This is a genomic window from Paracoccus haeundaensis (assembly GCF_006239215.1).
Classification (GTDB): Bacteria; Pseudomonadota; Alphaproteobacteria; order Rhodobacterales; family Rhodobacteraceae; genus Paracoccus; species Paracoccus marcusii.
The window spans coordinates 1-55,374 of record NZ_VDDC01000015.1 but is presented as its reverse complement, the minus strand read 5'-3'; the positions used below and the strand labels follow the sequence as shown (position 1 = coordinate 55,374).

The window sequence follows — 55,374 nt, the reverse complement described above, 5'->3', positions numbered from 1 at the left end:
TCCTGGCCTTTGCGGGGCCCGTCTGGCGCCCCGTGGTGCAGCCCGCGGCCGACGGGCCGTTGCTGATCGTGATGGATGCGGGCTTTGCCGCCGCGCCTGATTGGGCGGCCCGCCAGACACGCGTCGAAACCGCCCTGACGGATGCCGCCGCCGCGGGCCGGCCCGCGGCCTTGCTGATGGCCGACGGGCGGGGTCAGGGAGCACTGGCGTTCCAGCCCGCCGATGCCCTGCTGTCCGGCCTGCGCGCGGCGCAGCCGCAACCCTGGTCGACGCGCCTGCCCGACGATCCGGGCGCCGCGCTGGCCGATGCGCCGGAGGGGTCGCTGTCGACGCTGTGGATCGCGGACGGGACCGATCATCCGAACCGCGCGGCGTGGCTGGCGGCCCTGGCGGATCGCGGCCCGGTGACGGTCGTGCCGCCCGCGCGTCCGCTGCGGACGCTGGCGCTGGCGTCGGGCGACACGCCGTCGCTGACGCTGACCTCGGTTGATGATGCCGCCCCGGCGATCCAGGCCATCGGCCCCGATCCGCAAGGGATCGAACGCGCCTTGGCCAGCCTCACGCCCGGCGACGCGACGGATGCCGACGGGTTGACCGTCCGCCCCGTGGCGATCGACCTGCCGCCCGAACTGCGCAACCGGATCACCCGCTTTCAGATCGAGGCCGAAAACCATGCCGGCGCGGTCGTTCTGGCGGATGACCGCGTGCGCCGCCGCAAGGTGGCCCTGGTCGGCGATCCGCTTGCCGAAGGCCAGCAGCTGTTGGCCCAGACCCACTATCTGCGCCAGGCGCTGGCCCCCACGACCGACCTGGTCGAAGGCGCTTTGGGCGATGTCCTGGACACCGCGCCCGACGTGATCGTGCTGGCCGATCAGGTGCAGCTGGCTGAGACGCTGGACCTGACGCAATGGGTGGCCGAAGGCGGGCTGCTGATCCGCTTTGCGGGGCCGCGCATGGCCGGTTACGACCGCCTGGCCGAAGAACCGCTGCTGCCCGTGGCGCTGCGCCAGGGCGGGCGCGACATCGGCGGTGCGCTGTCCTGGGGCGACCCGCGCGGGCTGGCGCCGTTCCCCGATGACGGTCCCTTTGCGGGCCTACCCGTGCCGGATGATGTGTCCGTCCGCGCGCAGCTGATGGCCCAGCCCGCGCCCGATCTGGCGGGGCGCACCATCGCGTCGCTGTCCGACAACACGCCGCTGATCACCCGCGACCGGCTTGGCCAGGGGCAGGTCGTGCTGGTCCATGTGACAGCCAATGCCGAATGGTCGAACCTGCCGCTGTCGGGCCTGTTCCCGCAGATGATGGAGCGCCTTGTCGCAACCGCCCGCCTGTCGCCGTCCGAGGCTGCGACCGAGGACCTGACCCAAACCTTCTGGACGCCCGAGGCCGTGCTGGACGGGTTCGGGCGTCCCGCCGAGGCCCAGGGCCTGACCCCGGTGCCCGCCGCCGATCTGGCGCAGGGGACGGGCCCCGACCGCCCCGCGGGCATCTATGCGGCGGGCGAGCGGCGCCGGGCGCTGAACGCGGGCGGTCCCTTCGTGCGGGCGACCTGGCCCGGTGCCACGGTCGAGGCCGTCGCCGCCACGCCGGGACGCGACCTGAAGGGCGCGCTGCTGGCCGCGGTGGCGCTGCTGCTGGCGCTGGATGCCATCGGGTCGGCTTGGCTGGGGCGCGGACGCAGGCGAGGGGCCATGGCGGCGGTCGCGCTTGTTTTGGCGATGCTGCCGGGCCCGCGGGCGCAGGCGCAGGATCTGGACCCCGATCTGATGCGGGCCGCGGCCGACGTGGCGCTGGCCTATGTCGTGACGGGTGACGCGCGGATCGATCAGGCCTCCGAACAGGGTCTGACCGGGCTGTCGCAGGCGCTGCGCAGTCGCACCTCGGTCGAGCCGGGACAGCCGATCGGGATCGATTTGGACCAGGACGACCTGTCGCTGCTGACGTTCCTGTACTGGCCCATCACCGATGCACAGCCCGCGCCCGCACCACAGGCCTATCTGCGGCTGAACGCCTTTCTGCGATCGGGGGGAATGATCCTGTTCGACACCCGCGACGGCGACATCGCGGGTGTCGGCGGCCCCGACATGTCGCAGGCGCTGCGCCACTTGGCCGCGCCGCTGGACATCCCGCCCCTGGCGCCCATTCCCGATGATCACGTGCTGACGCGGACATTCTATCTGCTGGACGACTTTCCAGGCCGCTGGCAGGGCAATCCGGTCTGGGCCGAGGCCCCGACCGTCTCGTCCCAGGCCGAGGCCGGCGTGCCGTTCCGCCAGCTGAACGACGGGGTCAGCCCGGTCATCATCGGCGGCAATTCCTGGGCCGAGGCCTGGGCGGTCAACGCCGACGGCTATGCCGCCTATCCCATCGGACAGGGCTGGGAGGGTGACCGCCAGAGAGAGATGGCGGCTCGGTTCGGCGTGAACCTGGTCATGTACGTGCTGACCGGAAACTATAAATCCGACCAGGTGCATGTGCCCGCCCTGCTGGACCGCCTGCGGACCGAGGAGATCCTGGCACCATGACATCCCTGACCCAGCTGCGGTTCGACCCGGCCCTGCCGTGGTGGGCCATCGGCATGCTGGCCGCGCTGGCGGTGCTGGTCGCGGCCTTCGCGCTGTGGCGCGGGATGCGGGGCTGGGCATGGCGCGGCTTGGCAGGGCTGGCCGCGGCGCTGGCCCTGGCCGGTCCGGCGTTGGAGCTGGGCACCCGCGCGGCCCTGTCCGACATCGTGATCCTGCTGGATGACCGCTCTGCCAGCCAAGCCCTGCCGGGGCGCGCCGCACAGGTCGATCAGGCGGTGGACGACCTGTCCGCGGGCATCGCCGCATTGCCCGGGACCGACCTGCGCCGCGTGACCGTGGGCGACAGCGATGACGGCACGGCGCTGGCGACCGCCCTGTCGCGCGCCATCGCCGCCGAACCCGATGCCAGGCTGGCCGGGGTGATCGCCGTCACCGATGGCCGCCTGCACGACCCGCAGATGCTGCCGCAGGGGATGGCGGCGCCGCTGCACGTGCTGCTGACCGGTCAGCCGCAGGACTGGGACCGCCGCCTGGTGATCGAGGAGGCCCCGGCCTTTGGCCTGATCGGGGAGGAGGTCACCATCCGCCTGCGCGTTGAGGATCAGGGCCTGGTCCCCGAGGCCAGCCGCACCGGCAGCGTCACCCTGCGCCTGTCCGTGGACGGCGAGGACGAGCAGACCGTCGCCGTTCCCCTGAACACCAGCCTGTCCCTGCCGGTGACGCCCGGCCATGCCGGCCAGAACGTTGTGCAGATCGCGCTGGACGACGCACCCGGAGAGCTGACCGACCGCAACAACGCCGCCGCCATCAGCATCAACGGGGTGCGCGACCGCCTGCGTGTTCTGCTGGTGTCCGGAGAGCCCCATGCGGGCGAGCGTACCTGGCGCAACCTGCTGAAATCGGACGCGGCGGTCGATCTGATCCATTTCACTATCCTGCGCCCGCCTGAAATCATGTTCGACGACGTCCCGGTGGACGAGTTGTCGCTGATCGCCTTTCCGACGCGGGAACTGTTCCTGGAACGGATCGATGATTTCGACCTGATCATCTTTGACCGCTACAGCGTGCGGGGCATTCTGCCGCCCGAATACTACATGAACATCGCCCGATACGTCGAGGACGGCGGCGCGATCCTGGTGTCGGCCGGCCCCGAGATGGCGTCGGTCGAAAGCCTGAACCTGTCGCCTCTGGGGCCGATCCTGCCTGCTCGGCCCACCGGTCGCGTCATCGACCAGCCGTTCACGCCGCGCCTGACCGATGAGGGGCGGCGCCATCCGGTGACCGCGGGCCTGGGCGGCCCCGATCCCGACGCACCCGATTGGGGCCGCTGGTTGCGCCTGTCCGAGGTCACGCCCACAGGCGACGCCCAGGTCGCCATGACCGGGGCCGAGGACAAGCCGCTGTTGATCCTGGACCGGGTCGGAGAGGGGCGCGTCGCGTTGTTGACCTCGGACCAGGTCTGGCTTTGGGGGCGCGGGTTCGAGGGGGGCGGCCCGCAGCTGGAGCTGCTGCGCCGCATCGCTCACTGGTCGATGAAGGAACCCGAGCTGGAGGAGGAGGCACTGCTGGCGGATGTCCGCGACGGTCTGGCCGTGCGGTTCACCCGCCGCACGATGCAGGACAGCGCCGGACCGCTGCAGGTCACCGCCCCCGACGGCAGCATCAGTCAGGTCCCGTTGGCCGCCGACGGCCCGGGCCGGTTCGTCGCGGACTGGACCGCGCCCGAACCCGGCCTGTATCGTCTGGCCGATGGCGACATGCGCCGCGTGCTGGCGCTTGGCCCCGCGGCGCCCCGCGAATTCGAGGAGACGGTGGCCGACGCGCCTCTGCTGACACCCTTGGTCGAGGCCAGCGGCGGATCGGTTCAGCGTCTGTCCGACGGCGTGCCGGACCTGCGCCAGACGCGTGCGGGCCGGGCGGCCAGCGGCGATGGCTTGGGCGGCCCCTGGATCGGCGTCACCCCGCGCGATGCCGCGACCGTCACTGGCTTGGACCGCCGGCCGCTGCTGCCCGGATGGGGATGGCTGGCGCTGATCGCGGGGCTGATCCTGACCGGCTGGCTGGCCGAGGGGCGGCGCCGTCCCGCCTGACCCGCTTGCCATCCGGCCCCCCGGTTGGTAACCCCGACGAAACCGTCTCAAGGAACGCAAATGGCTGACGACACGCGCAATCCCGCCCCCTATACCGAGGCCGACCTGTCGCTGATCAAGCGGATCATCCCCCACCGCTATCCCTTCCTGTTCATCGACAAGGTGCGCGACATCGTCCCGTTCGAGAGTGCGGTGGGCATCAAGAACGTGACCAGCAACGAGCCGCATTTCCAGGGCCATTTCCCCAACCACCCGATCATGCCCGGCGTGACCATCATCGAGGCGATGGCCCAGACCGCGGCCGTCGTGGTGGGCATCAGCATGAACGTCATCGACGAGGAAATGCAGACCTATTTCATGGGCATCGACAACTGCAAGTTCCGCCGCATGGTCGTGCCGGGCGACGTTCTGGAACTGCATTGCCGCGCCATCCGCGGCGGCGGCAAGATCTGGAAGTTCGAGGGCAAGGCCATGGTCGACGGCCAGCTGTGCGCGTCGGCGGAATATACTGCGATGATGGCCCGCAAGGATGGCTGATGCCCTGATCCACCCTTCGGCCGTGATCGAACCCGGCGCCCAGATCGGCGCGGGGGTATGCATCGGCCCGTTCTGCGTGGTCGGACCCAAGGTCCGGCTGGCGGACGGGGTGGAGCTGAAATCCCATGTCGTCGTGACCGGCGACACCTCGGTGGGCGAGGGGACGGTGATCTTTCCCTTCGCCAGCATCGGAGAGGTTCCCCAGGACCTGAAGTTCAAGGGCGAGGACGTCCGCCTGCAGATCGGCGCCCGCAACCGCATCCGCGAATACGTGACGATGAACCCCGGCACCGCCGGCGGCGGCAGCGTCACCACCGTGGGCGATGACGGGCTATTCATGGCGTCCAGCCATGTGGGCCATGACTGCCGGATCGGCAACCGGGTGATCCTGGCCAACAGCGTGGCCATCGCGGGCCATTGCGTGTTGGAGGATGACGTGATCGTGGGCGGGTTGTCGGGCGTGCATCAATGGGTCCGCATCGGCCGCGGCGCGATGATCGGGGCGGTGACGATGGTGACTGCCGACGTGATCCCCTATGGCCTGGTCCAGGGACCCCGCGGGCATCTGGACGGCCTGAACCTGATCGGGCTGAAGCGTCGCGGCGCGACCCGGTCCGACATCGCCGCGCTGCGGTCCCTGCTGGGCGACCTGGGCCGCGGATCCTTTCGCGATACGGCCCGTACGCGTGCCGAGGCGCAGGTGACCGGCATGGAGCGCGATGTGCTGGACTTTATCCTTGGCCCGTCCGACCGCAGCTTTCTGGCGCCGAAACCTGAATGAGCCGGATCGCCATCATCGCGGGGCAGGGCGCCCTGGCCCCGGCCGTTGCCGCCTGCCTGGACGATCCGTTGGTCTTCGCCTTGCCGGGCTTTGCCCCGGACGGCCTGGCCGCCACGACGTTCCAGCTGGAACGCCTGGTGCCGTTTCTGGATGATCTGCATGCCAAAGGGGTGACCCGCGTGGTCTTTGCCGGCGCGATCCGGCGACCGCGGCTGGACCCCGAGGCGTTCGACCCGCGCACCGCGCAGCTTGTCCCCCGCATCCTGACCGCCATGCAGTCGGGCGATGATGCGGCGTTGCGAACGGCCCTCGACATTTTCGAAGAGAATGACCTTACGGTTTGTTCCGTCAGCGAAATTGCGCCTGATCTTATCCCGGAGGAAGGCATCCTGACCGGAGAGCCGACCGATGCAGACCGCAGGGACGCGGGCCGGGCCGCGCGGATCCTGGCCCAGACCGGGCCGCTGGACCTGGGCCAAGGGGCGGTCGTTGCGCAGGGCCTGTGTCTGGCATTGGAAACGCTGCCTGGCACTGCCGCGATGCTGGATTTCGCCGCGCGCCATGCCGACCTGCGCCCCAATCCCAAAGGCGCCCGCGGTGTCCTCTACAAGGCGCCGAAGCCGGGACAGGATCTGCGCATCGACCTGCCGACCCTTGGGCCCGACACGGTGGATCAGGCCGTATCGGCGGGACTTGCCGGCATTGCCTGGGCGGCGGGACAGGTGATCCTGCTGGACCGCCCGGAAATGGTGCGCCGTGCACAGGCGGCGGGCCTGTTCCTGTGGGCGGCAGGCGGGCTGGACTGAAAAGGCTGGCCCTTTCGCGTCCGTCCCAATACCCATGACTTGGCAGCAAGAAGGCGGCACGGCATGCGTTATTTCCTGATCGCGGGCGAGGCTTCGGGTGACCAGTTGGGCGCCGCGCTGATGGCGGGATTGCGGCGGCTTGATCCGCAGGCGGAGTTCCTGGGCGTCGGCGGCTCCGCGATGACGCCTCTTGGCCTGACCAGCCTGTTCCCCATGGACGAGCTGTCGATCATGGGCATCTGGGAGGTCCTTCCGAAATACCGCCACCTGAAACGCCGCATCGCGCAGACCGGGCAGGCGGTCATCGATGCCGCCCCCGACGTCCTGATCACCATCGACAGCCCCGATTTCGGCCTGCGCGTCGCACGCCTGGTCCGTGCGCAGCGTCCCGACCTGCGGACGGTGCATTACGTCGCACCCTCGGTCTGGGCCTGGCGGCCGGGGCGGGCGCTGAAGATGGCGCAGGTGATCGATCACGTGCTGGCGATCCTGCCGTTCGAACCGCCGCTGATGCGGGCCGCGGGCATGACCTGCGATTTCGTGGGTCATCCCGTCGCCACTGCGGACGTGGCCGGCCCGGACGAGGCGCAGCTGTTCCGCAACGCCCATGGCATCGCGCCCGACGCGCCGGTGGTCCTGTGCCTGCCGGGTTCGCGCCGCGGAGAGGTCACCCGCCTTGGCCCGCGCTTTGACGAGGCGCTGATCCGCCTGCGGGACCGCGTGCCCGAAGTCCGCGTGGTGCTGCCGACGGTTCCGGGCGTGTCCGGGATGGTCCGCGACATGATCCGCCGCTGGCCCACAGCCCCCATCGTGATCGAGGAGCCGGACGAGAAGCGTGCGGCCTTTGCCGCCGCCGATCTGGCGCTGGCGGCGTCGGGGACCGTCAGCCTGGAACTGGCGGCAAACCGCATCCCGATGGTCATCGGCTATGACATGGCGCCGCTGTCGCGCCTGATCGTAGGGGCGCTGCTGCGCACCGACACCGTCACGCTGGTCAACCTGGTCAGCGAGACGCGCGCCGTGCCCGAGTTCCTGGGCAGCCGCTGCCAGCCGGGCCCCATGGCGCAGGCGCTGCAGGACGCGCTGGAGAACCGTGCAAAGCGGGGTGCCCAACTGGACGCCATGGACCTGACCATGGACCGCTTGGGCAAGGGAGGTGAGGCGCCGGGCCTGCGCGCGGCGCGCTCTGTCCTTCAGGCGATCACAGGACCGCGGTGACGATGATCTCGACTGCGTAGTCGGGGGTCGCCAGCGCGGATTCGCCGGTGGCGCGGGCGGGCGTGTGGCCCTGGGGCACCCAGGCATCCCAGACGGCGTTCATCTCGGCGAATTTCGTCATGTCGGCCATCCAGATCTGGGCAGAGACGATGCGGGTCTTGTCGGTCCCGGCCTGCGCCAGCAGCGCGTCGATCTGGTTCAGGATCGCGGTGGTCTGGTCCGTGACCGAGGTGCCCGGCTCTCCGACCTGGCCTGCCAGAAAGACGAAGCCGTTGGCGATGACCGCCTGGCTCATCCGCGGGCCGGTTTCCAGACGCTTGATATCGGTCATGATGCTCTCCTTTGGCGATATGCGCGCGGACGCTATACGGGGGGCGCGGGGGCGGCAAGGCGGGTTGCGGACGTTCCGGTTGCGTTCTATTCTGCGCGCATGTCCGACCTGTCCCCCTTGCCCGCCATGCCCGGCCAGCGCCTTGCGCGCGGCACAGGGCGGCTGCTGCGCAGCCTCGACCACGCGGTGCTGACTGAGTTCACCCCCGTCCGGGGCCTGCGCGTCGACCTGATCAGCCTTGGCCCCAAGGGAGAGCTGTGGGTCGTCGAATGCAAAAGCTGTCGCGCCGATTTTCAGGCCGACCGCAAGTGGCAAGGATACCTTGACTGGTGCGACCGGTATTTCTGGGCGGTCGACTGCGACTTTCCGACCGATCTGCTGCCCGATGACACCGGCCTGATCCATGCCGATGCCTTCGGCGCCGAGATCACCCGCATGGCCCCCGAACATCGCCTGGCGGGTCCGCGCCGCACCAAGGTGCAGCGCGACTTTGCGCGGGCCGCAGCCCTGCGGTTGCAGGTGATGTGCGACCCGGGCGCGCTTATCGCCGGGGCTTCTTAGGCTTGCCGCCCTGGGCCATGGCGCGGGCGGCCTCGGCCGCGGCCATCAGCTCTTCGGCGATCTCGGTCGCTTCTTCGGGGTCGAAATCCATAGGCAGGTCCACGCCCTCTCCCTGCACATAGATCCGCACCATCCCAAGGTCGGTCGGGCCGATCTGGATGTTCGCGGTGATGTCGCTTTCGCTGTTGATGCCCATGGCTTGTCCTTTCGCGGTGAAACTTTCTGTATCGCGGACGCAATTTCACGGCAAGCGGGGCTTGCAACCCTGCGGACACGGGGCTAAAGAACCGCCCTGTGCCGCCTTAGCTCAGTTGGTTAGAGCGCTAGATTGTGGATCTAGAGGTCCCCCGTTCAAGCCGGGGAGGCGGTACCACCTTTCCCCAGCATCCGACCACTTTCTGCACTGCAGCATCTTGCGCAGCGCGTCCCGCGCGTGAGACCATGCGCGCCATTGCAACCGGGAGAGGGACGCCGCATGGGCCTGCTGGGAATATTTCTGTCGCTGATACTGCTGATGTATCTGGCCTATCGCGGGATCAACGTGCTGATCCTGGCGCCACTGCTGGCGCTGCTGGCGGTGGTGATGTCCGGGGACCTGCCGGTTCTGGCGACCTATACCCAGGTCTTCATGAATTCGCTTGGCGGCTATGTTATCACCTACTTCCCGCTGTTCCTGCTGGGCGCGATCTTCGGCAAGGTCATGGCCGACAGCGGCGCCGCGCGATCGATCGCAGAATGGATCGTCGACAGGCTGGGCGCTCAGCGCGCCGTGCTGGCGGTCGTCCTGTCCTGCGGCGTGCTGACCTTTGGCGGGGTGTCGCTGTTCGTGGTGGCCTTTGCCGTCTATCCCATCGCCAACGCGCTGTTCCGCCGCGCCGACATCCCCAAGCGCCTGCTGCCCGCGGCCATCGCGCTTGGGTCGTTCACCTTCACCATGACGGCATTCCCCGGCACGCCCGCGATCCAGAACGCCATTCCGATGCCGTTCTTCGGCACGAACGTCTTCGCGGCGCCGCTGCTGGGCACGCTGGCCGGGGTCATCATGCTGGCGGGCGGCACGATGTGGCTGAACCGCCGCGCCCGTGCCGCCGGGGCCGAGGGCTATGGCGATCACCCCGTCACCGCCGCAGACGCGACCCTGCCCGAGGATGCGGACCTGCCGCCCTTCGCGCTGGCGATCCTGCCTGTGGTGTCGGTGATCGTTCTGAACGCGGTCCTGACCTGGTTCGTCTTCCCGAACATGTCCGCGGACTATCTGGCCGAACCGCGCTATGGAGAGACGACCCTGTCGTCGGTCGCCGGCATCTGGGCGATCATCGTGTCGCTGGTCGCGTCGATCCTGCTGGCCGTCGGCCTGAACCTGCGCCGCTTTGCCAACCTGCGCGAGAGCGTCAATTCCGGCACGATGGGATCGCTGCTGCCGATCTTCAACACTGCATCCGAAGTGGGCTATGGCGCCGTCATCGCCTCGCTGCCGGCCTTTGCGCTGATCCGCGACGCCGTGCTGGGCCTGTTCCCGAACAACCCGGTGGCGTCGCTGTCGGTGGCAGTGAACGTTCTGGCCGGCATCACCGGATCGGCCTCGGGCGGCATGTCCATCGCGCTGAACACGCTTGGCGAACAGTTCGCCACGATGGGCCAGGAACAGGGGATCAGCATGGAGCTGATGCACCGCGTCACGGCGCTGTCCTCGGGCGGGTTCGACGCGCTGCCGCATAACGGCGCGGTCATCACGCTGCTGGCCATCACCGGGCTGACCCACAAGAAAAGCTATCCCGACATCTTCGTGGTCGCGGTGCTGATCCCGGTCATCGCGCTGATCACGGTGATCGTGCTGGGGACCGTGCTTTAACGGTACCCCTGCGCCTGCAGCTCGAACAGCTCCTTGTAGCGGCCGGGCCGGGCGACCAGCTCGGCGTGGCTGCCCTGGTCCTGGACACGGCCCCCCTCCAGCACAATGATCCTGTCGGCCATCCGCACGGATGAGAAGCGATGAGAGATCAGCAGCGCCGTCCGCCCCTGCGTCAGGTCGCGGAACCGCAGAAAGACCTCGTATTCTGCCCGCGCGTCCAGTGCGGCGGTCGGCTCGTCCAGCACCAGCAGCTGCGCATCGCGCATATAGGCACGCGCGATGGCCAGCTTCTGCCACTCGCCACCCGACAGGTCCAAGCCGCGGGCAAAGCGCTTGCCGACCATCTGGTCATAGCCCTTGGGCAGCTTGGCGATGACCTGATCGGCCAGGGACCGTTCGGCGGCGGTCACGATGCGGGGGCGGTCGTCGCGCGCGTCGATCCGGCCGATGGCGATGTTCTCGGCCGCCGTCACTGCATAGCGCACGAAGTCCTGAAAGATCACGCCCACGGTGCCGCGCAGCTGGTCCAGGTCATAGTCGCGCAGGTCGCGCCCATCCAGCGTGATGCGGCCTTCGTCCGGGTCATACAGACGCGCCAGCAGCTTGACGATGGTCGTCTTGCCCGCGCCGTTCTCTCCGACCAGGGCGACCGTCTCTCCGGCGCGCAGGTGCAGCGTCATGCCGCGGATCGCCCAATCCTCGCGGCCCGGATAGCGAAAGCCCACATTCTCGAAGCGAAACCCCTGCGCGATGGGCACCGGCACCGGCAGCGGATCGGCAGGGCTGGCAATGGCCGGACGCGCGGTGAAGAAATCGAAAAGGTCGTCCAGATACATGGCCTGACCCGCCATGCTGGAGAATCCCGACAGCAGCCCCTCCAGTAACCCGCGCAGACGCAGGAAGCTGCCCGACAAGAACGTCAGATCGCCGATCGACAGCTGCCCCGTCAGCGTGCGCGCGATGATCCACAGAAAGGCCGCGTAATAGGCCAGCGTGCCAAGCGCGGTCAGCACCGCCATTACCGACAGCTGGCGGCGCTGGATCACCCGGTTCTCCAGGTAGAACCGCCGGGCCAGGGTCAGATATCTGTCGCGCAGCCAAGGGCTTAGGCTAAAGATCTTGACCTCTTTCGCAGTCTCGGCCGTGGCTGCGATCATGCGCAGATAGTCGCGTTCGCGCCGGTCTGCGGCGCGGGCGTGGTTGAGCGCATAGGTGCGGGCGTTGAAATGCATCTCTCCCATCAGGGACGGGATCAGCGCCAGCGCAAGCAGCACCACCAACCATGGATTGTAGACCACCAGACCCACGCCAAAGCTGATGACCGTGACGCTGTCCTGCATCTGCTGCATCAGCTGGTTCAGCAGGGGGATACGCCCCATCGTCTGGCGCCGCGCGCGGTCCAGCCGGTCCTGAAAGCTGGCATCCTCGAAGGAGGCCAGGTCCAGATCCGCCGCATGATCCATCAGCCGGATCGAGATGTCGATGACCAGCTTCTCCTGCAGCAGCGCATCGACATAGGCGACCAGACGCCCAAGCACGTCCTGCGCGATCGCCAGCGCCAGTTCCAGCGCCACCAGCCCGATCAGCGGATGCGCCAGCCCGCTGTCCCACCAGCCCGCCAGCGTGCCCGGCCCGCCCGCGGCCGACAGGGCCACGACCTGGTCGATGATCAGCTTGCCCACCCACAGCATCGCGACCGGCATCAGCGCCCGCATCAGACGCAGCGCCACCATGGCCAGCGTCAGCGCGGGGCTGGCCCGCCAGACCATGACCAGGAAGGGCGGGATGTTCTTCAGCGCCGCCCAACGCGCCGCATAATCGGGGGATGCGGGCGCGTCGGGCGGCATCTCAGGCGGCCTCGGTCCGGCGGGCGTGGGCGATTTCCGCCTCCGTCAGGGGGCCGGGGAAATGGCAGGCGACCTGATGGTCGCCGACCGTCAGTTGCGGCACCGATGCCGCGCATTCGGCCCGCGCCCGCGGACAGCGCGTCCGGAACACGCAGCCCGAGGGCGGGTTCATGGGCGAGGGCAGATCGCCCGCCAGCGGCACGATGGTCTTGGCGGTCTCGATCGTCGGATCGGGAACCGGCACGGCCGACAGCAGCGCCTGCGTATAGGGGTGCTGGGGGTTGGCATACAGCGCATGCACCGGACCCATCTCCATCACCTTGCCCAGATACAGCACCATCACTCGGTCGCTGATGTGTTTCACAACCGACAGGTCATGCGCAATGAAGATCAGCGCCAGCCCCAGATCCTTTTGCAGGCGGATCAGCAGGTTGATCACCTGTGCCTGGATCGAGACGTCCAGCGCGGACACCGGCTCATCGCAGATGATCAGCTTGGGCTCCACGATCAGGGCGCGGGCGATGCCGATGCGCTGGCACTGGCCGCCGCTGAATTCATGGGGATAGCGGTTGATCTGGTTGGGCAGCAGGCCGACCTTTTCCATCATCGCCTTGACGCGCTCGCGCACCTGGGCGCGGGGCAGGTCGGGGCGGTGAGTGGTCAGGGGTTCGGCGATGATCTGGCCCACGGTCATGCGTGGGTTCAGGCTGGCCAGCGGGTCCTGGAACACCATCTGGATGTCTTGGCGATAGGCCATCATCTGCCGGGGCGTCAGCGCCAAAAGGTCCTTTCCGTCGATCCATTCGGCCTGGCCCGTGGCCGGGACCAGCCCGATCAGGGCGCGGGCCAAGGTCGATTTTCCGCAACCGGATTCGCCCACCACGCCCAAGGTCTCTCCAGGCGCCAGGGCGAAATCGACGCCGTTCACCGCGCGCAGCGGGTTGGGGCGCGTCCAGGGCATCGCGCCCTCGGGGCGGATCTGGAAGGTCACGCGCAGGTCGCGCACGCTCAGAAGATCGCTCATGGCTTGGCCTCCGATCCGGGGGTCTGGGTGGCGCCGGCCGCACCGGCACCGGCGACGGCGCCCTCGGGCAGGGCGTCGGGCAGCGCGTCGCCGCCCGCCGCGACCAGGTCGGGCTGCGGGTCGTCGATCATGCGCCGGGACAGCACCTCTGCCACGGGCGCGTGGCAGGCGCGGGCGCGGCCGGGGGCAAAGACCTCCAGGGCTGGGTCGATGCTGGCGCAGCCTTCGCGGCGATAGGGGCAGCGCGGCTCGAATGCGCAGCCCGAGGGCGGCCGGCTCATGTTCGGGGGCTGACCGGGGATCGCGCGCAGGTCCTCATCGTCCTGATCGACACGCGGGATCGCGTCCAGAAGGCCCTGGGTATAGGGATGCGTGGGTTCGGCAAAGATCGGGCGCACCGGCCCGGTCTCGCGGATGCGGCCGCCATACATGACCGCGACCCGTTCGCATGACCCCGCGACCACGCCCAGATCATGGGTGATCAGGATCATCGCCATGCCGAAATCGCGTTGCAGGTCCGACAGCAGCGCCATGATCTGCGCTTGCACCGTCACGTCCAGCGCGGTCGTGGGTTCGTCCGCGATCAACAGCTTGGGTCGGCACAGCAGCGCCATGGCGATCATCACCCGCTGTCGCATGCCGCCCGAAAATTCGTGCGGGTAAAGCCGCACGCGCCCCCTGGCGTCGGGGATCTTGACTGCGTCCAGCATCTGCACGGCCTGCGCAACGGCATCGTGTTTCGACAGGCCCTTGTGCAGCGTCAGCACCTCGGCCATCTGGTCGGCTACCCGCATATAGGGGTTCAGGGAGGTCATCGGGTCCTGAAAGATCATCGCGATCTGTTCGGCGCGGATGCGGTTTAGCACTTTGGGAAGGGCGTTCAGGATCTGCTGCCCGTCGAACAGGACGCTGCCCGAGGCGCGGCCGTTGCGCGCCAGCAGCCCCATGATCGCGAAGGACAGCTGCGACTTGCCGCTGCCGGATTCGCCGACGATGCCCAAGGTTTCGCCCGCATCGACGGACAGGGTCACGTCGTTGACGGCCCGCACCTCGGCATCGTTGGTCTGGAAGCGGACCGAAAGGTCGCGCAATTCGAGAAGTGCCATCTCAGCGCTCCTTGGGGTCGAGGGCATCGCGCAGGCCGTCGCCCACGAAGAAGAAGCCGAACAGCGTGATCACGAAGAAGAACAGCGGAAAGGCCAGCTGCCACAGCGTGCCATAGTTCATCGTGCCGGCCCCTTCCGAGATCAACGCCCCCCAGCTGGTCAGGGGTTCCTGTACGCCCAGACCAAGGAAGCTGATGAAGCTTTCCGTCAGGATCATCAGCGGCACCAGCAGCGTCGCATAAACCGCGACCACGCCCAGCAGGTTCGGCACGATATGCCGGATGATTATGCGGAAGGACGACACTCCGGTGGCGCGCGCCGCCTCGATGAATTCTCGGTTCTTCAGGCTAAGGGTCTGACCGCGAACGATCCGGCTCATGTCCAGCCATGAGATCAGGCCGATGCCCAGGAACAGCATCGACATCGACCGCCCGAACATGACCAGCAGCAGGATCAGCACGAACATATAGGGGATCGACATCAGGATATCGACCGTCCGCATCATGATCTGGTCGGTGCGCCCGCCGACATATCCCGCCGTCGCGCCATAGAGCGTGCCGACGATGACGGCGATGGCCGCCCCCACGACGCCGACCATCAGGCTGATGCGCGTGCCCTGCACGACGCGTGCATACAGGTCGCGGCCCAGGTTGTCGGTGCCGAAGAAGTGGCCGTTTTCCATGGACGGCTGACCCATCTGGGCAACCTGGCCCATGACGCTGAAATCCAGCTCCTCGTTCGACCATTGGGCGAGATAGCCGCCGAAGATCGCGAACAGCGATACCAGCACCAGGATCGTCAGGCCCAGCATCGCGGCCCGGTTGCGAAAAAAGCGGCGACGCGCGTCGGCCCAGGGGCTGCGGCCGCGGACCTCTGCCTCGACGAAACGGTCGGACAGGGACTGCATCTTGGATTGATCGATGACCATGACCTAGTACCTGATCTTGGGGTCGATCCATGCGTAAAGCACGTCGACGATGAGGTTGAAGAGGATGGTCAGCGCGCCCACCAGGATGGTGACGCCCATCATCACGGCATAGTCGCGGTTCAGCGCGCTGTCCACGAAGGCCTTGCCGATGCCGCCGGTCGAGAAATAGATGTCGATCACCACCGACCCGGTGATCATCGACACGAAGACCGGCCCCAGATAGCTGATCACCGGCAGCATCGCGGGTTTCAGCGCGTGGCGGATGATGACGCGGTGTTCGGGCATTCCCTTGGCCCGCGCCGTGCGGATGTGGTTCGAGCCCAGCACCTCCAGCATCGACGACCGGGTGATCCGCGCGATTGATGCCATGTAGCTGGTCGACAGCGCGATCACCGGCATGATCCAGAAGCTGGGATTGCTGAAGCTCCAGCCGCCGCCCGGCAGCAGCCCGTACCACAGGGTCAGGACCAGCACCAACAGCGGTGCCATCACGAAGTTCGGCAGCACCTGCGCGCCGATGGACATGCCCACGGCCAGATAGTCGACCCAGCTGTTGTGCCAGATCGCCGCCACCACCCCCAGGGCCACGCCCACGACGACGGCGGCCACGAAGGACAGCCCGCCATAGGTCAGCGTCACCGGAAATCCGCTGGCGATCAGCTGGTTCACGGTGCGGTCGGGATAGACGAAGCTGGGGCCGAAGTCGAAATGCACGACCACGTTGACCAGATAGTTCCAGATCTGCAGCCACAGCGGATCGTTCAGACCGTACTGCGCCTCCAGGTTGGCAAGGACGGCCGGGGGCAGGGCGCGTTCGCCCGTGAAAGGTCCGCCCGGTGCGATCTGCATCAGGACGAAGGAGAAGACGATCAGCAGAAGCAGCGTGGGTATCGCCACCGCCAGCCGTCGCAGGATGAATGCGAACATCGCGTGGGGCCTTCCCTGCGGGATGGTTGAAAAATGACAGGGCCGGGGCGGTCGTGCCGCCCCGGCCCCCGGTCAGGATGGCTGCTTATTCCGCGACGCGGTACAGGTCCTTGGCGTACCAGGTGTTCAGCAGGTTCTCGCGCGGCAGGCCCTTGATGGCCGGGTTGATCATGTCGACCTTGGCATAGTGATAGACGAAGACCGCCGGATTCTCGTCGGCCAGGATCTCCTCGGCGCGCTGATAGAGGGGCGTGGTGTCCTCTGCCGTGCGGGCCTCGACCAGCAGCTTGTCGTATTCCTCGTTCGACCACTTGCCGCTGTTGTAGCCGTCGGTGCGGAACCAGTCCAGGAAGGTCGTCGCCTCGTTGTAGTCGGCGCACCAGGCATAGCGTGCGATCTCGAAGTCCTGGTTCTGCAGGCGGTCGGTGTGGACGGCCCATTCGACGTTGTTCAGCTCGATCTCGATGCCCAGGGGGCGCCAGAACTGCTGGGCCGCGATGGCCAGCAGGCGGTGGCTGTCGTCGGTGTTGTACTGCAGCTGCAGGCGCACCGGGTTGTCGGGACCGTAACCGGCCTCGGCCAGCAGCTCGGCGGCGCGGGCCATGCGGTCTTCCTGCGACATGTCCTTCATGCCGCCCTCGGGCGCGGCAAATCCGTTGATGGCCCAGTGCGTCCAGGTGTAGGCGGGCTCCTGTCCGCCCTGCAGGACCTGATCCACGATGACCTCGCGGTTCAGCGACAGGGCCAGTGCCTCGCGGACACGTTCGTCCTTCAGCGCCTCGGGGCCCTTGTCCGACAGGTTAAACACATAGGCATAGGAGCAGCCGTAGGGGACAGACACGGCCTCTTCGGGGGATGCCTCGGACAGGCGCGGGTACTGGCCGGCGGGGATTTGGACGCGGTCCAGCTCTCCGGCCTGGTAGCGGGTCAGGGCCACGTTGTTGTCGTTGACGGTCACGCCGCGCACGGTCTGCATCACGACGTTCTCGGCATCCCAGTATTCCGGGTTCTTCTCGAAGACGATCTCGACGCCCAGATTGTGGCTGGCCAGGGTATAGGCCCCGTTGCCGACCAGGTTGGCGGGCTGCACCCAGGCGTCGCCATGTTCCTCGACCACCGCGCGGGGCACGGGATAGGTCGTGGTGTGCGACAGGGTGTTCAGGAAATAGGGGGTGGGCGTGGTCAGCGTGACCTGCAGCGTCTTGTCGTCCAGCGCGACGACGCCCAGCTGATCGGGCTCCATCTCGCCCGCGATGATCTGCGTGGCGTTCTGCAGGTTCATCAGCTCCATGTACCAGGCGTATTCCGACGCGGTCTCGGGCGTGACGACGCGCTGCCAGGCATAGACAAAGTCGTCCGCCGTCACCGGGTCGCCGTTCGACCACTTGGCGTCGCGCAGCGTGAAGGTGTAGGTCAGGCCGTCCTCGGACATCTCGTGGCTTTCGGCGACGCCGGGGATCATGTTGCCCGCAGCATCCTCGATCATCAGGCCCTCGAACAGCGAGCGCAGCGCGTCCGAACCCTCGACGTCGGTGTTCTTGGCCGGGTCAAGCGACTTGATCGCGTCCAGCAGCCAATAGGTATAGGTCTGGTTCTCGGCCAGGGTCTCGCCTTCGGCAGGCTGCACGGCCCAAGCGGGCATCGCCAGCGCGGTCAGCAGGGCGGTCGTCGCGAAAAGCTTGGTCATCCCAACTCCTCCAAGTTGTCTGTCGGTGTCGTGTCGCACCGGAATGGCGCGAGGTTTAGTGAAAGCACGGGTGTGGGCAAGCGGCGTTTCGCGCTTTCCAACCCGACCGCCCTGTGGAAAACAGGCCCGCATGACGCAACGGGGACATATCACGCTGGTGACGGGCGGCGCGCGGTCGGGCAAGTCTGCCCTGGCCGAACGGCTGGTCCTGCGCCATGCGATGCCGCGCATCTATATCGCCACGGCCCAGGCCCGCGACGCCGAGATGGGTGAAAGAATCAAGGCGCATCAACAGGATCGCGGACAGGGTTGGCGCACCATCGAAGAACCGCTGGATCTGGCCGGCACGCTGCGCGCGACCGACGGACAGGGCGTGCGCCTTGTGGATTGCCTGACGCTGTGGATGTCGAACTGTATGGGTTCGGCGGATATCGGCGCATTGACGGTGACGTTACGTCAGCAATGCTGTCCTGTCGTGCTGGTCAGCAACGAATTGGGGCAGGGGATCGTGCCGGAGAATGCCCTGGCCCGCCAGTTCCGCGACGATCACGGCCGGATGAACCAGGCGGTGGCGGCACTGGCCGACCAGGTCTGGATGGCCGTCAGCGGCATGCCCCTGCGCCTGAAACCCATGGCAGAGAGCCCCGATGACCCGATTTGACCAGATCGCCGCCGACCGTGCCGCCGCGCGCCAGGCCACGCTGACGAAACCCGCCGGATCGCTTGGCCGGCTGGAGGCGCTGGCCGTGTTCATGGCAGGCTGGCAGGGGACCGACCGCCCCACGCTGGACCGCGCGCAGGCGCTGGTCTTTGCGGGCAATCACGGGATCACGGCACAGGGCGTCACGCCCTTTCCGCCCGCGGTGACTGCGGCGATGGTCGCGAACTTTCGTGCAGGCGGCGCGGCGATCAATCAGCTGTGCCGTGTGGCGGGGGCCGATCTGGGCAGCGTCGCGCTGGATCTGGACCGGCCCACGGCCGATTTCACGCAAGGCCCTGCGATGACGTCGGCCGAGGTCGATGATGCGATGGCGCAGGGCGCCGCCGCCGTCGATCCCACCGCCCAGGTCCTGCTGCTGGGAGAGATGGGGATCGGCAATTCCACCACTTCGGCCGCACTTGCGGCGGCGACCTTTGGCGGACGGGCTGAGGACTGGGTCGGCCCGGGCACCGGCGCGCAGGGCGCGATGCTGGCCGCCAAGGTCCGCGTCGTGACGGAAGGGCTGACCCGTCACGCCGTGACCGGCACCCACGATACTTTGGCCGCGTTCGGCGGTCGCGAACAGGCGGCCATCTGCGGCGCGGTACGCCGTGCACGGGACCTGCGCATTCCGGTGATCCTGGACGGGTTCATCTGCACCGCCGCCGCTGCTGTGCTGACCCGCGATGACCCCGACGCGCTGTCCCACTGCCTGATCGGCCATGAAAGCGCCGAACAGGGGCACCGACGCCTGATCGCGTCGCTGGCGATGCAGCCCGTCTTGTCGCTGGACATGCGCTTGGGCGAGGGGTCCGGTGCCGCCGTGGCCCTTCTGGTGCTGCGCGCCGCGCTGGAGTGCCACAACGGCATGGCGACCTTTGCCGAGGCCGGGATTGTCTAGGTCGCACCAGATCGTCCTGGCGCTGGTCTTCCTGACGCGGCTGCCGCTTGGGCGCCTGCTGCCGTCCGAGGTTCTTCCGCTGTCCCGCGCGGCCTGGGCCTTTCCGCTGGCGGGGGCGGTGCTGGGACTGCTGGCCGGGGTGCCCCTGTGGATCATGGGGACGGGCCTGCTGCCGGCGGCGCTGTCCGTCGCGCTGGCCATCTGGCTGACCGGTGCGCTGCACGAGGATGCGCTGGCCGATTTCGCCGATGCGGGCGGCGGGCGGGACCGCGCCGACCGGCTGCGGATCATGCGCGAATCGACAATCGGCAGCTATGGCGCGGCCGCGCTGGTGGCGACGGGCCTGGTCCGCGTGGCGGCGCTGGCGGCGCTTGGACCGCTGGCGCTGATCGCGGCGGCCGCGGCGGGGCGGGTGGCACCGGTGGTGCTGATGCGTGCCCTGCCGCCGGCGCGGAGCGACGGGCTGGGTCAGGGGGCCGGACAGCCCTCGCGTCGGGCGGTGGTGGCGGCCACGCTGACGGGCGTTCTGGCGCTGCTGCTGGGTGCGCCGGGACCGGGGGCCGCGGCCTTGGCGATGGCGCTAATCGGGCTGTCGGTCGTGGCGGTCTCGCGCCGCGCCTGCCGCCTGCTGGGCGGGCAGACGGGCGATGTGCTGGGCGCGTCGGTGCTGCTTGCGGAATGTGCGGCGCTGGTCGGGATGGCCGCGCTGACCTAGGGTCAACTGGCGGAAAACCTTGACCCGCGCAGGCCGCTTGCCGCATATCCTGCCAGCCAGAACGACCGGGTCAACCGGACTGCGGCCAAAGGCCGTACCTTGAGGGAGGAGCATATCATGAGCGGCCTGTTGGCCCTTTCGCGCGGCATCGACCGCGTCACGACGCTGATCGGGCGCAGCGTCGCCTGGCTGATCCTGCTGGCCGTCGTCATCAGCGCCGTCAACGCGGTCGTCCGCAAGGTGTTCAGCATGTCGTCGAACGCCTGGCTGGAGGCGCAGTGGTACCTGTTCGGCGCGGCCTTCATGCTGGCCTCGGCCTGGACGCTGCTCGAGAACGAACATATCCGCATCGACGTGATCTATGGCCGCTGGTCGCGCCGGGTGCAGCATTGGATCGACCTTCTGGGCACGATCCTGTTCCTGATGCCCTTTACCACGGTCATGCTGTGGCTGACCTGGCCCGCCCTGATGGGCAGCATCCGCACCGGAGAGATATCGATGAACGCGGGCGGCCTGCCGCTCTGGCCGGCGCGGGGCGTGCTGGTGGTGGGCTTTGGCCTGCTGTTCGCCCAGGGCCTGTCCGAGATCGTCAAGAAGATCGCCGTCATGCGCGGCATCATTCCCGATCCGCACCAGAACACCGGACCGAACGAAGCCGCCAATCACGAGGCCGGGCTGATGCTGACGGGCCGCACCGACCAGACCGATGAACCGGAGCGCCGCCCGTGATCGACCTTATCGCCCACAACCTTGCCCCCATCATGTTCTTCTCGATGGTGGCGTTCCTGCTGTTCGGCTATCCGATCGCCTTTGCGCTGGCGGCCAACGGGCTGCTGTTCTTCTTCTTCGGGGTGTTCCTAACGCCCCTGTCCGACCAGGTGAACCTGGGTTGGAACCTGCTGGGGGCGCTTGGCGACCGCGTCTTCGGCGTGATGCGCAACGACACGCTGCTGGCCATCCCGTTTTTCACGCTGATGGGGATCGTGCTGGAACGGTCGCGCATGGCCGAGGAGCTTCTGGATACCATCGGCCAGCTGTTCGGCCCGGTCCGCGGCGGCCTTGCCTATGCGGTGATCCTGGTGGGCGCGCTGCTGGCGGCCACGACCGGCGTGGTCGCGGCCTCGGTCATCTCGATGGGCCTGATCTCTCTGCCGATCATGATGCGCTACGGCTATGACAAAAGCCTGTCGACGGGCGTGATCGCGGCGTCGGGGACGCTGGCGCAGATCATCCCGCCGTCGCTAGTGCTGATCGTGCTGGCCGACCAGCTGGGCCGTTCCGTCGGCGACATGTACAAGGCGGCGATGGTTCCGGCACTGGCGCTGGTCGGCGTCTACATCGTCTATGTCCTGATCCTGTCGATCCTGCGCCCCAAGGCCATGCCCGCCCTGCCGCTGGAGGCGCGCAGCCTGGGCGGCGGCGGCTGGTCGCTGGCCGTGGTGATCGTGCTGGCCGTCGCGATCTTCCAGCTGGCCAGCCGCTGGATGGATGCCAACGGCGTCACGAACGCGCCCATCTGGGCGGCGACCCTGGCGGTCGTGGTCCTGCTGATCCTGGCGGTCGCGGACCGCGCGACGGGTGGACGCTGGCTGTCGCCGATGACGCGGCAGGTCATCATCGTGATGATCCCGCCCCTGGCGCTGGTCTTTCTGGTGCTTGGCACGATCTTCCTGGGCATCGCCACGCCCACCGAAGGCGGCGCGATGGGTGCGATGGGCGCGCTGATCCTCTCGGCGATCAAGCGCCGCCTCAGCTTCGACGTGCTGAACCAGGCGCTGCTGTCGACGGTCAAGCTGTCGGCCTTCGTGATGTTCATCCTGCTGGGCGCGACCGTCTTCTCGCTGACCTATTATTCGGTCAACGGCCATATCTGGGTGCGCGACCTGCTGACCGCGCTGCCCGGCGGGGTCACTGGCTTCCTGATCATGTCCTGCATCATCATCTTCATCCTTGGCTTCTTCCTGGACTTCTTCGAGCTGGCCTTCGTCATCGTGCCGCTGCTGATCCCGGCGGCGAATGCGCTTGGCGTCGACCTGGTCTGGTTCGGGGTCATCCTGGCGGTGACGATGCAGACCTCGTTCCTGACCCCGCCGGTGGGCTTTGCGCTGTTCTACCTGCGCTCGGTCGCGCCGCGGAAATCCTATCGTGACAAGATCACCGGTCTGATGATGGACCCGATCACCACCCTGAATATCTATCGCGGCGCGGTTCCCTTCGTGGGGCTTCAGGTCCTGATGATCGCGGCGGTGATTGCGTTCCCGGGCATGGTCATGCACTACAAGGGGCCGGTCGTGGACACGTCGAACATGCGGATCGAGATCCCCATGGGCGGGGGGCTTGGCGGCGGTCTCGGTGGCGGCCTTGGTGGTGGGCTGGGCGGCGGCGGCGCGGCCCCGCAGGGTGGCAGCGGCGGGTTCGGCACGCTTGGCGGATTGGGCGGATCGCCCTTCGGCCAACAGCAGCCGGCTCCGGCGACGCCGACCCCGGACGCAACCGCCCCTGACGCACCCGCAGCAGCCAGCTCTGCGCCGGAAGCCGCGACCCCCGAGGCGGCGGCGCCCTCCGGCGGGATGGGCCTGGGCTTCGGCGGGCCTCCTCCGGGCCTGTCGGGGAACTGACGGGCGGGCCCGTCACCGCGGGCCCGATGCACCAACGAAAAACCCCCGCGCAGCACCTGCGCGGGGGTTTCGCATTCCGATGGGGTCGACCGATCAGCCGCCGACGGCCAGGGTGCCGTTGCGCTGCTGGATCATCATGAAGGTGTCGAACGTGTATTCCGCGGTCTGCTGGTACAGGTACCAGTCGTCGCGGAACTGCAGCATCGCCTCGTACTGCGTCTTGAAGGACTCGTTCTCGGCCGAGACCTCGGCATAGACCTCGTTCGCGGCGGCGAAGGATGCGGCCAGCACCTCCTCGCTGAACGAGCGCAGCTGCGCGCCCGAACCGACAAGCTCCTTGAGCGCGGTCGGGTTCTTCATGTCGTATTTCGCCAGCATGTTCTGGTCGGTAGCCTGCGCGCAGGTCCGGAACAGCGACTTGTAGTTCTCCGGCAGTTCGTCCCACTTGCCCTTGTTCACGAAGAAGCTGACCGTCGGGCCGCCCTCCCAGAAACCGGGATAGTAGTAATAGGGCGCGACCTTCTGGAATCCCAGCTTGCTGTCGTCATAGGGGCCGACCCATTCGGCCGCGTCGATCGTCCCGCGCTCCAGCGAGGGATAGATGTCGCCGCCGGCGATCTGCTGCGGCACCACGCCCAGCTTCTCGACGACCCGGCCCGCCAGGCCGGAAATGCGCATCTTCAGGCCCTGCATGTCGGCCAGAGAGTTGATTTCCTTACGATACCAGCCGCCCATCTGCACGCCGGTGTTGCCGCCCGGATAGCTGACCAGATTGTACTTTTCCAGGAAGGTGTTGTAGTTCTCGATGCCGCCGCCCTGATAGTTGTAGGCGTTCTTGGCGCGGGCCGAGAAGGTGAACGGCAGGTCGGCACCGCAGGCGAAGGCCGGGTCCTTGCCCCAGTTGTAGTAGCCCACCGAATGCGAACATTCGACGGTGCCGTCGGTGGTCGCGTTGATGGCGTCCAGGCCCGGCACGATCTCTCCGGCCGAGAACACCTGGATCTGGAAGCGGCCGTCGGTCGCCTCGGACAGGCGCTGAGAGATTTCCTCGGCGCCGCCATAGATGGTGTCCAGCGACTTGGGAAAGCTGGAGGCCAGGCGCCAGTTGATCTGCGGTGCCTCTTGCGCGATGGCGGGCGCGGCCAGCACGCTGCCTGCTGCCGCCGCAGCACCGCCGATGGACGCCCGCGCGATGAAGGACCGCCGGTCCAACGCTTTGGAATCTTTCATTCTGTCTCCTCCGCTTGGGTCGGTGGGCCCCCTCGGCCCGCAACTTCCCACCCTGCATGGCCGACAGTTTAGCCCCGCTTTCGGGCCTGTCGAGTGTTCTGAGACCGATCCCCCAAAGTTATTTCACGCCGCCGGCCCTGATGCAGTCGCGCAACCGCACGCAGGCAATTGTGCCCGCAAAAACGGCGCATTATCAGGGATGTCGCGGCAAGGAGGCTCAGATGCGCATCGAGGATTGGCAGCCCGACCTGACCGGCCAGCCCGGACCCAAGTTCCGCGCCCTGGCCAACGCCCTGCGCGAGGCCGCGCGGTCGGGCCAGTTGGCGCCCGGCACGCGCCTGCCGCCGATGCGCGACCTGGCCTGGCGGCTGAAGGTCACGACCGGGACCGTCGCCCGGGCCTATCAGGTGGCCGCCGCCGAAGGCGTCGTGGAAAGCCATGTGGGACGCGGCAGCTTCATCGCCGCGGCGCGCCCCCGTCGCCCGGTGCCGCAGCCGCTGCTGTACGAAAGCCTGGACCACCCCGCATCGCCGCAGGGCCCGGCCGACCTGCGCATCCCGCAGCTGCCCGATTGCGGTCAGGCGCGGGTCCTGGCCACGCATCTGGCGGCGATGGCGGCGGACATGGACGCGTCGGTCCTGGATTACACCCCGCTCAGCCGCGACCAAGATTGCCGGGGCGCGGCATTGGACTGGATGTCCGTCCGACCCCTGGGGACGGTGGCCGACCACGACATGGTCCTGACGCACGGCGGTCAGCACGCGATCACGCTGGTCATGGCGCTGTGCCTGGCGGATCAGCCCGCGCAGGTCATGGTCGAGGCGCTGACCTATCCCGGCATCACCCACGCGGCACGCCTGATGCGCGCCCAGACACAGGCGGTGGCGCTGGACGATCAGGGCATGATCCCCGAGGATCTGGACCGCGTCGCCCGCGCCACGGGGGCGCGGCTGGTGTGCCTGACGCCCTCGGCGCAGAACCCGACGCTGGCGTCGATGGGGGCCGCCCGGCGCGACCGCATCGTCGAGGTGGCGCGCCGCCACGACCTGCAGATCATCGAGGACGAATGCTATGCGCCCAGCCCACGTCCCGATGCGCCCCCCAGCCTGCGCGCCCTGGCGCCCGAGCGGGTCTGGCATGTCAGCAGCCTGTCAAAGATCATCGCCGCGGGCCTGCGCTTCGGCGTGCTGATCTGCCCCGAGGGGATGGGCCAGGCGGGGCGCGTGGCCGCGCAGCACAGCCATATGGGCCTGTCGCAGCCGATCACCGGGCTGGTGACGCGGCTGCTTCGGTCCGGCGATGGCGATCGGATCGCCCGCGAGGTTCAGGCGCAGGTGGCGGATCGGCTGGCCTTGGCGCAGGAGGCGTTGGCGGGTCTGGATGCGCGGGGTCAGGCCGGCGTGCCGATGGTCTGGCTGCCGCTGCCCGCGCCGTGGACGGCCGCCGATTTCGCGTCGCGCGCGGCGGCGGCGGGGGTGATCGTGCGCCCGTCGTCGGATTTCTGCGGCCCGGCACAGGCGCCGGTGCAGGGAGTGCGCATCGCGCTGAACTGTCGGATGCCGCGCGACAGGCTGGCCGCCGCGCTGCAGACCCTAGGCCAGATGGCAAGGTCCGGCCCCGAGGCGGGGCCGGACTGAGGCCTCAGCGCAGGATGCTGCGGCCGGCGTATTCGGCGGTGGCGCCCAGCATTTCCTCGATGCGGATCAGCTGGTTGTACTTGGCCAACCGGTCGGAACGGGCCAGCGAACCGGTCTTGATCTGACCACAGTTGGTGGCGACGGCCAGGTCGGCGATGGTTGCGTCCTCGGTCTCGCCCGAACGATGCGACATGACGCTGGTATAGCCCGCGCGGTCGGCCATGCGCACGGCGTCCAGCGTTTCCGACAGCGTGCCGATCTGGTTGACCTTGACCAGCAGGCTGTTGCCGCAGCCGCGCTCGATCCCCTGGGCCAGGCGCACGGGGTTGGTCACGAACAGATCGTCGCCGACCAGCTGCACGCGATCGCCTAGACGGTCGGTCAGCTGCTTCCAGCCGTCCCAGTCATCCTCGGCGCAGCCATCCTCGATCGACAGGATCGGATAGGCGTCGCACAGGGCGGCCAGGTAATCGACGTTCTCGCCGGGGGTCAGGGACTTGCCCTCGCCCTTCATCTCGTAGTTGCCGCCCTTGAAGTATTCGGTGGAGGCGCAGTCCAACGCCAGCATGATGTCGTCGCCGGGACGATAGCCGGCCTTCTCGATGGCCTTCAGGATGAAATCCAGGGCGTCGCGGGTGGACGACAGGTTCGGGGCAAAGCCGCCCTCGTCGCCGATGCCCGTGGACAGGCCCGCCGCCGACAGCTCCTTTTTCAGCGTGTGGAAGATCTCCGAGCCCATGCGTACGGCTTCGCGGATGTTCTCCGCGGCGACGGGCATGATCATGAATTCCTGGATGTCGATCGGGTTGTCCGCATGTTCGCCGCCATTGATGATGTTCATCATCGGGACCGGCAGGATGCGCGCGCTGGTACCGCCGACATAGCGGTAGAGCGGCTGGTTGGTCGCATCCGCCGCGGCCTTGGCCACCGCCATCGACACGCCTAGGATCGCGTTGGCGCCCAGGCGCCCCTTGTTGGGCGTACCGTCCAGCTCGCACATCATCATGTCGATGGCGCGCTGTTCGGTCGAATCCTCGCCCACCAGGTTCTCGGCGATCTCGCCGTTGACGGCGGCCACCGCCTCCAGCACGCCCTTGCCCATATAGCGGGACTTGTCGCCGTCGCGCTTTTCGACCGCCTCGTGCGCGCCGGTCGACGCGCCGGAGGGAACGGCCGCGCGGCCCATGGTGCCGTCTTCCAGGGTCACGTCGACCTCGACGGTCGGGTTGCCGCGGCTGTCCAGGATTTCACGGGCGAAGATGTCGATGATGGCGGTCATAAGCGCACTCCGGTTGATGCTTGGCGCCTTGTTAGCGCCGCAAGCCCGGTTTCGCAATCTTCACGGAAAGCGGATGCGCGCCCAGATCGGCAGGTGGTCGGACGCGTCGCGCGCGCCCGCCTCGTTGAAGACGCCGGTTTCCAGGACGTGCAGGTTCGTGGACAGGGCCATCCGGTCCAGCCGCAGCCGGGGCAGGGGCGCGGGCCAGGACGGTCCCGGCGCCACGACCCGGAACCCGGCCAGCGATTCAAGGCCCCGGTCGTCGCGCCATTCGTTGAAATCGCCCATCATCACGATATGGTCGTCCGCGATCCGAGAGGCCTGCGCGGTGATCCGGGCCAGCTGCGCACGCCGCGACGACCGCGCCAGCCCTAGATGCGCGCCGATCAGCGTCAGGCCCGGCAGGCGCAGCGCCACCGCGCCGCGCGGCTCCAGACCCGGCAGGGGCAGCCGGCGCAGCACCGCCTGTTCGGCCAGATGCGGGCGCATCAGGATCGTCTGGCCATGCCAGCCCAAACTGCTTTCGGTCGTGCCGTAGATATCGGCAGGCACCAAACCCGTTTCCGACTGGATCAGGTTGCGCGGCAGGGCCTCGGGGCGGGCGCCAAGGCGAAAATCCACCTCCTGCAGGGCGATGATGTCCGGGTCCAGCGACCGGATCACCGCCAGGTTGCGCAGCGGCGCATGCGGGCCGGTCATCCCGCGGCACTTGTGCAGGTTGTAGCTTGCGATCTTCAGCATCAATCCATCCGAGCTGGCGTTGCGGGTGATCTTGGCGGGGTCCGCGTCACGCGCAAGGGGCAGGCGCGCACAACCCCGTCAGGTGCCGCAGAACGTCTGGCGAACCGCCTGCGCAGGTGTCGGTGCCTGCGCCAGATCTGCCCAATCGGTGCGCAGGTCGCGCGGATGGGTGATCGCGTCGAACAGTCGTTCGAAAGGCGCCATGTCGCCCGCCACGGCGGATGCGATCGCCTGTTCGACCCGGTGGTTGCGCGGAATGCGCCGCGGGTTGGCCCGGACCATCGCGGTCGTGTCGGGCGACAGCGCCTGCCAGTCGCGGGCCCAGGTGTCGAAGGCCGCGGGGTCGGCGAATTCGTCGCGCGCGGTCCCGTCCGACAGGCCCGCGAAGACACGGGTGAAATCGGCCCGCTGTTCGGCCATCATCTGCAGCAGACTCTCGATCAGCGACTGGTTCGCGGCACCATCGATGCCCAGCTTGTCGCCGAACCGGCGCAGCCATGCGGCCTGATACAGCGGTGCAAAGCGATGGACGGCGGTGGTCGCGGCCTCGACCGCGGCCTCCTCCTCTCCCATCAGGGGGATCAGGCAGGTCGCGAACTGGGCCAGGTTCCAGACGGCGATCTGGGGCTGGTTCGCCCAGGCATAGCGGCCCTGGCGGTCGATCGAGGAAAAGACCGTATCGGGGTGATAGACATCCATGAAGGCACAGGGCCCGTAATCGATCGTCTCGCCCGAGATCGCCATGTTGTCGGTGTTCATCACCCCGTGGATGAAGCCCAGCGCCATCCATTGCGCGATCGTTTCAGCCTGCGCGGCGACCACCCGGTCCAGCAGGGCCAGGGGGCCGTCCGCGTCAGGATAGTGGCGCGCGATCACGTGGTCGGTCAGGGCCGCCAGTGCATCCTTGCGGTCGCGCACGGCAAAGTACTGGAACGTGCCGACGCGGATGTGGCTGGCGGCGACGCGGGTCAGGACGGCACCGGGCAGGCCGCCCTGTTCGCGCCACACCTGATCGCCGGTGGCGACGGCGGCCAGCGCACGGGTCGTAGGCACGCCCATCGCCGCCATGAATTCGCTGACCAGGTATTCGCGCAGCACCGGCCCCATCCAGGCCCGCCCGTCGCCGCGACGAGAGAAGGGCGTCGGCCCCGACCCCTTCAGCTGGATGTCAAAACGTGCCCCGTCGGGGGCCACGATCTCTCCCAGAAGGACGGCGCGCCCGTCGCCCAGCTGCGGCACGAAGCCGCCGAACTGGTGCCCGGCATAGGCCTGGGCCAGCGGCGCCGCACCCTGCGGGACGGCATTGCCCGACAGCATCTCGACTGTCAGCGCGTCGCGGTCCAGCCCCAGTCGATCCGCCAGCGGTCCGTTCAGCGCAAGCAGGCTGGGGGCGGTGACGGGGGTGGGGTCCACGCGGGCAAAGAACCCTTGCGGCATCCGGGCATAGCTGTTGTCGAAACGGATCATCGCGGTCTCCTTTGACCATTACATAGGCGCGCATCCCGGCATTGCCAGCCCGGAACCCTTGCGCCACAGGCGTCAAGGGCGTATCCGCATCCGGCAAAAGGAGCTGTCCCATGAAATTTCTCGACCTCGCCAAAGTCTATATCCGCTCGGGCGGGGGTGGCGCGGGCTGCGTGTCGTTCCGCCGCGAGAAGTTCATCGAATACGGCGGTCCCGATGGCGGTGACGGCGGCCGCGGCGGCGATGTCTGGGCCGAGGCGGTCGATGGGCTGAACACCCTGATCGACTTCCGCTATCAGCAGCATTTCTTTGCCAAGTCCGGTCAGCACGGCATGGGCAGCCAGATGACCGGCAAGTCCGCCGATGACGTCGTGCTGCGGGTGCCCGTCGGCACCGAGATCCTGGACGAGGACGAGGAGACCGTGATCGCGGACATGACCGAGGTTGGACAGCGCGTGCTGTTGGCCAAGGGCGGCAACGGGGGCTGGGGGAACCTGCATTTCAAGTCCTCGACCAACCGCAGCCCGCGCACCGCCAATCCTGGGCTGGAGGGGGTCGAGCGGACCATCTGGCTGCGGCTGAAGCTGATCGCGGATGCGGGCCTTGTGGGCCTGCCCAATGCCGGCAAGTCGACCTTCCTGGCTGCCGTGTCGAACGCGCGTCCCAAGATCGCCGACTACCCCTTCACCACGCTGCACCCCAACCTTGGCGTCGTCGGCGTGGACGGGCGCGAATTCGTGATGGCCGACATTCCGGGTCTGATCGAGGGCGCGAGCGAGGGCCGGGGCTTGGGCGATCAGTTCCTGGGCCATGTCGAACGGTCGAACGTGCTGCTGCATCTGGTGGACGGCACATCCGAGACCGTGGCCGAGGATGCGCGCACCATCCTGACGGAACTGGAGGCCTATTCGCCGGTGCTGATGCAGAAGCCGCGCGTGACCGCACTGAACAAGATCGATGCGCTGGAGGAGGAGGAGATCGCCGAGCGCCGCGTCGCGTTGGAGGCAGAGCTGGGCCATCCGGTCATGCTGATGTCGGGCGTGGCCCGGACCGGCGTGACCGACGTGCTGCGCGCGCTGTGGACCCAGATCGAGCCCTCGCGCGCCCCCGCCGCCCCCGAAACGCCCGAGGGGACATGGCAGCCGTGAGCGTGCCGCAGCTTGGCGGGGCCCGCAGGCTGGTCGTCAAGATCGGCTCGGCGCTGCTGGTCGGCCCCGAGGGCCTGCGCGGCGACTGGCTGCGCGGGCTGTGCGACGATGTGGCGGCATGGCGGGCGCAAGGCTGCGACGTCGTGCTGGTCAGTTCAGGGTCGATCGCGCTAGGGCGGCGGGTGCTGGGCCTGCCTTCCGGCGCGCTGCCGCTGGAACAGGCGCAGGCCGCGGCGGCCGTCGGCCAGATCCGCCTGGCTCGCGCCTATGAGGAGGCCCTGGCACCCCATGGCGTCATCACCGCACAGGTTCTGCTGACGCTGGAGGACAGCGCCGACCGTCGCCGCTATCTGAACAGCCGCGCGACGATGCAGACCCTGCTGGGCCTGGGCGTCGTGCCCATCGTGAACGAGAACGACACCGTCGCCACCGACGAGATCCGCTTTGGCGACAACGATCGCCTGGCCGCACAGATCGCCGTGACCTGCGGCGCGGACCAGCTGCTTCTGCTGTCGGATGTCGACGGGCTCTATACGGCAAACCCCAAGACCGATCCGACGGCCCGCCATCTGCCGGTGATCGAGACGATCACCCCCGAGATCGAGGCGATGGGCGGCGACCCCGTGTCGGGCCTGTCCAAGGGCGGCATGAAGACCAAGCTGATGGCCGCGCGCACCGCGGTGGCGGGCGGGTGTGCGATGGCGATTGCCGAGGGGTCGGTCCTCCGCCCGCTGTCGGCCGTTGCACAGGGCGCCCGGACCACGTGGTTCCTGCCCGAGGCGGACCCGCAGCTTGCCCGCAAGCGCTGGATCGCGGCGATGAAGCCCAAGGGTACGGTCATCGTGGACGACGGCGCGCGCCTGGCGCTTGGCCGCGGCAAATCGTTGCTGCCCGCGGGCGTGACGCAGGTGCAGGGCGATTTCGGGCGCGGCGATCCGGTGGCGATCACAGACCACGCCGGTCAGCGTCTGGCGACCGGGCTGATCCGCTATACCGCGACCGAAGCGCGGGCCATCGCCGGTCATCACTCGGCACAGATCGAGACGATCCTGGGCTATCCCGGTCGGGCGGCATTGATCCATCGCGATGACATGGTGACGTGACGGGCCTCTGACGTCCCATCGGGCAAAGGAACCGAAAGGGGGGTCCGGGGGGCTGGCCCCCCGGCCGTCGCGGGACGCAATCAGCCGCCGACGGGGCGCCGTGCTCCGGTCAGGCGGGCGACGCCGCGGCTGCGGGTCAGGCGGATCGCGGTGCTGCCCGGCGTGGGCAGCGAAAGGACGGCCTGCCGCAGCGCCAGGATCGCCTCGTCGCTGCTGCGCGGCAGGTCCGCTGGCATGATCGGTGCGCCGATGGTCACGCGATAGGGTTGGCCGGTCTTGTTCAGCACCTCGTTGAACAGCGTCACGTCGCGCAGCGTCGGATGGATCTTGTCGAACAAGTAGAAAAGCGCCGAATTGCGCGCCCGGATGCGCAGCGGGATCACCGGCAGATCGAACTTGCGGGCGATCATTGCGGCGCTTGCCATCCAAGGACGCTCGTTCAGGGTCAGGCCGGTGCGCTTGGCAAGGCGGCCCGACGGAAAGATCAGGCCGATCCGGCCCGCCGCAATCGCGTCGCGGGTATAGTCCATCGTCGCGCGGGTCTTGGCGTGGCTGCGCTTTTCGACCCGCCATTCGACCGGGGCGATCATGTCGATCATCTGCGGCAGCACGCGGATCATGTCGTGGTTGGCATAGATGAACACGTCGTCGCGCAGCTGCGAGATCACCGCATTCAGGAAGATCCCGTCCGCGATGCCGGTGGGATGGTTGGCAACGATCAGGGCGGGGCCGGTGGCGGGGATATGCTCCAACCCTTCGACCTGCAGATCGCGGACGATCAGGTCGCTCATCCGACGGAAGATCTCGGCCGGGGGCAGGTCGCGAAACTCGGCGCCCAGATCGACAGTGCGGGGATAGCGCAGAAGATGCATCATCGCCCACCGCGCCACGCGGTCGCGGGGGCGGCCCGAAAACAGCCAAGGCGCCCGCTCCGCGATCAGCGGGTCCAGGCGCGCCTGCATCTCGGCCCGGGCCTCCTCATGCTTGCCCATCGCGTCCCCCTCAGCGTCCCGCAGCGATCATGCGCGAGACCATCTCGCGTGTATTGCGGCTCAAACCCGCGAGAGATGCGATCCGTTCCAATGCATTGCGCGCGTGATCGCGGCGCGCGGCGTCATAGCGGGGCCATGTCTCGAACGCGGTGGACATGCGCGCGGCGATCTGGGGATTGACCGCATCCATGCGCATCAGCCAATCCGCCGTGAACGCATAGCCCGACCCGTCGGCCGCGTGAAAGCCCGCATGGTTCGCCGCCAGACCGCCCAGCAGCGCGCGAAAGCGGTTGGGGTTCTTCCAGTCGAAATCGGGGCGCGCGGCCAGCCGTTCCGCGAAGGCGACGGCGTCAGACGGGGGCGCGGCCATGACCTGGATGCCGAACCATTTGTCCATGACCAGCCGGTTGTCGGCGAACTCGTCGTGCAGCATCCGCAACGCACTGTCGCCGCGGCCAAGGCGCAGCAGCACGGCAAGTGCGGCCATGCGTTCGGTCATGTTGCCCGCGATGCCGAACAGCACCTCGGCCCGGTCGCCGCCGTCGATCCGCCCCAACAACCCCAGCGCCGCGATGCGCAGCGACCGGCGCGCAGCCGCGTCCGCATCGGGGGAATAGGCGCCCGGCACGGTCATCGTGTCGTACAGTTCTGCCAGCAGATCCTGATGCGCCATGGCAATGCGGCGGGCCAGCCCCGCACGCGCCTGGTGGATCGCATCGGGGTCGGGCGTGGTGCCGGTGGCGGCCAGACGGGTCGCGATCTCCTCCTCGCCGGGCAGGTTCAGGCACAACGCACGGAATGCCGGATCGGCCTCGGCATCGCCGGCCAGCGCGCCGATCGCGGTGATGTAGTCGTCGCCCGCATCCGCTCCGCGCGCCAGCTGGGTCAAGGCGGACAGCGCCAGTTCGCGCCCCGCCTCCCACCGGGCAAAGGGGTCGGTGTCATGGGCCAGCAGGAAGGCCCGCGTCGCATCGTCCATCTGCCGCTGCAGCATCACGGGGGCCGAGAACCCGCGCAGGACCGACGCGACGGGCCGTGCACCCAGACCCTCGAAGCTGAAGCTTTGCCGATCCTCGGTCATCTCCAGGACGCGGGTCGGCGCGACCTCGTCGCCGTTCGGGCCGATCAGGCCGACCGCGATCGGAATGACGCGGGCCAGCTTGTCGGGTTGACCGGGAGTGGGCGGCGTCTGCTGCGTGAAGTCCAGCGTCAGCGTGCCGTCCTGCCAGGTTTCCTGCAGGGTCAGAACAGGGGTCCCGGCGTCGGTGTACCAGCGCTTGAACTGGGCAAGGTCACGGCCGGTGGCATCCTCGAAGACCTTCAGCCAATCCTCGATGGTGGCGGCATCGCCGTCGTGGCGGTCGAAATACAGGTCCAGCGCGCGGGCATAGCCGTCGTCACCGACCAGCCGCTTCAGCATGCCGATGACCTCTGCGCCTTTCTCATAGACCGTCGCGGTATAAAAGTTGTTGATCTCCTCGTACCGGTCGGGACGCGGGGGATGGGCCAGCGGACCCTGATCCTCGCGGAACTGCCGCGCGCGCAGGGTCTGCACATCCTCGATCCGCTTGACCGCGGCCGAGCGCAGGTCGCTGGTGAACTGCTGGTCGCGAAAGACCGTCAGCCCTTCCTTGAGACACAGCTGGAACCAGTCGCGGCAGGTGATGCGGTTGCCGGTCCAGTTGTGGAAATACTCATGCGCGATCACCGCCTCGATCCGCTCATAGTCGCCATCGGTCGCGGTATCCGGAGAGGCCAGCACCAGTTTCGAGTTGAAGATGTTCAACCCCTTGTTTTCCATGGCGCCCATGTTGAAATCGTCGACCGCGACGATGTTGAACACATCCAGGTCATATTCGCGGCCATAGACGTCCTCGTCCCAGCGCATCGACTTGATCAGGCTCTCCATCGCAAAGCCCGCGCGGTCCTGATCGCCGGGACGGACCCAGACGTTCAGATCGACCGCGCGCCCCGACCGGGTGGTAAAGCTGTCGCTGACCGCCACCAGATTGCCCGCCACCAGCGCGAACAGATAGGCAGGCTTGGGCCAGGGGTCATTCCATTCCGCGACGCCGTCCTGGGCGCGCACGGGGTTGCCGTTCGACAGCAGCACCGGCAGGTCGCTGCGCAGCGTCACGCGGAACGTGGTCATCACGTCCGGGCGGTCGGGATAGAAGGTGATGTGGCGAAACCCCTCGGCCTCGCACTGGGTGCAGAAGATGCCGCCCGACAGATACAGCCCCTCGAAGGCGGTGTTGTCCTGCGGGTCGATGCGCACATCGGTCGCCAGCGTGAAGGGCACGCGGGGCAGGGCGGCGGCGCGGATGGTCAGCGTCTCGTCGTCGCGAAGGACGTGGGCCGGGTCCACGGTCAGCCCGTCGATGCGCAGCGACTGCAACCGCAGCCCCGCGCCGCCATCCAGCACCAGATCGACCGGCAGGTCCGACGGCTCCAGGTCCAGTTCGGTCAGAACGACCGTGTCGCGGGGGGCCAGGGTCACGTCCAGCCGGGTCTGTGACAGGGTGAACGGCCAAGGACGGTAATCGGCAAGGTGCTGGACAGGCTGCGGTTTCTCGACGGACATGGTCAGCGGCCTTTCGTAAAAATGCGGCCGCAAGCGGAACCCCGGCCTTTAGTCGGTGTTAATCGCCTGAACGCCGGCTCGCAAGGCGTGGCGTCGGGCGTTGGCGGTTGACAGCCGAACGGTCACACGCCACAGCTTCGCGACCTAACCCGGTCAAAATACAGTCTGAATCGGAGACCTGCATGAGCTATGATCCCAACGATCCGAACCGCGTGAAACCCGGCACCACCCCCAAGGAAACCTATGTCGAGCCCGTGGAGCGCAAGTCGTCTGCGCTGCCGCTGATCATCGGTGTCCTGCTGGCGTTGGCGCTGGCCTATTTCGTGCTGCAGCGTTTCATGGCTGATGACACGACCGTCGTCGAAGGTGACACCACCACGGTGACGACCACCGAGCCCGCCCCCGAGACGACCACGGCCCCCGCCGTCGTCGAAGAACCCGAAGTCGATGCCGCGGCGTCCGAGGCCGAAGCCGCTGCCGACAACGCGGCAGCCGAAGCAGAGGCCGCAGCCGAGAGCGCGTCAGAGGCCGCCGATGACGCCGCCGCCGGTGCCGCCGATGCAGCCGACGACGCCGCCGATGCCGCCGGCGCCGCTGCCGACAGCGCGGTCGAAGCCGCAGGCAACGCAGCCGACGCAGCCGGCACCGCGATCGACAACGCCGTTGACGGTGCAGGCGAGGCCGCATCGAACGCAGCGGATGCCGCAGCAGATGCAGCCGACAGCGCGGCTGACGCCGTTGACGACGCCGTCAGCGTCGAAGAGCCCGCGACCACCCCTGCGCCTGCGACCACCGCGCCGGCGACCACCACGACGCCGGCTCCGGCGAACTGATCCGACCGGTCAGGTCATAGAACGGCCCGGATGCATCCGCATCCGGGCCGTTTTCACATGCGCTGGACCAGTTGTTCCCAAGCCGCCGCAGTTGTCTTTCCGAGCCGGTCGCGACAGCGCAGCCTTGTGAAACAATATTTCGCGATGCTATGACGTTTGCGACGAAAGATCACCAGACCGGGGGGCATCAGAGCCATGAAGATTGGCGCAACGAGGGAAAGCTTCGAGGGCGAGGCGCGGGTGGCGATCACGCCATCCACCGCCGCGCATCTGGGCAAGCTGGGACATGACGTATTCGTGGAAAGCGGCGCGGGCGCGCGCGCGGGTTTCGCTGACGACGACTATCGCGGTGCCGGCGTGACGGTCTGCCAGACCGCGGCAGAGCTGATCGATGCGGTGGACGTGGTGGCCAAGGTGCGCCAGCCGACCACGGCCGAGATCGGCCAGATGAAGGCGGGGCAGACGCTGATCTCGTTCTTCTATCCGGCGCAGAACGCCGAACTGCTGGCGCAGGCCAAGGACCAGGGCATCACCGCGATCGCCATGGACATGGTGCCGCGCATCAGCCGCGCGCAGAAGATGGACGCGCTGTCGTCGATGGCCAACATCGCGGGCTATCGCGCCGTCATCGAGGCGGCGAACAACTTCGGCCGCTTCTTCACCGGACAGGTGACGGCGGCAGGCAAGGTCCCGCCGGCCAAGGTGCTGGTCGTTGGGGCAGGGGTCGCAGGTCTTGCGGCCATCGGCACCTCGGTCAGCCTTGGCGCGCAGGTCCATGCCTTTGACGTGCGCCCCGAAGTGGCCGAACAGATCGAATCGATGGGTGCCGAGTTCGTCTATCTGGAGTTCGACGCGCCCGCGCAGGACGGCGCCGCCACGGGCGGCTATGCCGCGCCGTCGAGCCCCGAGTTCCGCGAGAAGCAGCTGGCCCGGTTCCGCGAGCTGGCACCCCAGATGGACATCGTCATCACCACGGCGCTGATCCCCGGCCGCGACGCGCCCAAGCTGTGGACCGCCGACATGGTGGCCATGATGAAGCAGGGCAGCGTCATCATCGATCTGGCGGCTGAAAAGGGCGGCAACTGCGAACTGACCGTGCCGGATGAACGCATCGTCACCGACAACGGCGTGGTCATCGTCGGCTATACCGACTTTCCGTCGCGCATGGGCGCGCAGGCCTCCGAGCTGTACGGCAACAACATCCGCCATTTCGTGGCCGACCTGACGCCCAAGAAGGATGGCGTCATCGTCCACAACATGGAAGACGACGTCATCCGCGGCGCGACGGTCGTGCATGATCATGACGTGACCTGGCCGCCCCCGCCGCCCAAGGTCGCCGCCATCGCGGCGCAGAAGCCCAAGGAGAAGAAGAAGGAGCTGACCCCCGACGAACGCCGCGCCGCCGACGCCGCGGCCTTCAAGGCCGAGACCGCCAGCCAGATCAAGCTTCTGCTGGGCGGTGGCCTGGTCGTGCTGCTGATCGGGCTGATCGCGCCCGCCAGCTTCATGTCGCATTTCATCGTCTTCGTGCTGGCCTGTTTCGTGGGCTTCCGGGTGATCTGGAACGTGGCGCATTCGCTGCACACGCCGCTGATGGCCATCACGAACGCGATCAGTTCGATCATCATCCTGGGCGCGCTGATGCAGATCGGGTCGGGATCGGCCTGGGTCGTGATCCTGGGCGCGCTGGCCGTGCTGATGGCATCGGTCAACATCTTTGGTGGCTTCATGGTCACCCGGCGCATGCTTGCCATGTTCCAGAAGTCGTAAGGGGTCGGGACAATGGAATACGGATTCACCACTGCGGCCTATGTGGTCGCCTCGGTCCTGTTCATCCTGTCGCTTGGCGGGCTATCGGGACAGGAAAGCGCCAAGCGCGCGATCTGGTACGGCATCGTCGGCATGGGCCTTGCGGTCGTGGCGACGCTGTTCGGGCCGGGCGCGGGCAACTGGCTGCTGTCGCTGATCATGATCGCCATCGGCGGCACCGGCGGCTGGCTGGTCGCCAAGCGCGTGCAGATGACCGAGATGCCTCAGTTGGTCGCGGCGATGCATTCGCTGGTCGGTCTGGCCGCGGTCTTTGTCGGCTTCAACGCCCAGATCGAGCTGTCGCGCGTCCTGCGCCTGCGTGCCGAAGGGTTCGAGGCTGAACTGACCGGTTTTGCGGCCCTGCTGGCCCACAAGACCGCCCCCGAGATCGCCATGCTGAAGATCGAGGTCTTCCTGGGCATCTTCATCGGCGCGGTGACCTTCACCGGGTCGGTCGTGGCCTTCGGCAAGCTGGCGGGCCGCGTCGACGGCAAGCCCAAGAAGCTGCCGGGCGGCCACATGCTGAACGCGGGTGCGCTGGCGCTGTCGCTGCTGATCGGGGTGCTGTATTTCACCGGCGTCGGTCCGGCGGTGTTCTGGCTGATCCTGGTGACGCTGCTGGCGTTCTTCATCGGCTATCACCTGATCATGGGCATCGGCGGCGCGGACATGCCGGTCGTGGTGTCGATGCTGAACAGCTATTCCGGTTGGGCGGCGGCGATGATCGGCTTTACCCTGTCGAACGATCTGCTGATCGTGACGGGCGCGCTGGTCGGATCGTCGGGTGCGATCCTGTCCTACATCATGTGCAAGGCGATGAACCGGAACTTCGTCAGCGTGATCCTGGGCGGTTTCGGCGGAGAGACCGGCCCCGCAGCCGAGATCGAGGGCGAGCAGATCGCCATCGATGCGGACGGCGTGGCATCCGCGCTGAACGAGGCGGACAGCGTCGTGATCGTGCCCGGCTATGGCATGGCCGTGGCGCAGGCGCAGGGTGCGGTCAGCGAACTGACGCGCAAGCTGCGCGCGGCGGGCAAGACGGTGCGTTTTGCCATCCACCCCGTCGCGGGGCGTCTGCCGGGCCACATGAACGTGCTGCTGGCCGAGGCCAAGGTCCCCTATGACATCGTGCTGGAGATGGACGAGATCAACGAGGATTTCCCCTCGACCGACGTCGTCATCATCATCGGGTCCAATGATATCGTGAACCCCGCGGCCCAAGACGATCCGAACAGCCCCATCGCCGGCATGCCCGTGCTGGAGGTGTGGCGCGCCAAGCAGGTCTTCGTGTCCAAGCGCGGGCAGGGCACCGGCTATAGCGGCATCGAGAACCCGCTGTTCTTCAAGGAGAACACCCGGATGTTCTATGGCGACGCCAAGGACAGCATCAACAAGCTGCTGCCCATGATCGACTGATCCGGCGCAATCGTGCCACGGACGCCCGCCGGTTCACAGCCGGCGGGCGTTCCCACTTGTGCCGCCTGTCGCGGTGGTCTTGAAATGGGGCAGGGGCCGTTGCCCCGTCTTCAGGAGCGGCAGATGAACCCGGCCACCGAACATCCCCTGCGCTATGCGCTGGTCAACGAACTGCATGCCCGGCCCTCGCCGCGGATCACCGCGCCGGCGACCGCGGTCTTCGTGGCGTTCAAGGAACCGCGCGACGCCGCCAACCGCGACCGGGCACAGGATCTGGCGCATCTGGGCGAACTGGTCAGCCGCCATGGCGGTCCACGCCCCGATCCCGATGACAGCCACTATCAGGGCCAACTAGGCCGTCACGAACTGAAATGGGAGAGCCACACCGAATTCGTGACCTATATGGCGATGACGCCGGGTCTTCCGATCCGTCCGTTCGATCCATCGGCGGCGGCGATCTTTCCCGACGCCTGGCAGCACGCCGCGCCGGGCAAGCGCGTCGCGGCGGTGATGATCCAGGTCGACTTGCTGCCCGATGACCCGGCCGAGGCGCTGGCCCGCATCGATGGCTGGTTCGCGCGCGACAGCCTGGCCGCGATCTGGGTGCTGGACGAGACCGCGATGGTCGCGGGTGATTTCCGCATCGACGCGGACGGCTGGATGCGGTTCGCGATCTTCGTGCGGCCCGGCACGTCGGATGGCCGCATCGGGCGCCTGGTGCATCGCCTGGTCGAGCTGGAGACCTATCGCGCCATGTCGATGCTGGGCCTTGGGCGCGCGCGCGGTCTGGGCAACCGCCTGAACGAGCTGGAGCCGCGCCTGACCGCAATCCTGGAATCGATGACCGACGACGCGCAGCCCGCCGAACAGCTGCTGCATGACCTGCTGGCGGTCTCGACCCAGCTGGAGGCGCAGGCCGTCCTGCATTCCTTCCGGTTCGGCGCCAACAGCGCCTATGAGGCGATCGTGCATGACCGGATTGCCGCCCTGCGGGAGACGCGGTTCCTGGACCGCCAGATGCTGACCGAATTCATGCGCAGGCGGTACCAGCCGGCCATGCGCACGGCGAAATCGGCGGAACGGCGGCTGGCCACGATGCTTGAACGCACAGCCCGCGCGGCCGAGCTGCTGCGCACGCGTGTCGATGTGGAACGCAGCGCCCAGAACCAGAAGATCATGCACCGCATGGACCGCCGCGCCGACATGCAGCTGCGGCTGCAGCACACGGTCGAGGGGCTGTCGGTCGTCGCCATCAGCTATTACGCGGTGGGCCTGCTGAGCTATGCGCTGGCGCCGCTGGCGGGGCGCGCGGGGCTGGACAAGACGCTGGTCGTCGCCGTGCTGACGCCCCTGACGGTGCTGGGCGTCTGGTGGGCGATGCGCCGGGTGCGCGCGCAGTTCCACGACCCTGGCAGCGACGATTTGTGACTTGTGGCACCTGCTGCGGGGGGCGATACATCGGGCCTGACCCATGAAGGACCACGACCGATGCGCCTGACCCTTGCCCTGCTGGCGACCCTGACCCTGACTGCCTGCGGCGTGCCCTTCGTTCCCCTGATCTGACGAGGTATCCATGTCCAAGACGCTGACGATGTACGGCCTTGCCCATTGTTCGACCTGCCAGAAGGCGCAGGCCGACCTGCAGGACAACGGATGGACGGTACAGTTTCGCGATGTCCAGAAGGAGCCGCTGTCCGCGGAGGAACGCGCGGCCCTTGTCGCGCAGTTCGGTGACAAGATCATCAACCGCGCCAGCCTGACATGGCGCGGCATGTCCGACGACGAGCGCGCGGCCGATCCGGTCGCCATGATGGGCGAAAAGCCGAGCGTGATGAAGCGCCCGGCGATTCGCGCCGATGATCTTTCCGGACTCGGATGGACAGCAAATGTCAAGCGGTCATTTGGCGTACCTGCCTGACGGCACGGGGCAGGGCAGGGGGCATTGCCCTGCCCGGTCTACCCCTTGCGGCTGGCCAGCGAGGCGATCAGCGGCCGCACGCCGCTGAGGTCGTACCCGGCGGCGTCGGCCGTCTTCAGGATCTCATCCTCGGGCATGCGCCCGGCCTGCGTCAGAGCCCAGAGGACCGTGCTGCGGTTGCCGGACCGACAATATGCGATCACCGGCCCCTGTCCCACGGTCGCCGTCCCGAAATCCGCGATCAGCTGCGGCGTGATCTGGCCCGGGTGGAACGGCAGGTAGTGATAGCGCATTCCGGCAGCCTCTGCCGCCTGTGCCATCGCATCATGATCAATCTCGGCCTCAACCTCCTCGTCGGGGCGGTTGTTGACCAGGACCTTGAACCCCGCATCGGCCAAGGCGGGGACATCCTCGGGCAAGATCTGCGGAGAGACGGCAAGGTTGGGGCTGATTTGGCGCAGATCCATCATGGGGCCTTTCGTGCACGGGTCCGCCCCGAAGTGGCGTCTTTCGTCGCGGGTTGTCAAGGCGGCTGCCTAGAGCGCCATCGCCTGATCCACCAGGCCCGGCAGATCGTCAAAGCGATCGAAGGCCGCGTGATGCGGCAGATCGGCGATGGGCGTCATGCGATAGCCGCCCGAATAGATCAGGAACGGCACCGGCACCGCCGCCGCGCAATTCGCGTCAAATTCACTGTCACCGACATAGAGCGCACGTGGTGCATTCCCCTCCACGCCCAGCATCTGCAGGGCCAGGCGCAAGGGCGCGGGGTCGGGCTTGCGCTGCGGCAGGCTGTCCCCTCCGACAACGACAGGGAACAGACGATCCAGCGCGAAATGCTGCAACACGCTGCGCGTCGGGCCCATCGGCTTGTTGGTGCAGATGCCCAGGGGATGACCCGCATCGGCCAGGCGTCCCACAGCCTCGATCACGCCCGGAAACAGGCGCGTCAGGGCCGTGGCATCATGATAGCGCGCCATGAAGGCCGCGATCAGCGCGGGCCGATGCACCGGCTCGATACCGCAGGCGGCGATGATCCGGGTCCACAGCAGTTCGACACCGCCACCGATGAAGCTGCGCACCCGCGCCAGGGGCAGCGGTGCGATCTGATATTGGCGCAGGACCGCGCTCACGCAGGCGTGGATGTCGGGCGCGCTGTCGATCAGCGTGCCGTCCAAGTCGAATATGATCGGGCAGGGTCTGTCCATGGTCATGCGGCCTTCCATTTGATCGAGCATCCCATCGATGCGACCTGATCGCGCGGACCTTGCCCGGTTTCCGCGATCTGCACCATGGCCAGATAAAGGTCGCGGCGGGCGTCCGTCGCCGCCGCCGTGCGGGCCGAGGCATCCAGTCGACCGCGATACTGCAACCGACCGTCGGCGGAATAGCCAAAAAAGTCCGGCGTGCATTCGGCGCCATAGACCCGTGCGACCGACTGATCCGCATCATACAGGTAGGGAAAGCGAAAACCGTTTCGCTGCGCCAAGTCCTTCATAAGCGCCGGGCTGTCCTCCGGATAGGCCGCGACGTCGTTCGAAGATATGGCGACGACACCGATACCGTGGTCCATCAGCGTATGCGCATCGCGGACGATGCGGTCCAGGATCGACCTGACATAGGGGCAATGGTTGCAGATGAACATCACCAGCGTCCCGCGCGATCCGGCGACCTGCGGAAGCGTCACGACGCTTCCGTCCGTATCGCGCAGCGCAAAGTCGTGCCAAGGCGCATCGAAATCGCAGACGGGTGGCGATACGGCCATGTGATCCTCCGATCCATTTTCCGGAACCTTGAAAGATGCGTGCCATAGGGACAAGTGGTGAAAAGGTTGAAAGGCTAACCAGAAAGACTTTTATGGTACATAATACAGATTATCATCAAAACGCGTCCCCCTGCTTTCGACCGCCTTTCTACGGCAATCCCGGAACCTGTGACCCTTGGTTTGCGTCTGTTTGACAGAACCTGACATCAAAGGACATTCATCATGAAATATGTGGCTGTGGGTCTGTGCGGCGCGATGCTGGCGCTTTCTGCATGCGGGACGACGGTTGGCGAGCGCGCTGCGACCGGCGGTCTTGGCGGTGCGGCCGTGGCGGGTCCGGCCGGCGCGGTTGTCGGCGGAACCGTGGGTGCGGTCAGCGCAACGCAGTAAACCTTGATAAGATTAATCGTGGCGGCCGCGTTTCTCTGGAACGCGGCCGTTTTCGTGCCGGTCTTGCAGCCCTTGCCGGCATCCCCTACATCATGTGTGACAAAGACAAGGATCCGCCCATGGCCATGGAAGCGCATGATATCGAGGCCCTTCTGCGGGTCTCTTTTCCCCAGGCAAAGATCACGATCACTGATCTGGCCGGTGATGGAAACCACTATGCCGCCGAAGTTATCGACGAAAGCTTTCGCGGGCTGAACCGCGTGCAGCAACAGCGCGCCGTCTATGCCGCCCTTCAGGGCAAGATGGACGGCCCCGCCGGAGAGTTGCATGCGCTTGCCCTGACCACCAAGGCGCCAGACTGACGCGCCCCCTGCCCCATTACAAGGATTGCCGATATGAGCGACGCGAACACGCGCATCCAAGACATGATCGACCGCAACGATGTGGTCCTGTTCATGAAAGGCACGCCCGAGATGCCCCAATGCGGTTTTTCGAGCAGAGTTGCCGGCGTTCTGAACTATATGGGCGTGCCTTACGAGGGCGTGAACGTATTGTCGGACGCTGACATCCGCCAAGGGATCAAGGATTTCTCCGACTGGCCCACCATTCCCCAGCTTTACGTCAAGGGTGAGTTCGTGGGTGGCTGCGACATCATCACCGAGATGACATTGTCAGGAGAGCTTGATCAGCTGTTGGAAAAAAAGGGCGTAGCGTTCGACAAGGACGCAGCCAACAAAATCCGCGAGGCAAATGCCTGATCTGGAACAAAAAAAGGGCGCCGAGGCGCCCTTTTTCACATCATGTCGTCGGGATCGTAATCCATCCTGTCGTGTCGACGTTCCTGCATTGCTGCAGCTAACGTGACGCCCACAGCGAACGCACCAACCAGTTTGGTCATCGTTCCAGCATTGCTGTCGGTCGCTTGGCGTAACTGATGCGCGCCGTTTTGAAACGACTGCTTTGCAGCAGTAACGTTGGATGACGTCAGACCAGCAGCGCGGGCGGTACTGCGGACGCTGCCAAACAGCTTTTCCTCGGCATCCGAAGCAAGCTTCGTCGCGCGAGAGCCAGCCTGATCCATCAGCGAATGTGCCTTCGCTTCGGCCAGTTCGACAATTCGCGTCGCTTCCGCCCGCGCACGAGTCGCCGCTGCATCGGTCGCCAACGAAACCCGAGCTTCGACTTCACGTTTCAGATCATCGGTTGTCGGCATGGTGTGCTTGCGCTTTGCCGACATGGCCAGAAGGATGATCATCAGCAGGATCAACCCTCCGCCAATGGTCAACGACGCCAAGGTTGAGCCCCAATTTAGATCGTTGGCAAGCCACGACCACAGCGCAGCTGTCAAGAACCCGCCAGCCATCAGTCCGACCATTCCGGCGACGGCCTTCATGGCCGTGCGCCGGACCGTGTCGCCGACAGCTTCCTGAACGCGTCGGGCGAAATCGAACATATGCCCGACCTCAGCGACGCGAGATCAGCAGACCGACCAGGAAGCCGACACCGGCCGCGATACCCAAAGCCTGCGCCGGGTTGCGGCGAACCATCTCGGACACTTCGTCATAACGCTCTTCGGCGTAATGAGCGACTTCGGTCGCCTTCTGCTGGCCTGCTTCGTACAGGCGCTCTGCCTCCAGACGCGCGCGGTCGGCATATTCCTGACCGGTCTCGAGGGCGCGATCGGCATAGTGCTTGCCCGTTTCGACGGCATCATCGGCCAGTGCGGCGCCACGCTCTTTCAGGCGTGCCGCACCCGAGTTGTCGGACAGTTCGCGCGCGGTGTCACGGACGTCGTCCGCGATCTTGCGGGCACCATCCTTCAGGTCGCCGTGGGCTTCGTTCGCAGCCGAACGGGCGTCGCGTTTGATGTCATCAGCAGTGGGGTTATGTGCCATGGTAATGTCCTTTCATCGGCGTCTTGTCACCGTCGATGGACAAACCGTCACAGGGTCTGGATTGTTCCCGCACTGCAGCAAAATCTTTGCCAGTGTTGAACGCGAAAGGGCGTGGTAGGGGCGGCCGGACTCGAACCGGCACTCATTGCTGAACCGGACTTTGAATCCGAACACAAGATATTGTGTTCACTGCAAATGGTGTTGAGAGTTCAGGCGGACGTATCCGGAACAGGGCATGAATGTTGCGACCCCCCTGCCCCACGTTTCTAGCGGTCATCCGGCCAGCCATGAGGCTTGTGGCCCCACTTGTCGGACGCTCGGTCCGTACCTCCTCCAGCGCCTCGGGTATCAAATCCGAATAGCCGTTCTTTGAGGGCATCGTGATGACCGACCATGCCCATTACTAACGAACGAGCGGCTGCTCTGCTGGTTGTCTACCATGACCCGGCCGACCACCAGGCTGTCCCGGAGAACGACCCAATCGCTGGCATCGGCCTCGAAAGTGATCTTGCGAGTCCAGTGCGCACTCATTCCGGTTCTCTCGACCGAAGGACGCGGCTGCCGAACTGAAGGAGGAGCCTATCCCGCGGCGAGTAATCGGCCAACGCGTCCCATGCCGCAAGCATGGCGCTCAGGTGCCCGGCCGCCAGGAAATACCGATCACCCTGCCGCTCCTCGCACCAGATAATGTAAAGGGCCCGGTTCTCCGGGAAGATCGGCTCGTGGATTCGATGGCGGGGCATGGCTGTCTCCTTCTGTACAACTGGAACAAAAGGAGAACGTAACGCAAGCCTTGGTGACGTCTCAGGTCGGCGGGCGATCTTGTCGATTATAGATGAAAAATTCCCCGCCTTGTTTCACGGTGCCGGTGCCGGTTCTGATCGCATTGTTGACCGATACCTCTTGGAAGGGTCTAAATTACCGATGAAACGAAGGAATTTAGGATTGTAGTTGTCTATGGAAACGGTTGTTGAGTTGAGTGCTGCGTCCGATGGCGCAAGTCTAATCATTCACTTTACAGGAGGTATACATGCTTGGAAAATCGGCACAAATTTGTGGGACATCGGTCCAATAAGTGAAGGAGGGGTTCCCGTTTCTAAGGGATCATTTAGCACTGAAGAACTTCAAAAGTTTGCAGGTGAAAAAGGTTTGCATGCAATTGCATTTGAAGATTGCGTTATGTCTAGTGGCGTATATTACTTAGTAATGCGGGAAATCACAAAAAAGAACGAAAATCATCTTTTTGCGTCTGCTAATGAATGGAGGAACATTGAGTCCAACATAACTCAAGCGAGACTCGATGATTACCTCACGGAGCACGCTAAAACGGGTCGTGATGAATTAGATCAAGTGTTGGATGCGAAGACGTCAATCGAAGCAGTTACTGGTTATATTAGCGACAGTTTGCGATCTCTAGATATCAGTGTATCTGCTATATCCGATCATTATTATGAACAGCTTTCTCTTGGCATCCGAGAGGGATATGACAAGGATCAGCGGTTCGAGACAGCAGGAAATATAGCGATGTACGCGCATGTACACGCATTTTTTCTGCAGATCGGTGCAGCAAGAGACTATTTGGCGAAGTTAATATCTATACGAACGGGTTTCGGTGAATCTAAAGATGCCATAAACCGACTGGTCGACTGCCTTTGTGTTGACAGATTGCCAAACGACGCGATACTAAATTACTTAGTGACCAACGGAAATATCGTTAATAAAGCTGACACCAGGCGTATGATCCAAGCAGGCTGGCTAGAAGAAGTTGGAGAGATAAGAAACCAATTTGTGCATAAGCGCCCGTACGGTTCACTTGCATGCGGAAAAAACGGATTTATTGATTCAACTGATCATACCCTCGGACTGCATAGGTATTCGCGCCTAGCTTCTTTACCGAATGGAGAGAATCGAGATATTTTAGATGTGGTCGCCTATCACTACGAGCAGTGCAATCAATTTTTTATTGATATTGCCAAGCTAACAAACATGAGGCGTGAAATAAGAACCATTACAGATAAGGGCATTATAAATATTAGGTGAAATTTGTTTCGATATATAAATTCAGTAATTTTCATAGAAAAAGTGCTCCGTTTTGAAGCTGTTCCGATGAGGAGATGGCGGACGAACTGCGCCGCCACCCCGGCCGTCATCAGCGGGGCTGCTGCGCACGCAGTACCGGCACCTTGTTCAGCGCAGTGGTCAGGGCATCGGCCTCCACGACTGCCTCGACAGCCTGCTTCTTGTTCCAGACCGCCTGCGTCTTGCCGAGCATCCGCTCGATGCCGGACCACAGCAGGCCCGCGACAGTGATTACCGCATAGATCGTCTCCGCCGTGATATCGATCGGCATCGGAAACGGCAGGCCCAGCATGAGCGCGGCTGCGGCGACGAGGGCAACACAGGCGACGATGAAGGAGCGGTTGGTGAATGCTAGCGACCAGCGTTTGTCCGGACCGGCAAGGCGGTTCGCCTGCTCGATCAGCGCCGACAGGTCACGCAGGGTCTTGAAGAGCATCAGCGGGTTCATGGTCATTTCACTCCAAAGTAGGCCAGCGCGGCAGCAGCCAGCGCGGCCAGGATGTAGATCGGGCCCTTGCCGGGGCCGGTTGCAACTCGGGTAGATGAAGACGGCAGTGGCTTCACGGGGATGCTGTCCACGACAGGCGGCCGGGCGTTTGCCGCGGCCCACCAGCTGCGGACGTCGAAGCCAGGGCACTGGGTCGGGGCCAGATCGCGGTGGCCGACGACCTGGGCGCCGGGGTGTTTGGCCAGCAACTCGCGGACCAGCCTCACCGTCGCGGCCTTCTGCGCCTCGGTCCTGTTGTCGACGCCTACATTGGGCCCGGTCGCCCGCTCGATGCCGCCGATGCAGCAGATGCCCAGGCTGCCCGTGTTGTGGCCCGCGACGTGCGCGCCGACGGTGGTATCCGCCCTGCCCTTCTCGACGGCGTCGCTGCGCCGGATCACGTAGTGATAGCCGACGTCGTTGAACCCGCGCGCGAGGTGCATCTTGCGGATGTCGGCCACGCCGTAATCCTGGTCGGGATAGGTCGCGCTGTAGTGCAGCACGATGAACTTGATCGGGAATTGCGGCATGGCTGCCTCCTCGTGGGTGTGGACATGAAAAAGCCCCGCACGGTGGCGGGGCGGGGTTGGATTCGCGCGGCGGCGGGCTAAGGTCGCGTCAGCCGCTCCAAGCTAATTCTTTGCCGATCGGTCAGGCGGTCTCTGTCAGCGCACAACAGAGACCGCCGATAGGGTCACCGCCAAGGCAGCAGCCGGATTTTCGCAGGGTGCAGCCAAGCACGCCACAGTGGCCAATGATGTCGCTCATCCTCCGGGATCAGCAACTGGCGGCATTTCAAGGCGCAGAAGAACGACGCCATCTTTATTAGGCCAAAGACGATGTTGATCAGCCGCCCGCGGGTCGCGTCGGTCCACTGCTCGGCGAAGCGTGCGCCGGTGCCACCCTGTGCGTCGCCGCCGGTGGCCTTCTTGATGTAGATCTTGCCTTCTTCCGAGCCGGACCAGTCCTTGACGTAGCTGCCGAGCGGCATGGGGCCCATGTCGGTGTCGACCTGCGCCTTGAAGTGGCCGTCTTCCTCGACCAGCTTCAACGCGCCCTTGGACTTCAGCAGGGCCATCGCGCCGGGCTTGAAGGCCGGATCGACGCCCGCCTCGTCCAGCGCCCTTCGACAGGCCGTCGTCTATCGACAGCTTGTTGACCGCGCCGGTCAGGGTGTTGATGCGCTCATCCTTCTTCGCCAGGTCGGCCTAGTGCTTGCGCTCCAGCTGCTGGCGGATCTGGGCGACCTGCTCGTCGGTCTTGGCGGGGGCCTTGCCCTCCGCCTGCGCCTGCAGCGCCTCGTAGGCATCGGCGTCAAAGTCGTCGGGCAGACCTTCCAGGCGCGTCCGCGCTGCGGTCAGGTCCGACTGCAGGGTGCGGTTGGTCTGCTTCTGGCGCTCGTGCGCCGTCTTCAGATTGACCACCGTGGGGTGCACGTCGATGCCGTCGAGGTCGAGGACGAACCTGCCGTCGATCTCCTTGTACTCGGCGCGCAGGGCTTCCGGAACGTCGTCCAAGTTGTCGAGAACGGTCTTCAGAGCCATCGGTTCACTCCTTGTGATGAAGCCTGCCTCGCAGGCATGAATTTGCCGCCGGCGCCCAGGACGCCGGCTGCGGGGATTCTCCGATTGATCGGATAAGGTCGGAGCCTCATGCTCTCGGTCATGGGTAGGAGGACCAAGCCATGGAAACGGACCAGCTGCATCGCGGGCGCCTGATCGATCATCTTCATCTGATCGTTGAGGATCTGCCGAAGTGCCTCGAGTTCTACCAATCCGTACTCGGTGCCCTGAACATCCCGATGGGCGACATCGCGGACGACCATTTCTGGGCCGATGAACTGTTCGTATCATCGAAAGACAGTCACGCCGCGCTAGGTCAGCTGACCGGGCGACATCACTTGGCATTCCAAGGGGATAGCACCGACGCCGTCGAAGCTTTCTACAGGGCCGGCTTGGCCGCGGGAGGAACCGACAACGGCGCGCCGGGAAACAGACCCTATCATCCCGGCTACTATGCGGCCTTCCTGATCGATCCTGCAGGAAACAATATCGAGGCTGTTTACCATGGCCCCTCATACCGAAGCGCTGCCTCCGTCGAGGTCAAGTTCTAGAGCAGGGCCACATCAACCAGATCTGCTCTGCTCTCGAGGTTTGACAGCTTCGTCTCGTCGTCGGCCGTTCGCTCTACGCTTGCCAATTCTTCGCGCTGTAAATTCTCATAAAGGGTCTGGTAGCTGATCGCGCCAGCCTGCCAGATCCGGACGAGTGCCTCGGCTTGCTCAGGCGTCATGCCCGCGTCCACGAAGGACAGGTTCGGCTTGACCACGACCTTTCCGGGGTCTGCGCCGATCATCACCGCGATGTGCCGCAGGGCCTTCTCCAGCCCTTGGGCGCTGGTCAGGGCGACAGAGGTCAGTGTCGCGGTTTGCGCCGCATAGCGGATGCGCAGCGCGTCGCCGCTCTCCGCCGACCGCTTCTCGCTGTCGAAGAGGCGCGCCCCGGCCGAGGCGGCGTTCTCGCGCTCGTCCAGGATCGCAGTTCGATGCGCTTCGATGCCCGTGCCGCACGGCCCGACATACTTGGCATCAGGTGCGTGATCTTCCCGGCTGGCAGTGAGGCTGATGACGACCCCGGCGCCGACGGCTGCAGGCGCGTCGCCGTTGATGATGACCAGCGTCTCCTGACCTGTCATGTACAGCTGGTGCCGATAGTCCGCGTCCAGCTGATACATGGCCATCGCGGCGCGGGCGACACCGATCAGCGGCCGCTCCTGCGGGGATACCGACAGATCCTGCGGGCCCATGACCACCAGCGGAATGGCCTTGAGGGCCGCCCCACCCCGCGCGGTCGGCTACACAGGCTCGCCCTCCTGCTCCTCGCCGTCGTACTTCTCGACCGAGTAGCGGCCTTCATCGAGCCGCAGCACCCGGTATGCCTTGTGCTGCTTCCACGAGAAGCCATCCCGGGACAGTCCGCTCTCGTCCAGCACGAAGAAGTCGCGGGACAGCGACAGCGACCAGTTGATCAGCGCCTCGGTGGTGTATCCCGCCAGCCAGGGCAGGTCTGAGCCTTCCGATGCGGCATCGGCCAGCAGCCCGTACCGCCCGGTCAGCAGCAGCTCGGCCGTAATCCGGCGGTGCAGGGCCTCCAACGGCAGACCATCGGCAGTGGCGCGCTCCCACAGCCCTTGCATGGCAGGTGGCATGTCGATCTGCACCTCGGTGCGGTGGATGACACCGATCATGCCGCGGATCGTCGGCGCCAGGATCTCCGAGAACTGGGCCCGCGTCTGGTAGGCCTCGAACATCTTGGCACCACCGTCCTCCTGAACGCGGAAGCCGGAGGGCATCGGCAGGTACCGCTCGCCTGCGGCCTTCACCGCTGTCTCGCCGCGCGCGCAGTCGCGCATGAGGGCCCATTCGTCTACACGGTCGAGATAGTCCGGGTGCTTGGTGCTGACGGTGCCTGTCATCGCTCAGTACATCCCTACCATCGTCGTCGTTCTGGTCTCGGTCGGCTTCGGTGCCGTCGTCAGTTCGGTGAAGGCGCGGCTGGCCGCGTCGACCTGGTCTTTCCATTTGCCCATCGGGAACACCGCGACCTCATCGAGGAAGGCATCATTCCAAGGCCCTTCCAGTAGGAACACGTTGCCTGCCTCGGCCTGTGCAGCGAGGGGCAGGGCACGCGTCTCCTTGTCCCCGCTCTCCGGGCTAAAGTGGTAGTCGAAGCCGGTCAGGACATGGCGCATGATGTGCTGCGCCTGCGCCTTGCCAGCCTGTCCGGGGTCCTGCGGGTAAGAGCCGCGGACGGCGCCATACGTGGCCCAATCCTGCTCAGCCGTCGCCTTCATCAGCCGCTCGACGCCCATGGGCCCCAGCTGCTCCCGTGTCGAATCCACGATGATGAACCGCCCGTCCGGCGCCCGTGCGATCAGCACGCCGGCAGTGGCCGCCGCTTCCTTGTCCTCGGTTGCCGCCAGGTCCCATCCCCGAACGAACCGGCATCCCGCAGGCAGCGCTTTGACGGGGGTGAACCAGCTCTTCTTGAACAGACCCCCGCCCCGCGGCACGGGCCGCTGCTGCAACTGACCCGCAGTCGCATAGCTGCCGAGGGTCCGCTCCAGCTCCGCGACCTGCGGTTCCGGGAAGCGGTCCGGGAACAGCAACTCGCCCTCGGTCGTGCGCGGATCGGTGAACCCGATCGAGGTCCGGCAGCGCCGTTCGGCCTCGAAGCGCATCGGCAGGCAGAGATGCGTGTACGGCAGAGCCTTCGACAGGATCAGCCCCGAGGTGTCGCGCTCGTGCAGGCGCTGCATGATGACCACGATGGCGGATCGGTCGTTGTTGATCCGGGTCGGCAGGGTTTCGAGAAACGCCAGTTCGGCGTCTAGAAGCTCGGCCTCGCTGTTTGCCGCATGCGCGCTCAGCGGATCGTCCAGGATCACCCGGTCACCGCGCGCGCCCGTCATGCTGGTGAAGGCCATCGCCTCGCGGAAGCCGGTGGCGGTGTTCTCGAACTTGGTCTTGCGGTTCTCATCCGCCGTCATGGCAACAGGCCAGCGGTTCTTGTACCACTGACTCTCGATCAGGCGGCGGCACTTGAGGTTGTCGCGCACCGCGAGGTTCTGCAGGTGGCTGGTACCGCGGAAGCGATGCTGCGGCAGCCCTGCGGGCCCCCATTCCCACGCGGGCCAGATCACCCCGGCCAGAAGCGACTTCATGGTGCCTGGCGGCACGTTCATCAGCAACCGGGTGATCTTGCCGCGGGTGACGGCCTCCAAGTGCGCGCAGATGGTGTCCAGCGCCCAGCCCCATTTGAGCGGGGTGGCAGGCTCCAGCACATGCCAGGCGCGCTTGGCGAAGTCTGCCAGCGACCGATGGCACAGTTCGCGCTCGATCGCGATCCGGTCACCCGGTGTCAGGTGAAGGCGTGTCGTCATCAAACGCCCCCAGCAACTCCCGCAAGGCCCCCGTACTCAGCTTCCCCGCGTCGATGGTGACAGGCGGGGCAAGATCCTTGCCGTCCTTGCCGGTCACCTCGCGCCGATTGGTAAACGCCCCGCCCATTTCCTTGGCGGCCTGCTCCAGCAGGGACGATGCCAGGACCATGTTGCCCTGCGCTTCGGCCTTCTCGGCCATGCGCTGCAGCGCCCGGAGGCGCACGGCGCGGTGGCTGATGCCGATCTTGCTGGTGTCCTCCAGAAAGGCGACCCGGGTTTCCTCGAAGATGGCGCACCACTTCGGCGCCAGGTCCTTGCCCGCGCGCTTGGTCGGGTCGTAGGTCTCGATCGACTGGCGAGTAACGGTGATCCCGAACTCGTCCTGGACCGCTTTCACGACGGTTGACGGGCCATCGAAGCAGGCGAGAGACTGGACGATGAAGGTCCGGATCTCAGTGTTCAGCTTGGCGCCTGCCATTGCTCAGTCCCCACTCACGCCCGCAGGCATGTCCCGCAGCATTGTGCGATGCTGGTAGCTGCGATCTCCGGCCCGGCCTCCGCGGCTTCGATCAGCTCCCGAATCCCTGCAGCATCCGCGCCATACCGGCGCACCACGCCGATGAACTCCTCGAAGTCGTGTCCGCGCATTGCAAAGACAGGCCGTCCGGTCTGCCGGTTGAACTTCGGCGCGCCGTACTCGTCCCGGTCCTGGGCGCAATGGTATAGCTCGTGCTCTATGAGCGCGCAGGCCTCGGCGTCGGAAGCCTGAAGCCACCAGCTGGCGTCGATGGTGATGATGAAGTCCGGGACCATCCCGAACCATTCCGTGACCTGCAGCGTGGCCTTGGCGCGGCCCCATTTACCCATCGCGCCTTGCGGGGCGCCCGGCTCGGCCGTGCCGATCACCATGCGACCCTTCTTGGCGTTGGGCACGTTGGTCCAGAGGAAGCCGATTGAGGCTGAGCGCAGATGCTCGTGATCCGGGTTCCGCAGCGGCGCGGCGTCGTCGATGAACGAAGCCGAGGCCCATTCGGCAAGGTCAGGTGCGGGGCCGAACCATGCCTCAACGCCTTCGGCTTGATCCGCAGGGGGCATGGGCCGCTTAGGTGCGTCCATCCCGGCCCCCATCGTCCGCCTCGCCCGTGCCATCGCAGCTCGGACAGGTCCGCGCGCCCTCGACGAACCAGAAGCACGGCAGGTCGCGTCTGGACGGATAGGGCGCAGCCTTCACCGCGCCCTTGCCCTGACATTTCTTGCAGACGGTCATGCTGGCCTCGTTGATTTCGGAGGGGGTCCGCACGGCGAGGGGCCGGGACCACGCCCTCCCCGCCCGGGAGGACCAAGGCGGATACCATTAAAAAGGTCCGCCAACCAAAGCTGACGAGCCGACTATCAATCTTGCAAGATGCCTACGTTACTAGAGGTTCAGTATGGCGCTTTCACATTGCATTCCGTGCAATGGAACTCGGGGTTCGCAGGTCCACTGACCCGAACCGTGTTAAATCCCTCTGGGGCATCTTCAATCCTAGTGCTCTGGTCGCGCATAAAAGCCCATCCGTCCTCTTGCGACAGTTTTGCCGCAGACGTCTTCCCACACTGTGGACAGACGATTCTAACCGTAAATCGATCTCTTGCTGTCATGTCGCAGCCCCTGTTGGTTGACACCTAAAGAACCTAGGCGAAGCTTGTGACCAAGCAAGAAGTCCGAATAAAAAAAGCGCCTCGGATTTCTCCGGGCGCAATACGTCTAACTGCAGCAATGCAAGTTTTTAGCGCGCACTGCAAGAGCTTTCTTCATTTCGGCCCGCCGATCCGTGCGAAAACGTCCTGCCGCGCCTTAGTCCGCGAAGTGGATCGGTGGCGCCTTATGGGTCTCTCTGCATGTCCAGCTTTGGTCATACCCACGCACCACGTAGTTCGGCAGGTCGCGATGGTGCGGGCTCGGCGCTTGGCATTAAGGCACGTTACGGCTGCGGTTGGCGATTGATGCTTGGGCAATAGCGTCAGAAAGCTGATCCCAGACCTTCGCGTTGTCCGGCGATGGCACCAGCTTCGTGGGGCTCTTCCAGAAGCCTCTGAGGTGTGGATCGTAGATGACATACTGCATGATGGAGGTCGGCATTGTGATGAGACATGCCAATCCCCGGCTGCACCAAACGGTTCCCGACTTAAAATTAGCAGCCCACAGATGCGGGACTGCCAATTTCTGCTACATGACGAACATGCATATAGGCTGCTAGTTTGGACCTCTCCGTGGGACTTTTCGGTTAGTTGCTGCGCATGCATTGTCGCATAATTCGCATTGCCCCCCTGCCCTGATATTTACCTAAGCCGCAATCAAAGCTGCCCTATCTTAGTGACTTTCACCGAACCGTCGTAAGCTCTCTGTAAGGTTGCCCTGCCACTGCCGACCTGAAAATTCAGGGCGGCTTGGCGGATGACGGGACAGACGGTTTGGCTTGGGATCGGGTTTCTGGGGCAGGCGCTGTTCAGCGCCCGTTTCGTCATC

55 protein-coding genes and 2 tRNA genes (1 of these 57 only partly in view) are annotated in these 55,374 nt (G+C 66.1%); 27 read left to right on the top strand and 30 right to left on the bottom strand.

What is annotated here, in order from left to right; all coding sequences use genetic code 11:
- The 6 genes from FHD67_RS09735 to lpxB form a co-directional block, all read left to right on the top strand.
- Positions 1-2,525: the 3' portion of a DUF4159 domain-containing protein gene (locus FHD67_RS09735; RefSeq protein ID WP_139598587.1), read on the top strand. It extends 223 nt beyond the left edge of the window; 2,525 of the gene's 2,748 nt are visible here — the last part of the coding sequence; its start codon lies beyond the left edge, outside the window; its stop codon occupies positions 2,523-2,525.
- Positions 2,522-4,615, top strand: coding sequence for a hypothetical protein (locus FHD67_RS09730; protein ID WP_176695096.1), 2,094 nt, complete (start codon positions 2,522-2,524; stop codon positions 4,613-4,615). The genes FHD67_RS09735 and FHD67_RS09730 overlap by 4 nt, the downstream gene beginning before the upstream one ends.
- Positions 4,616-4,675: 60 nt before the next feature.
- A complete protein-coding gene (gene fabZ, locus FHD67_RS09725) occupies positions 4,676-5,152 on the top strand; it encodes a 3-hydroxyacyl-ACP dehydratase FabZ (protein ID WP_045981419.1) in 477 nt (158 codons plus the stop codon).
- The gene (gene lpxA / locus FHD67_RS09720) at positions 5,145-5,933 is read left to right on the top strand and encodes an acyl-ACP--UDP-N-acetylglucosamine O-acyltransferase (RefSeq protein WP_139598586.1); all 789 of its coding nucleotides are present in this window, start codon (positions 5,145-5,147) and stop codon (positions 5,931-5,933) included. Before fabZ ends, lpxA begins: the two co-directional genes overlap by 8 nt.
- Positions 5,930-6,739 (top strand): LpxI family protein, encoded by an 810-nt coding sequence (locus FHD67_RS09715; RefSeq protein WP_139598585.1) that lies wholly within the window; start codon positions 5,930-5,932, stop codon positions 6,737-6,739. Before lpxA ends, FHD67_RS09715 begins: the two co-directional genes overlap by 4 nt.
- Positions 6,740-6,802: 63 nt before the next feature.
- Positions 6,803-7,957, top strand: coding sequence for a lipid-A-disaccharide synthase (lpxB, locus tag FHD67_RS09710; protein WP_139598584.1), 1,155 nt, complete (start codon positions 6,803-6,805; stop codon positions 7,955-7,957).
- Here lpxB and FHD67_RS09705 read toward each other — a convergent pair.
- Positions 7,941-8,288, bottom strand: coding sequence for a RidA family protein (locus FHD67_RS09705; RefSeq protein WP_139598583.1), 348 nt, complete (start codon positions 8,286-8,288; stop codon positions 7,941-7,943). The genes lpxB and FHD67_RS09705 overlap by 17 nt on opposite strands.
- A 99-nt stretch (positions 8,289-8,387) precedes the next feature.
- On the opposite strand from FHD67_RS09705, the gene FHD67_RS09700 reads away from it, so the two are divergent.
- Positions 8,388-8,849, top strand: a complete 462-nt coding sequence (locus FHD67_RS09700) for an MmcB family DNA repair protein (RefSeq protein ID WP_045999197.1) — start codon at positions 8,388-8,390, stop codon at positions 8,847-8,849.
- Here the strand turns inward: FHD67_RS09700 and FHD67_RS09695 are convergent.
- The gene (locus FHD67_RS09695) at positions 8,830-9,045 is read right to left on the bottom strand and encodes a DUF6324 family protein (protein WP_045999198.1); all 216 of its coding nucleotides are present in this window, start codon (positions 9,043-9,045) and stop codon (positions 8,830-8,832) included. The two genes, FHD67_RS09700 and FHD67_RS09695, sit on opposite strands and share 20 nt — an antisense overlap.
- 100 nt (positions 9,046-9,145) lie before the next feature.
- Here FHD67_RS09695 and FHD67_RS09690 point away from each other — a divergent pair.
- A tRNA-His gene (locus FHD67_RS09690) sits at positions 9,146-9,222 on the top strand.
- A gap of 102 nt (positions 9,223-9,324) precedes the next feature.
- Positions 9,325-10,701 (top strand): GntP family permease, encoded by a 1,377-nt coding sequence (locus FHD67_RS09685; RefSeq protein WP_045999199.1) that lies wholly within the window; start codon positions 9,325-9,327, stop codon positions 10,699-10,701.
- On the opposite strand, the gene FHD67_RS09680 is transcribed toward FHD67_RS09685, so the two are convergent.
- From FHD67_RS09680 to FHD67_RS09655, 6 genes are all read right to left on the bottom strand, one after another.
- Positions 10,698-12,548, bottom strand: a complete 1,851-nt coding sequence (locus FHD67_RS09680) for an ABC transporter ATP-binding protein (protein WP_139598582.1) — start codon at positions 12,546-12,548, stop codon at positions 10,698-10,700. The genes FHD67_RS09685 and FHD67_RS09680 overlap by 4 nt on opposite strands.
- Before the next feature lies 1 nt (position 12,549).
- Complete coding sequence (locus tag FHD67_RS09675) at positions 12,550-13,572, bottom strand: oligopeptide/dipeptide ABC transporter ATP-binding protein (RefSeq protein ID WP_139598581.1); 1,023 nt, start codon at positions 13,570-13,572, stop codon at positions 12,550-12,552.
- Entirely contained in the window at positions 13,569-14,678 is a 1,110-nt protein-coding gene (locus tag FHD67_RS09670; RefSeq protein ID WP_139598580.1) for an oligopeptide/dipeptide ABC transporter ATP-binding protein, read from the bottom strand. Before FHD67_RS09670 ends, FHD67_RS09675 begins: the two co-directional genes overlap by 4 nt.
- 1 nt (position 14,679) lies before the next feature.
- On the bottom strand, positions 14,680-15,606 hold the full coding sequence (locus FHD67_RS09665; RefSeq protein WP_176695095.1) for an ABC transporter permease subunit: 927 nt from the start codon (positions 15,604-15,606) through the stop codon (positions 14,680-14,682).
- Positions 15,607-15,609: 3 nt separating this feature from the next.
- Positions 15,610-16,533: an oligopeptide ABC transporter permease OppB gene (gene oppB / locus FHD67_RS09660; protein WP_045999202.1), complete on the bottom strand. Its 924-nt coding sequence runs from the start codon at positions 16,531-16,533 to the stop codon at positions 15,610-15,612.
- An 85-nt stretch (positions 16,534-16,618) separates the two neighbouring features.
- Positions 16,619-18,220 (bottom strand): peptide ABC transporter substrate-binding protein, encoded by a 1,602-nt coding sequence (locus tag FHD67_RS09655; RefSeq protein WP_139598579.1) that lies wholly within the window; start codon positions 18,218-18,220, stop codon positions 16,619-16,621.
- Positions 18,221-18,350: 130 nt separating this feature from the next.
- On the opposite strand from FHD67_RS09655, the gene cobU reads away from it, so the two are divergent.
- The 5 genes from cobU (at position 18,351) to FHD67_RS09630 (ending at position 23,154) form a co-directional block, all read left to right on the top strand.
- The gene (gene cobU / locus FHD67_RS09650; RefSeq protein WP_139598578.1) at positions 18,351-18,881 is read left to right on the top strand and encodes a bifunctional adenosylcobinamide kinase/adenosylcobinamide-phosphate guanylyltransferase; all 531 of its coding nucleotides are present in this window, start codon (positions 18,351-18,353) and stop codon (positions 18,879-18,881) included.
- Positions 18,868-19,821 carry a nicotinate-nucleotide--dimethylbenzimidazole phosphoribosyltransferase gene (cobT, locus tag FHD67_RS09645; RefSeq protein ID WP_139598577.1) on the top strand — a complete coding sequence of 318 codons (954 nt, stop codon included), beginning with the start codon at positions 18,868-18,870 and terminating at the stop codon, positions 19,819-19,821. The genes cobU and cobT overlap by 14 nt, the downstream gene beginning before the upstream one ends.
- Positions 19,814-20,536 carry an adenosylcobinamide-GDP ribazoletransferase gene (gene cobS, locus FHD67_RS09640; RefSeq protein ID WP_139598576.1) on the top strand — a complete coding sequence of 241 codons (723 nt, stop codon included), beginning with the start codon at positions 19,814-19,816 and terminating at the stop codon, positions 20,534-20,536. The genes cobT and cobS overlap by 8 nt, the downstream gene beginning before the upstream one ends.
- 117 nt (positions 20,537-20,653) lie before the next feature.
- Positions 20,654-21,265 (top strand): TRAP transporter small permease subunit, encoded by a 612-nt coding sequence (locus tag FHD67_RS09635; protein ID WP_045981404.1) that lies wholly within the window; start codon positions 20,654-20,656, stop codon positions 21,263-21,265.
- Positions 21,262-23,154 (top strand): TRAP transporter large permease, encoded by a 1,893-nt coding sequence (locus FHD67_RS09630; RefSeq protein WP_139598575.1) that lies wholly within the window; start codon positions 21,262-21,264, stop codon positions 23,152-23,154. Before FHD67_RS09635 ends, FHD67_RS09630 begins: the two co-directional genes overlap by 4 nt.
- Positions 23,155-23,247: 93 nt before the next feature.
- Here the strand turns inward: FHD67_RS09630 and FHD67_RS09625 are convergent, their stop codons facing one another.
- Positions 23,248-24,366, bottom strand: a complete 1,119-nt coding sequence (locus tag FHD67_RS09625; RefSeq protein ID WP_139598623.1) for a TRAP transporter substrate-binding protein — start codon at positions 24,364-24,366, stop codon at positions 23,248-23,250.
- A 239-nt stretch (positions 24,367-24,605) separates the two neighbouring features.
- On the opposite strand from FHD67_RS09625, the gene FHD67_RS09620 reads away from it, so the two are divergent.
- Positions 24,606-26,021: an aminotransferase-like domain-containing protein gene (locus FHD67_RS09620; RefSeq protein ID WP_176695094.1), complete on the top strand. Its 1,416-nt coding sequence runs from the start codon at positions 24,606-24,608 to the stop codon at positions 26,019-26,021.
- A gap of 4 nt (positions 26,022-26,025) precedes the next feature.
- Here the strand turns inward: FHD67_RS09620 and eno are convergent, their stop codons facing one another.
- From eno to FHD67_RS09605, 3 genes are all read right to left on the bottom strand, one after another.
- Positions 26,026-27,300, bottom strand: coding sequence for a phosphopyruvate hydratase (gene eno / locus FHD67_RS09615; protein ID WP_139598573.1), 1,275 nt, complete (start codon positions 27,298-27,300; stop codon positions 26,026-26,028).
- Positions 27,301-27,360: 60 nt separating this feature from the next.
- Positions 27,361-28,041, bottom strand: coding sequence for an endonuclease/exonuclease/phosphatase family protein (locus tag FHD67_RS09610; RefSeq protein ID WP_045981399.1), 681 nt, complete (start codon positions 28,039-28,041; stop codon positions 27,361-27,363).
- Positions 28,042-28,119: 78 nt separating this feature from the next.
- On the bottom strand, positions 28,120-29,508 hold the full coding sequence (locus FHD67_RS09605; RefSeq protein ID WP_139598572.1) for a protein adenylyltransferase SelO: 1,389 nt from the start codon (positions 29,506-29,508) through the stop codon (positions 28,120-28,122).
- A 110-nt stretch (positions 29,509-29,618) separates the two neighbouring features.
- Between FHD67_RS09605 and obgE the strand changes: the two genes are divergently transcribed.
- Positions 29,619-30,653, top strand: coding sequence for a GTPase ObgE (gene obgE / locus FHD67_RS09600; protein WP_139598571.1), 1,035 nt, complete (start codon positions 29,619-29,621; stop codon positions 30,651-30,653).
- Positions 30,641-31,756, top strand: coding sequence for a glutamate 5-kinase (gene proB / locus FHD67_RS09595; protein ID WP_045999212.1), 1,116 nt, complete (start codon positions 30,641-30,643; stop codon positions 31,754-31,756). The genes obgE and proB overlap by 13 nt, the downstream gene beginning before the upstream one ends.
- An 80-nt stretch (positions 31,757-31,836) precedes the next feature.
- Here proB and FHD67_RS09590 read toward each other — a convergent pair whose 3' ends face one another.
- A complete protein-coding gene (locus FHD67_RS09590; protein ID WP_240542399.1) occupies positions 31,837-32,748 on the bottom strand; it encodes a 1-acyl-sn-glycerol-3-phosphate acyltransferase in 912 nt (303 codons plus the stop codon).
- Between the two features lie 10 nt (positions 32,749-32,758).
- Positions 32,759-35,332: an aminopeptidase N gene (pepN, locus tag FHD67_RS09585; protein WP_139598570.1), complete on the bottom strand. Its 2,574-nt coding sequence runs from the start codon at positions 35,330-35,332 to the stop codon at positions 32,759-32,761.
- 182 nt (positions 35,333-35,514) lie between these two features.
- Between pepN and FHD67_RS09580 the strand changes: the two genes are divergently transcribed.
- The 5 genes from FHD67_RS09580 to FHD67_RS09560 all read left to right on the top strand — a co-directional run bounded on the left by FHD67_RS09580 (position 35,515) and on the right by FHD67_RS09560 (position 41,308).
- On the top strand, positions 35,515-36,165 hold the full coding sequence (locus tag FHD67_RS09580) for a hypothetical protein (protein WP_139598569.1): 651 nt from the start codon (positions 35,515-35,517) through the stop codon (positions 36,163-36,165).
- A gap of 195 nt (positions 36,166-36,360) precedes the next feature.
- Positions 36,361-37,935, top strand: a complete 1,575-nt coding sequence (locus FHD67_RS09575; RefSeq protein WP_139598568.1) for a Re/Si-specific NAD(P)(+) transhydrogenase subunit alpha — start codon at positions 36,361-36,363, stop codon at positions 37,933-37,935.
- A gap of 12 nt (positions 37,936-37,947) precedes the next feature.
- Complete coding sequence (locus FHD67_RS09570; protein ID WP_045980869.1) at positions 37,948-39,390, top strand: NAD(P)(+) transhydrogenase (Re/Si-specific) subunit beta; 1,443 nt, start codon at positions 37,948-37,950, stop codon at positions 39,388-39,390.
- 123 nt (positions 39,391-39,513) lie between these two features.
- Positions 39,514-40,818 carry a DUF3422 family protein gene (locus FHD67_RS09565; protein ID WP_045999217.1) on the top strand — a complete coding sequence of 435 codons (1,305 nt, stop codon included), beginning with the start codon at positions 39,514-39,516 and terminating at the stop codon, positions 40,816-40,818.
- A gap of 145 nt (positions 40,819-40,963) precedes the next feature.
- Positions 40,964-41,308: an arsenate reductase family protein gene (locus FHD67_RS09560; protein WP_246071275.1), complete on the top strand. Its 345-nt coding sequence runs from the start codon at positions 40,964-40,966 to the stop codon at positions 41,306-41,308.
- Positions 41,309-41,346: 38 nt separating this feature from the next.
- On the opposite strand, the gene FHD67_RS09555 is transcribed toward FHD67_RS09560, so the two are convergent.
- The 3 genes from FHD67_RS09555 to FHD67_RS09545 all read right to left on the bottom strand — a co-directional run bounded on the left by FHD67_RS09555 (position 41,347) and on the right by FHD67_RS09545 (position 43,073).
- The gene (locus tag FHD67_RS09555) at positions 41,347-41,778 is read right to left on the bottom strand and encodes a protein tyrosine phosphatase family protein (protein ID WP_337960259.1); all 432 of its coding nucleotides are present in this window, start codon (positions 41,776-41,778) and stop codon (positions 41,347-41,349) included.
- A 66-nt stretch (positions 41,779-41,844) separates the two neighbouring features.
- Positions 41,845-42,522 (bottom strand): phosphoglycolate phosphatase, encoded by a 678-nt coding sequence (gph, locus tag FHD67_RS09550; RefSeq protein ID WP_176695093.1) that lies wholly within the window; start codon positions 42,520-42,522, stop codon positions 41,845-41,847.
- Positions 42,519-43,073: a thioredoxin family protein gene (locus FHD67_RS09545; RefSeq protein ID WP_139598567.1), complete on the bottom strand. Its 555-nt coding sequence runs from the start codon at positions 43,071-43,073 to the stop codon at positions 42,519-42,521. Before FHD67_RS09545 ends, gph begins: the two co-directional genes overlap by 4 nt.
- 222 nt (positions 43,074-43,295) lie before the next feature.
- On the opposite strand from FHD67_RS09545, the gene FHD67_RS20420 reads away from it, so the two are divergent.
- From FHD67_RS20420 to grxD, 3 genes are all read left to right on the top strand, one after another.
- A complete protein-coding gene (locus FHD67_RS20420; protein WP_176695092.1) occupies positions 43,296-43,463 on the top strand; it encodes a hypothetical protein in 168 nt (55 codons plus the stop codon).
- 119 nt (positions 43,464-43,582) lie between these two features.
- The gene (locus FHD67_RS09540; RefSeq protein WP_045999221.1) at positions 43,583-43,825 is read left to right on the top strand and encodes a BolA/IbaG family iron-sulfur metabolism protein; all 243 of its coding nucleotides are present in this window, start codon (positions 43,583-43,585) and stop codon (positions 43,823-43,825) included.
- Between the two features lie 33 nt (positions 43,826-43,858).
- On the top strand, positions 43,859-44,221 hold the full coding sequence (grxD, locus tag FHD67_RS09535) for a Grx4 family monothiol glutaredoxin (RefSeq protein WP_045999222.1): 363 nt from the start codon (positions 43,859-43,861) through the stop codon (positions 44,219-44,221).
- Positions 44,222-44,256: 35 nt separating this feature from the next.
- On the opposite strand, the gene FHD67_RS09530 is transcribed toward grxD, so the two are convergent.
- The 4 genes from FHD67_RS09530 to FHD67_RS09520 all read right to left on the bottom strand — a co-directional run bounded on the left by FHD67_RS09530 (position 44,257) and on the right by FHD67_RS09520 (position 46,101).
- Positions 44,257-44,916: a hypothetical protein gene (locus FHD67_RS09530; RefSeq protein ID WP_045999223.1), complete on the bottom strand. Its 660-nt coding sequence runs from the start codon at positions 44,914-44,916 to the stop codon at positions 44,257-44,259.
- A gap of 10 nt (positions 44,917-44,926) precedes the next feature.
- Positions 44,927-45,358 carry an ElaB/YgaM/YqjD family protein gene (locus FHD67_RS09525; RefSeq protein WP_045999224.1) on the bottom strand — a complete coding sequence of 144 codons (432 nt, stop codon included), beginning with the start codon at positions 45,356-45,358 and terminating at the stop codon, positions 44,927-44,929.
- Between the two features lie 112 nt (positions 45,359-45,470).
- Positions 45,471-45,613 (bottom strand) — tRNA-Leu (locus tag FHD67_RS20415).
- Positions 45,614-45,885: 272 nt separating this feature from the next.
- Complete coding sequence (locus tag FHD67_RS09520) at positions 45,886-46,101, bottom strand: hypothetical protein (protein ID WP_139598566.1); 216 nt, start codon at positions 46,099-46,101, stop codon at positions 45,886-45,888.
- Positions 46,102-46,309: 208 nt separating this feature from the next.
- Between FHD67_RS09520 and FHD67_RS09515 the strand changes: the two genes are divergently transcribed.
- Complete coding sequence (locus tag FHD67_RS09515) at positions 46,310-47,398, top strand: hypothetical protein (protein ID WP_218062294.1); 1,089 nt, start codon at positions 46,310-46,312, stop codon at positions 47,396-47,398.
- Between the two features lie 109 nt (positions 47,399-47,507).
- On the opposite strand, the gene FHD67_RS09510 is transcribed toward FHD67_RS09515, so the two are convergent.
- The 4 genes from FHD67_RS09510 to FHD67_RS09495 all read right to left on the bottom strand — a co-directional run bounded on the left by FHD67_RS09510 (position 47,508) and on the right by FHD67_RS09495 (position 49,468).
- Positions 47,508-47,885, bottom strand: a complete 378-nt coding sequence (locus tag FHD67_RS09510; protein ID WP_139598564.1) for a hypothetical protein — start codon at positions 47,883-47,885, stop codon at positions 47,508-47,510.
- 2 nt (positions 47,886-47,887) lie between these two features.
- Positions 47,888-48,454: an N-acetylmuramoyl-L-alanine amidase gene (locus FHD67_RS09505; protein WP_139598563.1), complete on the bottom strand. Its 567-nt coding sequence runs from the start codon at positions 48,452-48,454 to the stop codon at positions 47,888-47,890.
- 164 nt (positions 48,455-48,618) lie between these two features.
- The gene (locus FHD67_RS09500) at positions 48,619-49,002 is read right to left on the bottom strand and encodes a hypothetical protein (RefSeq protein WP_139598562.1); all 384 of its coding nucleotides are present in this window, start codon (positions 49,000-49,002) and stop codon (positions 48,619-48,621) included.
- Between the two features lie 130 nt (positions 49,003-49,132).
- A complete protein-coding gene (locus FHD67_RS09495) occupies positions 49,133-49,468 on the bottom strand; it encodes a hypothetical protein (protein WP_139598561.1) in 336 nt (111 codons plus the stop codon).
- Between the two features lie 140 nt (positions 49,469-49,608).
- Between FHD67_RS09495 and FHD67_RS09490 the strand changes: the two genes are divergently transcribed.
- On the top strand, positions 49,609-50,037 hold the full coding sequence (locus FHD67_RS09490; protein WP_139598560.1) for a VOC family protein: 429 nt from the start codon (positions 49,609-49,611) through the stop codon (positions 50,035-50,037).
- On the opposite strand, the gene FHD67_RS09485 is transcribed toward FHD67_RS09490, so the two are convergent.
- Genes FHD67_RS09485 through FHD67_RS09465 form a run of 5 tightly spaced genes read right to left on the bottom strand, consistent with a single transcriptional unit; the run spans position 50,034 to position 53,981 of the window.
- Positions 50,034-50,729, bottom strand: a complete 696-nt coding sequence (locus FHD67_RS09485) for a DUF4055 domain-containing protein (protein ID WP_139598559.1) — start codon at positions 50,727-50,729, stop codon at positions 50,034-50,036. The two genes, FHD67_RS09490 and FHD67_RS09485, sit on opposite strands and share 4 nt — an antisense overlap.
- A gap of 48 nt (positions 50,730-50,777) precedes the next feature.
- The gene (locus FHD67_RS09480) at positions 50,778-51,398 is read right to left on the bottom strand and encodes a hypothetical protein (RefSeq protein WP_139598558.1); all 621 of its coding nucleotides are present in this window, start codon (positions 51,396-51,398) and stop codon (positions 50,778-50,780) included.
- 3 nt (positions 51,399-51,401) lie between these two features.
- Complete coding sequence (gene terL, locus FHD67_RS09475; protein ID WP_139598557.1) at positions 51,402-52,865, bottom strand: phage terminase large subunit; 1,464 nt, start codon at positions 52,863-52,865, stop codon at positions 51,402-51,404.
- The gene (locus FHD67_RS09470; RefSeq protein ID WP_139598556.1) at positions 52,834-53,343 is read right to left on the bottom strand and encodes a DUF2280 domain-containing protein; all 510 of its coding nucleotides are present in this window, start codon (positions 53,341-53,343) and stop codon (positions 52,834-52,836) included. Before FHD67_RS09470 ends, terL begins: the two co-directional genes overlap by 32 nt.
- 14 nt (positions 53,344-53,357) lie before the next feature.
- Positions 53,358-53,981, bottom strand: a complete 624-nt coding sequence (locus FHD67_RS09465) for a putative metallopeptidase (RefSeq protein WP_218062293.1) — start codon at positions 53,979-53,981, stop codon at positions 53,358-53,360.
- Positions 53,982-55,374: the final 1,393 nt, after the last annotated feature.

Bases quoted from the DNA above. Each gene is read 5' to 3' on its own strand.
- FHD67_RS09700 (WP_045999197.1), top strand. From the start codon at position 8,388: ATGTCCGACCTGTCCCCCTTGCCCGCCATGCCCGGCCAGCGCCTTGCG.
- FHD67_RS09490 (WP_139598560.1), top strand. From the start codon at position 49,609: ATGGAAACGGACCAGCTGCATCGCGGGCGCCTGATCGATCATCTTCAT.
- FHD67_RS09505 (WP_139598563.1), bottom strand. From the start codon at position 48,454: ATGCCGCAATTCCCGATCAAGTTCATCGTGCTGCACTACAGCGCGACC.
- FHD67_RS09525 (WP_045999224.1), bottom strand. From the start codon at position 45,358: ATGGCACATAACCCCACTGCTGATGACATCAAACGCGACGCCCGTTCG.
- FHD67_RS09555 (WP_337960259.1), bottom strand. From the start codon at position 41,778: ATGATGGATCTGCGCCAAATCAGCCCCAACCTTGCCGTCTCTCCGCAG.
- FHD67_RS09715 (WP_139598585.1), top strand. From the start codon at position 5,930: ATGAGCCGGATCGCCATCATCGCGGGGCAGGGCGCCCTGGCCCCGGCC.
- FHD67_RS09465 (WP_218062293.1), bottom strand. From the start codon at position 53,981: ATGGACGCACCTAAGCGGCCCATGCCCCCTGCGGATCAAGCCGAAGGC.
- gph (WP_176695093.1), bottom strand. From the start codon at position 42,522: ATGACCATGGACAGACCCTGCCCGATCATATTCGACTTGGACGGCACG.
- FHD67_RS09655 (WP_139598579.1), bottom strand. From the start codon at position 18,220: ATGACCAAGCTTTTCGCGACGACCGCCCTGCTGACCGCGCTGGCGATG.
- FHD67_RS09565 (WP_045999217.1), top strand. From the start codon at position 39,514: ATGAACCCGGCCACCGAACATCCCCTGCGCTATGCGCTGGTCAACGAA.
- FHD67_RS09590 (WP_240542399.1), bottom strand. From the start codon at position 32,748: ATGGGCAAGCATGAGGAGGCCCGGGCCGAGATGCAGGCGCGCCTGGAC.
- FHD67_RS09495 (WP_139598561.1), bottom strand. From the start codon at position 49,468: ATGGCTCTGAAGACCGTTCTCGACAACTTGGACGACGTTCCGGAAGCC.
- fabZ (WP_045981419.1), top strand. From the start codon at position 4,676: ATGGCTGACGACACGCGCAATCCCGCCCCCTATACCGAGGCCGACCTG.
- FHD67_RS09695 (WP_045999198.1), bottom strand. From the start codon at position 9,045: ATGGGCATCAACAGCGAAAGCGACATCACCGCGAACATCCAGATCGGC.
- pepN (WP_139598570.1), bottom strand. From the start codon at position 35,332: ATGTCCGTCGAGAAACCGCAGCCTGTCCAGCACCTTGCCGATTACCGT.
- FHD67_RS09570 (WP_045980869.1), top strand. From the start codon at position 37,948: ATGGAATACGGATTCACCACTGCGGCCTATGTGGTCGCCTCGGTCCTG.
- FHD67_RS20420 (WP_176695092.1), top strand. From the start codon at position 43,296: ATGAAATATGTGGCTGTGGGTCTGTGCGGCGCGATGCTGGCGCTTTCT.
- FHD67_RS09610 (WP_045981399.1), bottom strand. From the start codon at position 28,041: ATGCTGAAGATCGCAAGCTACAACCTGCACAAGTGCCGCGGGATGACC.
- lpxB (WP_139598584.1), top strand. From the start codon at position 6,803: ATGCGTTATTTCCTGATCGCGGGCGAGGCTTCGGGTGACCAGTTGGGC.
- FHD67_RS09705 (WP_139598583.1), bottom strand. From the start codon at position 8,288: ATGACCGATATCAAGCGTCTGGAAACCGGCCCGCGGATGAGCCAGGCG.
- FHD67_RS09575 (WP_139598568.1), top strand. From the start codon at position 36,361: ATGAAGATTGGCGCAACGAGGGAAAGCTTCGAGGGCGAGGCGCGGGTG.
- lpxA (WP_139598586.1), top strand. From the start codon at position 5,145: ATGGCTGATGCCCTGATCCACCCTTCGGCCGTGATCGAACCCGGCGCC.
- FHD67_RS09680 (WP_139598582.1), bottom strand. From the start codon at position 12,548: ATGCCGCCCGACGCGCCCGCATCCCCCGATTATGCGGCGCGTTGGGCG.
- FHD67_RS09635 (WP_045981404.1), top strand. From the start codon at position 20,654: ATGAGCGGCCTGTTGGCCCTTTCGCGCGGCATCGACCGCGTCACGACG.
- FHD67_RS09665 (WP_176695095.1), bottom strand. From the start codon at position 15,606: ATGGTCATCGATCAATCCAAGATGCAGTCCCTGTCCGACCGTTTCGTC.
- FHD67_RS09545 (WP_139598567.1), bottom strand. From the start codon at position 43,073: ATGGCCGTATCGCCACCCGTCTGCGATTTCGATGCGCCTTGGCACGAC.
- FHD67_RS09520 (WP_139598566.1), bottom strand. From the start codon at position 46,101: ATGCCCCGCCATCGAATCCACGAGCCGATCTTCCCGGAGAACCGGGCC.
- FHD67_RS09675 (WP_139598581.1), bottom strand. From the start codon at position 13,572: ATGAGCGATCTTCTGAGCGTGCGCGACCTGCGCGTGACCTTCCAGATC.
- FHD67_RS09580 (WP_139598569.1), top strand. From the start codon at position 35,515: ATGAGCTATGATCCCAACGATCCGAACCGCGTGAAACCCGGCACCACC.
- FHD67_RS09510 (WP_139598564.1), bottom strand. From the start codon at position 47,885: ATGAACCCGCTGATGCTCTTCAAGACCCTGCGTGACCTGTCGGCGCTG.
- FHD67_RS09500 (WP_139598562.1), bottom strand. From the start codon at position 49,002: ATGGCCCTGCTGAAGTCCAAGGGCGCGTTGAAGCTGGTCGAGGAAGAC.
- FHD67_RS09730 (WP_176695096.1), top strand. From the start codon at position 2,522: ATGACATCCCTGACCCAGCTGCGGTTCGACCCGGCCCTGCCGTGGTGG.
- obgE (WP_139598571.1), top strand. From the start codon at position 29,619: ATGAAATTTCTCGACCTCGCCAAAGTCTATATCCGCTCGGGCGGGGGT.
- terL (WP_139598557.1), bottom strand. From the start codon at position 52,865: ATGACGACACGCCTTCACCTGACACCGGGTGACCGGATCGCGATCGAG.
- FHD67_RS09605 (WP_139598572.1), bottom strand. From the start codon at position 29,508: ATGATCCGTTTCGACAACAGCTATGCCCGGATGCCGCAAGGGTTCTTT.
- FHD67_RS09470 (WP_139598556.1), bottom strand. From the start codon at position 53,343: ATGGCAGGCGCCAAGCTGAACACTGAGATCCGGACCTTCATCGTCCAG.
- FHD67_RS09670 (WP_139598580.1), bottom strand. From the start codon at position 14,678: ATGGCACTTCTCGAATTGCGCGACCTTTCGGTCCGCTTCCAGACCAAC.
- FHD67_RS09540 (WP_045999221.1), top strand. From the start codon at position 43,583: ATGGCCATGGAAGCGCATGATATCGAGGCCCTTCTGCGGGTCTCTTTT.
- FHD67_RS09685 (WP_045999199.1), top strand. From the start codon at position 9,325: ATGGGCCTGCTGGGAATATTTCTGTCGCTGATACTGCTGATGTATCTG.
- FHD67_RS09560 (WP_246071275.1), top strand. From the start codon at position 40,964: ATGTCCAAGACGCTGACGATGTACGGCCTTGCCCATTGTTCGACCTGC.
- oppB (WP_045999202.1), bottom strand. From the start codon at position 16,533: ATGTTCGCATTCATCCTGCGACGGCTGGCGGTGGCGATACCCACGCTG.
- grxD (WP_045999222.1), top strand. From the start codon at position 43,859: ATGAGCGACGCGAACACGCGCATCCAAGACATGATCGACCGCAACGAT.
- FHD67_RS09485 (WP_139598559.1), bottom strand. From the start codon at position 50,729: ATGGGCCCGCAGGATCTGTCGGTATCCCCGCAGGAGCGGCCGCTGATC.
- FHD67_RS09620 (WP_176695094.1), top strand. From the start codon at position 24,606: ATGCGCATCGAGGATTGGCAGCCCGACCTGACCGGCCAGCCCGGACCC.
- FHD67_RS09480 (WP_139598558.1), bottom strand. From the start codon at position 51,398: ATGACAGGCACCGTCAGCACCAAGCACCCGGACTATCTCGACCGTGTA.
- cobU (WP_139598578.1), top strand. From the start codon at position 18,351: ATGACGCAACGGGGACATATCACGCTGGTGACGGGCGGCGCGCGGTCG.
- FHD67_RS09530 (WP_045999223.1), bottom strand. From the start codon at position 44,916: ATGTTCGATTTCGCCCGACGCGTTCAGGAAGCTGTCGGCGACACGGTC.
- eno (WP_139598573.1), bottom strand. From the start codon at position 27,300: ATGACCGCCATCATCGACATCTTCGCCCGTGAAATCCTGGACAGCCGC.
- proB (WP_045999212.1), top strand. From the start codon at position 30,641: ATGGCAGCCGTGAGCGTGCCGCAGCTTGGCGGGGCCCGCAGGCTGGTC.
- cobT (WP_139598577.1), top strand. From the start codon at position 18,868: ATGACCCGATTTGACCAGATCGCCGCCGACCGTGCCGCCGCGCGCCAG.